The organism is Stenotrophomonas sp. YJH_SMC_133 (assembly GCF_059370655.1).
The window spans coordinates 395923-452837 of the sequence record NZ_JCAFTW010000001.1; the positions used below are offsets into that span (position 1 = coordinate 395923).

The following is a 56915-nucleotide window of genomic DNA, read 5'->3' on the forward strand; positions in this document are numbered from 1 at the left end:
ACGCCCAGGTCGAAACCATCCATCACGGCGAAACCGATCAGCAGGATGCCGAGCAGCAGCCACCAGATCACGCGCAGCGTGGTGTAGTCCAGAAGAATGAAATCCATCTTGGTTCTCCTGCCTCAGGCCTGGCCGGCGGCCGGCGCCGAGGCATTGTGGGAAGCATGCGGCTGGGGCGACTGCAGTGACGGCAGCACCTCGTCCGGACCCTTGCGGATCGCCTTGAGCATCAGCTTGATCTCGACCACGATCAGCGCGGTGTAGATGGCGGTGAAGCCGGCCAGGGTCAGCACGATTTCATGCAGGGCCAGCCCCGATGCTGCATAGAAGGTCGGCAGCACGCCATCGACCGCCCACGGCTGGCGACCATACTCGGCCACGAACCAGCCGCACTCGATCGCGATCCACGGCGCCGGCAGCGTCCACAGGGCCAGCTTGAGGAACCAGCGCTTGTCCTGGAAATTGTTGCGGCAGGAGTAGTAGAAGGCCAGGGCGAAGAAAGCGATGAGGTAGAAGCCGAGGCCGGCCATCACGCGGAAGGTCCAGAACAACGGCATCACGCGCGGCACCGTGTCCATCGCCGCCTGCGAGATTTCCTGCGGGGTGGCGTTGAGGATGTCATCGCGATAGCGCTTGAGCAGCAGGCCGTGGCCCAGGTCCTGCCAGTGACGGTCGAACATCTCGCGCGCTTCAACGTCGTTCTTGTTGGCGCGCAGGCGTTCCAATGCACCGTAGGCCAGCTGGCCGCCACGCACGCGGTGTTCGGCGCGCTCGACCAGTTCCAGGATGCCGGGAATCGGCTGGTTCAACGAGCGGGTGGCGATCAGGCCCATCAGGTACGGGATCTTCACCGCGTAGTCGTTCTGGTGGGTCTCCTGGTTCGGGATGCCGAAGGCGGTGAAGTCGGCCGGCGCACGCTCGGTCTCCCACATCGCTTCGATCGCGGCCAGCTTCATCTTCTGGTGTTCGCTGGCGGCGTAACCGCTCTCGTCACCCAGCACGACCACCGACAGCGATGACAGCAGGCCGAACGCCGCGGCCACCGCAAACGAACGACGGGCCAGGTCCCTGTGCTTGTTGCGCAGCAGGAACAGCGCGCTGATCGCCATCACGAACACTGCACCGGTCACGTAGCCGGCGCTGACGGTGTGCACGAACTTGGCCTGCGCCACCGGGTTGAACACCACCGCCATGAAGTCGACCACTTCCATGCGCATGGTTTCCGGGTTGAACACCGCACCGGTCGGGTTCTGCATCCAGCCATTGGCCACCAGGATCCAGATCGCCGACAGGTTGGTCCCCAGCGCCATCAGCCAGGTCACCATCAGGTGCTTGACCTTGCTCAGGCGGTTCCAGCCGAAGAAGAACAGGCCGACGAAGGTCGCTTCCAGGAAGAACGCCATCAGGCCTTCGATGGCCAGTGGCGCACCGAAGATGTCACCCACGTAGTGGCTGTAGTAGGACCAGTTCATGCCGAACTGGAATTCCATGACGATGCCGGTGGCAACGCCCATGGCGAAGTTGATGCCGAACAGGACGCCCCAGAACAGGGTCATCCTGCGCCAGATCTCCTTGCCGGTCATCACATACACGCTCTCCATGATGGCCACCATGAAGGACAGGCCGAGGGTGAGCGGTACGAATAGGAAGTGGTACATCGCGGTCAGCGCGAATTGCAGCCGCGACAGTTCTACGACTGTCTGATCAATCATGGCCTGGCTACCTCGTTGGATAGTGCCGTTGCAGGTGGCGGGAAGGGTGGTCTACGACGTGAATGATGTGACCGACTACTTCAAACAGCCTTGATCCAGATCAATGTATGAACAGGTGCCCCGGTTGATCGTATGCCAACCTGATGAAGACTGCGACCGCCGGCCGCAGGGGCGGGCTATTGCCTGCGCCTACAATGCCGTGTCTCCTCCGTTGCCCGTGAAGACCTCTTGAGCGCTGCCGAAACGACCCCTGACGGCCTGTCCCCGGAAGCTGAAACCGCCCGCCAGCGGCGTGTGCGCACGGCCTGGCTGGCCGACCTGGCACGCTCCGCCCGGGGCCGCCAGCGCCTGGCCGCGCTGTGCATCAGCCTGTCCGGCGCACTGTTGATCGGCCAGGCTGCCGCCATCGCCTGGCTGGTACAGCAGGTGCTGGTGGAGCGCGTGCCGCTGGCCTCTGGCCTGCCGGTGCTGGCGGGATTGGCGGTGATCCTGGTGCTGCGCACCCTGCTGGGCAGCGCCACCCAGGCCGCCGCCGGTGACGTGGCCGACGCCGCACGCCTGGCATTGCGCGAACGCGTGTTCGCACGCCTGCTGGGCCACGGCCCACTGTGGCTGCGGCAGCGCCGCACCGGCGAACTGGGCGAACTGATGCTGCATCACGGTGATGCGATCGAGAGCTATTACAGCGGCTTCCTACCGGTGCGCACTGAAGTGGTGGTGGTGCCGCTGCTGATCCTGGCCGCTGTCGCCTGGGTCGACTGGGTGGTGGCGCTGATCCTGCTGTTCACTGCGCCGCTGGTGCCATTTTTCATGATGCTGGTGGGCTGGGGCGCCGAAGCGGCCGGCCGTGCGCAGCTGGGTGAGCTGGCACGCATGAGCGGCCATTTCGCCGACCGCATCAAGGGCCTGGGCCTGCTACGCCTGTATGGCCGCGGTGACGCCGAGCTGGAGGGTATCGAGGCTGCCGCTGAAGGCGTGCGCGTGCGCACGCTGAAGGTGCTGCGGATTGCCTTCCTGTCGTCCACGGTGCTGGAATTCTTCGCCTCGGTGAGCGTGGCGATGGTGGCGCTGTACCTGGGCCTGAGCTATCTGGGCATGATGTCGCTGCATGCAGCGGTGCCGACGCTGGGTGCGGGGCTGTTCTGCCTGCTGCTGGCACCGGAATTCTATGCGCCGCTGCGACGGCTGGCCGCGCACTACCATGATCGCGCCAATGCACTGGCCGCCGCCGCCGAAGTGGAGCGCCTGCTGCAGTCGCTGCCCGATGAGCAGGGCCTGGTCGAGAACGAGGTTGCACCGCTGGCGGTGGAGCCGGCCGAGGCCGCGTTGCCGCCGCTGCAGGCACAAGGGCTGGTGCTGCGCCCGCTGGGCGCGCCGCAGGATGTGCTGCGGGATCTGGACCTGCGGCTGGAGCCGGGCCAGCGCCTGGCCCTGGTTGGTCCCAGCGGTTCTGGTAAAAGCACCCTGCTGGAAGCGCTGGCCGGCTGGCTGCCGCCGCGCGCCGGCAAGCTGCAGCTGCGTCCCGGTGTGCAGGTGGCCTATGCCAGCCAGCGCCCCTACCTGTTCCACGGCAGCATCGCCGACAACCTGCGGCTGGCCGATCCGGGTGCCAGCGATGCGCGTCTTCGTGCGGTGGCCGAGGCCGCGCAGGTGCTGCAATTCGCACAGCGCCTGCCACAGGGCCTGGACACGGTGATCGGCGAACGTGGCTTCGGCCTGTCCGGCGGCGAAGCCCGTCGTATCGGCCTGGCCCGGTTGTTGCTGCGCGACCCGCAGGTCCTGTTGCTGGACGAACCCACCGCGTTTCTCGACGCCGATACCGAGGCCGCACTGCTGCGCAGCCTGGCTGCCTATGCGCGGGGTCGCAGTGTGGTGGTCGCCACCCACAGCCCGGCGGTGATCGCCTGGGCCGACCGCTGCCTGCTGCTGCCGGAAGGGCGCCTGGTCGAACCGGCACAGGCGGTGCGCGCATGAGCCGTTCGCCTGATTCGCTGCGCGCGGTGTTCCTGCGCCATCGGCCGCGCCTGCTGCTGACCGTGCTGCTGCTGTGGACCACCATGCTGGCCGGCACCGCATTGCTTGGCCTGTCCGGTGGCTTCCTCACCGCCGCCGCGTTGGCTGGTGCGGCCGGCCTCGGCCAAGGCTTCAACTTCTTCTCACCGTCCGCGGGCATACGCGGGCTGACGATGGCGCGCATCGTGTCGCGCTATTTCGAGAAGCTGGTCGGCCACGACGCCACGCTGCGCATCGCCCGCGACCTGCGCGTGTGGTTCTTCCGCCGCGCGTTGCCGCTGGCACCCGCACGGTTGGGGGCTACGCGCACCGGCGACCTTCTGGCGCGCCTGCTCGGCGACATCGGTGAAGTGGACGGCCTGCTGGTGCGTGCGATCGGGCCGCTGCTGGCGTTGGGCGGATTGTCGCTGGTCGCGATCGTTTCGGCAGCACTGATCCTGCCGTCGGCTGCGGTGCTGCTGGCGGTGCTGGCGCTGCTGATCGCCTTCGGCGTGCCGTGGCTGGGCGTGCGTGGCCATGACGACGAAGAGGCCGACCGTGCCGCGCATCGTGCCGCATTGCGTACCGCTGCATTCGAAGGGCTGGAAGGTGCGGGTGACCTGGCCGCGCTGCATGCCGATGCAGCGTGGCAGCTGAAGGTGCGCGTGGCAGCCAAGCAGCTGGCCTCGCGTGACCGCCGCCGCCGCTGGCGCCTGATCGCGGCCTCGACCCTGCATGGCCTGGTGGCCGGGCTGGGCCTGGTGGCGATGCTGGCGTTGGCCCTGCACGCGGCCGAGCAGCAGCGCATCGCACCGGAAATGGCCGCAGGTTTGGTGTTCCTCACCGTGGCGTTGATCGAGCTGTGGGCCGGCATGGGCCTGGCCTGGCAGTCGCTGCAGTCCGGGCGCATTGCCGCCGATCGCCTGCAGGCGATCGTCGAGCAACCGCCGACAGTGGACGATCCGCAGGCGCCACAGGTGGTGCCGCCGGCTGCGCGCGTGCATTGGGATGACGTGCATTTCCAGTGGCCGGGCGGCGCGCGGCCGGTGTTGTCCGGCCTGCAGCTGACCCTGGCGCCAGGCGAACGCATCGCCATCCGTGGAGACAGCGGCAGCGGCAAGACCACGCTGTCGAGCCTGCTGCTGCGGTTGTGGGATCCGCAGCAGGGGCGGCTGACCTACGGTGGCCGCGATCTGCGTGATTTCGCCCAGGCCGACTGGCACCGGCAACTGGCGTGGCTGCCGCAGAACGCGCCGGTGTTTGCCGGCAGCGTGGCCGAGAACCTGCGGTTGGGTGATCCCGATGCCAGCGACGCCGCCTTGTGGGCGGTGCTGCGCCGCGTGCGCCTGGGCGAATGGGCCGAGCGCAACGGCGGCCTGCAGGCCTGGGTGGGCGAGAACGGCGCGACGATGTCGGCCGGGCAGGCGCGGCGGTTGGCACTGGCGCGTGCGCTGCTGCGCAATGCGCCGATCCTGCTGCTGGACGAACCGACCGAAGGCCTGGACGTGGATACCGCACGCGCGCTGTTGCAGGACCTTTCCGGGTTGCTGGACGGGCGCAGCCTGTTGATGATCACCCACGACGACCTGCCCGAAGGCGTGGTCGATGCGCAGTACCGGTTGCGCGACGGGGCTCTGGTCCGCGAAGCGTGAACCGGTAGTGCCGGCCGCTGGCCGGCAACCTCATGGCGCCTGATACGGACACGGAATTGCCGGCCAGCGGCCGGCATTACCCATTCGAACGGTTACCGCGAGAACTCGCGCAGCATCACCGCGATCGAGGCCACGTTGGCCAGCACGCACAACCAGAACACCCACTGGAATGCGGCCTTGCGGTGCTTGTGTCGGAACAGCGCCTGGCCCAGCAGCGCGCCCGGCCAGCCACCGGCAAAGGCCAGCATCTGCAGGGTGCGTTCGGGAATGCGCCATTGCTTTCGCTGCGCCGCGCGCTTGTCCTGGCCGTACAGCGCGAACGACACCGCGCTGGCCAGCATGCACCAGCCACCCAGCCACAGCGGCAGCACACCGCTGACCATCAGCGCGATCAACGCGCCGAACGCGGCGAGCGCCAGGTTGCGCCGCCAAGCCACTACAGCGCGTCGAGGAAGCCGCGCACGGCGGGGCCGAAACGATCGAAGTCGACCAGAAAGGCGTCGTGACCCTGCGGTGACTCCAATCCGATGAAATGGGCGTCAGCGCCTCCGGCACGCAGGCCATCGGCGACCTGTTGCTGCTGCTGCACCGGGAACAGGATGTCGGTGTTGGCGCCGATGGCCAGCGCCTTCTCCACCCGGATCTTCGCCAGCCCGGCCAGCACATCGCCATCGGCATACTCGGCCAGGTCGAACCAGTCCATCGAGCGGCTCAGGTACAGATAGCAGTTGGGGTCGAAGAAACGCACGAAGCGCCGTGCGTGGCCTTCCAGGTAGCTTTCCACCTGGAATTCCAGACCGAACGGATCGTCGTCGGTCTGGTCCGAATCCAGCCGCACGCGGCCGAAGCGGCCATCCCATTCCAGTGCCGAGCGGTAGGTGATCACGCCCAGCTTGCGCGCCATGCGCATGCCGGACTCGGGATACGCGTCGTCGTCGTAGTGGCCACCATTCCAGCGTGGATCAAGGCGGATCGCTTCGCGCTGCAGCGAGCGGATCGCGATGGAGAACGGCAGCGCCTGCGCACTGCCGGAAATGTTGACGTGGCTGCGCGCGATGCCCGGGTGAAGCATCAGCACGGCCAGCGCGGTCATGCCGCCCATCGAATTGCCGACCACGCAGGCCAGCTGTTCGATGCCCAGGGCGCGCACGACTTCGATCGCGGCGCGCGCGCCGTCTTCGATCGACAGCTCGGGGAAGTCGAGACGATACGGTTGGCCGGTGGCCGGGTTGAGCGAGGCCGGACCGGTCGAGCCCTTGCAGCTGCCCAGCGAGTTCACGCAGACCACGAACCAGCGGTCGGTATCGATCGCCTTGCCGGGTCCGACCATGCCTTCCCACCAGCCCGCTGCCGGGTTGGCGTCGTTGGCTGCCGCATGTGCATCCGGCGAGAGGCCGGTCACGATCAGGATCGCGTTGCTGGCGTCGGCCGCCAGTGTTCCCCAGGTCTCATAGGCGACGCGCGCGCCGTGCAGGGCGCCGCCGCGCTTGAACGGGAAGGGCGAGGGCAGGGCGTGGAAGCGGGTGCCGGGCGGGATGAATTCGGTCATGCAGGCATTCTAGCGGGGCCGCATGTGGAGCTGGCGACACGCTGGTTTCCATCGGCGATGCAGGTAGTGCCGGCCGCTGGCCGGCAACCTCGCAGGCGCATCACGATTCATGAGGTTGCCGGCCAGCGGCCGGCACTACCGCGGCGCGTTACGGGAAGCGCAGCTCCACAACACCGTCGTGGGGCAGGCTCACCTTCACCGGCACGCTCTGCAGGTCATCTTCGCTGCGGTTGGCGCTGCCGGTGCGCGAGATGCGTGCCAGCACTTCCACTTCGCGATGGGCCGACAGCGGTGCGGTTGGCATCGGGCTGTCAGCGTCACCCAGCCCGACCGTGGCCGGGAATCCGGCCAAGGGCAGCTTGCGTGCGGCCACCGGCATCGGCGGTCCACCCACGGCGCGGGCCAGCACGAATACCTGGGTGCTGGCCGGCCACTCGGTGCCCTTCAACGCAGGCAACTGCACGCGCACCTGCAACAGCGCCGGTGGCGCCGCAACGGCTGCATCGGACGGCTGACCGGCGGCTTCACGGGCGATGGCGATCTGCGCCTGCAGCGCCTGCGCGGCGCCGGGCTCAAGCCGTGGCAGCAGGCCGCTCCACACATCTGCGGCCTCGGCATTCTTTCCGCGCTGACGCAGGGCGATACCCAGCAGCCAGCTGGCACGCTCGGCATCGGGCGCCAGCGCACGCGCCTGCTGCAGCCAGGCCATCGCCGTGTCATCGAACTGCTTGCCGGCATCGGCCTGCGCACGTGCCTGCGCCGCCTCCACCAGCACGCCGGGGTCTTCCGGGGCGAGAGTGGCGGCCCGCGCGAACGCGTCCGCCGCGGCTGCGGCATTGCCCAGTTCGGCTTGCGACCGGCCCAGCAGCGCCCAGCCATCGGCCCGCTGTGGGTCACGCTTCAGTGCATCCTGCAGGGCCTGCACGCCATCGCGCAGGGTGGCTACCGAAGGCGTCGGTTGCACCTGTGCTGCACGCGGATCACCGACCAGCAGATACAGGCAGGCACCGGCCACGCCCAGTGCGAACACGCCGACCACGAAACCGCGGCGGCCAGAGTGGCGCAGCGGCCACAGCACCAGCGCTGCCATCAACGCAGCAACCAGACCGGCCAGCATCGGCAGCCACTGGCTCACCATCCGTCTCCTTCATCGGCCTTGCCGGCCGCTGCGGCGCCAACCGTACGGCCACGGCGGCGGACGATGCCCAGCACCACCAGAGCACCCGCACCGAGCATCAGCAGGGGACCTCCCCACAGCAGCCAGGTGCCCGGCTGCAACGGTGGCTGATAGAGCACGAACTCACCGTAGCGCGCGACCAGGAACTGCTTGATCTGCGCGTCGTCGTGGCCCTGCTGCATCAGCTGCAGCACCTCGCGGCGCAGGTCCTGCGCGATCTGCGCGTTGGAATCGGCCAGCGACTGGTTCTGGCACTGCACGCAGCGCAGCTGCGCGGCCAGGTCGTGGAAGCGGCGTTCTTCGGCGCCATCGCGGAACTGCAGCGGCTGCGGATCATGCAGCGGCTGCTGTGCCAGCGCGGCCAGCGGCAGCATCAGGAGCAGCAGCGCCAGCAGCCAGCGCATGGGCTCAGGGCGCCGTGTGCAACGTGCTGCCGGCATTGCCCTGGGCCTTCTCGATCTTCTCCAGCGCCGGGATCAGCTTCTCGTCGACCACGCGCTGGGTCATCGCACCGCTGTACTTCCAGCGCACGATGCCGCTGCCGTCGACAAGGAAGGTTTCCGGTGCAGCGGTCACGCCCCAGTCGATCGCGGTGCGGCCTTCCACGTCGCTGAGCACGACCATGAACGGGTTGCCCAGCTGTTCCAGCCAATGCAGGGCATCGGTCGGTTCATCCTTCCAGTTGTAGCCGATCACGCGCACGCGCTTGCTCTCGGCGAAACGGGTCAGCACCGGGTGTTCCTCGCGGCAGGCCGCGCACCAGCTGCCCCACACGTTCAACAGGTACGGCGCGCCACGCAGTTCGTCGCTGCGCACGATCATTTCCGGGTCGTGCAGCACCGGCAGCGCGAACGCTGGCGCCGGCTTGTCGATCAGCGCCGACGGCAGCACGTCGCGCTGCGGATCACCCGATTTCATAACCCCGTAGATCATCAGCCCGAGCAGGCCGAAGAAAAACAGCACGCCGATCACGATGGCTACCGGCGGCAGCGGGCGGGAGGGGCGCGGGGCGGGGGACTCGGACATGGAAACTCCTACGGACGACGGAAACGGCGGTCGACGGCGGCGATGAATCCGCCCAGGGCCATCAGCAGCGCGCCCAGCCAGATCCAGCGCACGAACGGCTTGATGTGCACCCGTACCGCCCATGCATTGTTGCCCAGCGGCTCGCCCAATGCCACGTAGACATCGCCGTCGAAGCGTGCATCGATGCCGGCCTCGGTCATCACCTGGCCGCCGCTGGCGTACTGGCGCTTCTCCGGGTGCAGCAGGGCCAGTTCGCGGCCGTCGCGGAATACCCGCAGGTGACCGCGGTCGGCGATGAAATTGGGGCCTTCGCGGTGGTCCACGCCCTCGAAGCGCACTTCGTAGCGACCGACCACCAGCTGCTGACCCGGGGCCAGCGCCACTTCGCGCTGCACGTTCAAGGCTTCCACCAGCAGCGCGCCGGCCAGGAACACGGCGATGCCGGCGTGGGCAACGATCATGCCGAGCATTTCGGCGGTGAAGCGGCCGTTGCCGCGCAGTCGCTGCCAGACGAAGCGTGCGGTACCGAGTGCGACCCAGGCCGCAGCGGCCACGCCGATGCCGGCCTTCCAGCCGTTCTGCGGCGCCTGCCACCAGGCCAGCGCGCCCAGCAGCAGCGCCAGGCCCAGCCACGGTGCCAGCAGCGCGAAGGCGCGCGAGGGCTGGTCACGCTGCCATTTCACCAGCGGGCCGAACGGCAGCAGCAGGATCATTGGCGCCATCAGCAGCAGGAACAGGCTGCCGAAGTAGGGCGGGCCGACCGAGATCTTGCCCAGCGACAGCGCATCGGCCAGCAACGGATACAGCGTGCCGAGCAGCACCATCGCGCAGGCCGTGGCCAGCAGCAGGTTGTTGGCCAGCAGCAGGGTCTCGCGCGAGGTGGCAGTGAAGCCACGGCGCGGGTCGTCGGCGTCCACGCTCAGCTGGCTGGCGCGCAGCGCATACAGCAGCAGGCTGCCACCGACCAGCACCGACAGGAACACCAGGATGAACAGGCCACGCGAGGGATCGGCGGCGAACGAATGCACGCTGGTCAGCACACCGGAGCGGACCAGGAAGGTGCCCAGCAGCGACAGCGCGAAGGCGGCGATCGCCAGCAGCAGGGTCCAGCTGCCGAACGTGCCGCGCTTTTCAGTGACGGCCTGCGAATGGATCAGTGCCGCACCGACCAGCCATGGCATGAAGCTGGCGTTCTCCACCGGGTCCCAGAACCACCAGCCACCCCAGCCCAGCTCGTAGTAGGCCCACCAGCTGCCCAGCGCGATGCCCAGGGTCAGGAAGCCCCAGGCGACGTTGGTCCAGGGCCGCGTCCAGCGCAGCCAGCGCGCATCCACGCGACCTTCCAGCAGCGCCGCCACCGCGAATGCGAACGGAACGGCGAAACCCACGTAACCGATGTACAGCATCGGTGGATGGATGATCAGCCCCGGGTCCTGCAGCAGTGGGTTGAGATCGCGCCCTTCCAGCGGCGCCGGGTTCAGGCGCAGGAACGGGTTGGAAGTGAATATCAGGAAGGCGAGGAAGCCGACGCTGACGATGCCCATCACCGCCAGTACGCGCGCCTGCACCGGTGCCGGCAGGTGCCGGGAGAACAGCGCCACCGCGCCGGTCCACAATGCCAGCACCAGCGCCCACATCAGCAGTGAGCCTTCATGCGCGCCCCAGACCGCCGAATAGCGGTAGATCATCGGCAGCAGCGAATTGGAGTTCTCGGCCACGTAGCGCACTGAGAAATCCTGCTGCACGAACGCGGCGGTCAGCACCGCGAACGCGCCGGCGAGCAGCAGCAGCTGCGCGAACGCGGCTGGCCGTGCCACCGCCATCCATGCCGTGTTGTTGCGATGTGCGCCGACCAGCGGCAGGCCGGCCTGCAGCAGCGAGGCCAGCAATGCGCACATCAGCAGGATCTGACCCAGTTCGGGCAGCACTCAGCGCACCTCGGGGGCCGTCACCGGCACATCGTGCTTGCGGTGGGCATCGCCCATCTTGTCGGCCACTTCCTTTGGCACGTACTTCTCATCGTGCTTGGCCAGCACTTCGTCGGCGACGAAGGTGCCGTCCTGCAGGCGGCCGCTGGCGACCACCGCCGTGCCTTCGGCGAACATGTCCGGCAGGATCCGCGAGGTGGTCACTGCCAGCTGCGCGTCGCCGTCGGTCACTTCGAAACGCGCTTCCAGCGAGCCGACCGGCCGATTGAAAGAGCCCTTCACCACCATGCCGCCCAAGCGGAAGCGCGACTGCGCATCGACATCACCGCGCAGCACTTCCGAAGGCGTGTACAGGTAGGCGATGTTGCGCTCCAGTGCCATCGCCACCAGCGCCGTGGCCAGGCCGGAGGCGAGCAGGGCCAGCAGCACCCATGCCAAGCGGCGACGCTGTACCGGGGTCATCGTTCCAGCTCCGTCGACAGCGGCACAGCTGCGTCCTGCCTGCCGGCGCGGGTCTGCTGCCGCTGCTGGCGGGCCAGTGCCAGCCGGCGTGCCACGCGCAGGCGCAGCCACGAACCGATGGCGTCGGCGCCGAGCACCAGCACGAACACGGCGTAGGCGCCGATCACATAGGGAAGGTGGGTCATGGCTGGGCCTCCCGGACCGGGCGTTCGGCACCGACGCGTCCACCGACCCAGGCCTTGCCGGCCTCGCGGTCGAGATTGTCGGCGCGGGCCTTGGCCAGCACCGAACCGGCGAACCAGAACTTGGTGCCGATCACCATCCACCACAGCGGCGCGATCATCGCGCTGCTGATCGCCGATTCACCGAACACGTTGATCGACTGGCGCTGATGCAGGCCGCCCCACCAGTCCACCGAATAGCGGATCACCGGCAGCAGGCTGACGCCGACGATGGCCAGCAGTCCCGCCGCACGTGCGGCGCTGCGGCGGTCCTCGATGGCGTGGTAGAGGCCGATCACGCCCAGGTACAGGAACAGCAGCACAAGCTCGCTGGTCATGCGCGGGTCCCAGTCCCACCAGGTGCCCCAGGTGCCCTTGCCCCAGATGCTGCCGGTCAGCAGGGTGATCAGGGTGAAACCGGCGCCCATCGGCGCGCAGGCCATGGCCAGGATCTCGCAGACCTTGATCCGCCAGATCAGCGCGATGGCGGCATACAGCGCCATCAGCGCGAATACGAACAGGCTCATCCAGGCACTGGGCACGTGGATGTAAAGGATGCGGAAGCTGTCCAGCTGCTTGGCTTCCGGCGGCACCACCAGCAGCGCCTGCCACATGCCGACCAGCAGCACCGGCACCGCCGCGAAGTAGAACACCCGCGACCAGCGGGCAGCGAAACGGTCGAACGTGGGAGGCGAACCGAGTTGGTGGAACCAGCGGACAATCGGATTCATGCGTGGCGGCTATCCAGCAGGGGTGGATTGGCTCTCAGCTCGGTCAACTCAGAGAAATACGTATTGCAGCGGCAGTGGCCAGCGGAGCCAGCACCAGCGCGAGCAGCAGGCCAGCGCCCAGCATCAGCAGCGCACCGACCGGATCCTGCCCGCGTCCGGCTGCCGCCAGGCTGCCGGCGCCGAACACAAGCACCGGCACGTACAGCGGCAGCGACAGCAGCGCCACGAGAATACCAGAGCGTCGGATGCCAACGGTCAGTGCGGCGACCACGCCACCGATCAGGCTCAGCAACGGCGTTCCCAGCAGCAACGATGCCAGCAACATCGGCAGCTGGTCATGCGGCAGATGCAGCATTTCGGCCAACAGCGGGCTGACCACGATCAGCGGCAGCGCAGTGGTCGCCCAGTGCAGGAGCACGCGCACCAGCACCAGCCAGGCCAGCGGCACCGGCGCCAGCAGCCACTGTTCCAGCGAGCCATCTTCGGCGTCGGAACGGAACAGTGAATCCAGCGACAGCTGTCCCGCCAGCAGCACGGCCAGCCACAGCACCGCGCCCGCGGTGGCGGCCAGCAGCTGTGGTTCGCGGCCTTGGGCCAGCGCGAACAGCACCACCACCAGCACCGCGAACAGCAGGGGTTGCAGCGCATCGCCGCGGCGGCGCCAGAGCAGGCGCAGGTCGCGCTTGAGCAGGGCGCCTGCGGTCTGCCACAGGCCTGGCTCGGTACCCGGCGCGATCATGCGGCACCGCCGAGGTCGAGCTGGCGGGTACGCACCGGCGGTGCGGCATAGGCGCCATGGGTGGTGACCAGCGCAGCGCCGCCGGCACGCAGGTGCGCCGAGATCATCCGGTTGACCAGGGTGATGCCCTCCAGGTCGAGGTTGGCATAGGGCTCGTCCAGCAGCCACAGCGGCGCCGGCGACAGCCAGATGCGTGCCAGTGCCAGCCGCCGCTTCTGCCCGGCGGACAGATGCCGAACGAGGGTGTCCTCATAACCGGCCAGGCCCACGATGGCCAGCGCGTTGCCGGGCATCTGCCGCGCACGCCGTCCATGCAGGCCGCACAGGAAGTGCAGGTTCTCCAGCGTGTCCAGGTCTGGCTTCAGGGCCGGCAGATGGCTGAGGTAGGCCACGTAGCGTGCACGTTCGGCATTGCTCGCCGGCTTGCCGTCGATCCGCACCTGGCCGGCGCCGGGCCGGGCCAGGCCGGCCAGCACGCGCAGCAGGGTGGTCTTGCCGGCGCCATTGCCGCCCTGCACCAGCAGGGCTTCGCCGGCGTCCACATGGAAGTCCAGCGGGCCGAACACCGGCTCGTCATTGCGGGAGAAGCTCAGGCCGCTGGCGGCCAGCAATGCAGGGGTGTTCAAGGGGCAGGGGTCTTCATGCCGGAGTGCGATGGCAATTGTAGCGGTGAATGCCGATGGTAGTGCCGGCCGCTGGCCGGCAGATGCGACCCGGCGCCGCAGATCGTCCCAGGAGTGCCGGCCAGCGGCCGGCACTACCGACGCGCGGATTGCGTAAACTCGCAGGCCTGTTCCCCCACAGCCCAGGCCGATGCAACCGAACACCAAGCTGCCCAAGGTCGGTACCACGATCTTCACCGTGATGTCCCAGCTCGCCGCCGAACACGGCGCAGTCAACCTGGGCCAGGGTTTCCCGGACTTTTCGGCGCCGCAGCGCCTGATCGACGAGACCGCCAGGGCGATGGCCGCCGGGCTGAACCAGTACCCGCCGATGACCGGCGTGGCGCCGCTGCGCCAGGCCATCGCGCAGAAGGCACTGGACTGCTACGGCGCGCAGGTCGATGCGGACAGCGAGATCACCGTCACCAGTGGCGGTACCGAGGCCATCTTCAACGCCATCCACGCCGTGGTGCGTGCCGGCGAGGAAGTGATCGTGCTCGACCCGGCGTATGACTGCTATGAACCGGCGATCGACCTGGCCGGTGCCAAGGCCGTGCATGTGTCGCTGGATCCGCAGACCTTCGCGGTCGACTGGGACCGCGTGCGTGCGGCGATCACCCCGCGCACCCGCATGCTGATCGTCAACACCCCGCACAACCCGTCCGGCGCGATGCTGTCGGCGCAGGACATGCAGGCACTGGCCGAGCTGCTGCGTGGCACGCAGATCTACCTGATCTCCGATGAGGTGTACGAACACATCATCTACGACGGCCGCCGCCATGAATCGGCGCTGCGCTACCCGGAACTGCGCGAGCGCGCGTTCGTCATCTCCAGCTTCGGCAAGACCTATCACTGCACCGGCTGGAAGATCGGCTATGCGATCGCACCGCCGGCACTGACCGCCGAGTTCCGCAAGGTGCACCAGTACAACACCTTCACCAGCTTCGGCCCGGCGCAGTACGGCTTCGCCGCGATGATCCGCGACGAACCCGAACACCACCTGGAGCTGGGCGCGTTCTACCAGGCCAAGCGCGACCGTTTCCGCGAGCAGCTGGCCGGCACCCGCCTGAAGGCGCTGCCGGTCCCCGGCGGCTACTTCCAGCTGGTCGACTACTCGGCCATCAGCGACCTGTCGGACCATGAGTTCGTGAAGTGGCTGACCATCGAGAAGGGCGTGACCGCGATCCCGCTGTCGCCGTTCTACGAAAACCCGCCGGCCGGCCAGCGCCTGGTGCGCCTGTGCTTTGCCAAGAATGAAGCAACGATGGACGCGGCGATCGAACGCCTGCGCCTGCTCTGAGCGAGGCTTGAACATGCAGGACCTGCGCATTTCCCTCGTCCAGGGCGACACCCGCTGGCACGATCCGGCCGGCAACCGCGCCTACTACGGCGCGCTGCTCGCACCGCTGGCCGGCACCACCGACCTGGTGATCCTGCCGGAGACCTTCACCAGTGGTTTCTCCAACGACGCCATTGCCCAGGCCGAAGGCATGGACGGCCCGACCGTGGCCTGGGTGCGCGAACAGGCCAGGACCTTGAACGCGGCGGTGATCGGCAGCGTGCAGCTGCGCGACGGCGAGGGCGTCTACAACCGCCTGCTGTTCGCCACGCCCGATGGCGACCTGCAGTACTACGACAAGCGCCACCTGTTCCGTTACGGCGGCGAGCACGAGCGCTATGCCGCCGGTCGCGACCGCCTGAGCGTGGAATGGAAGGGCTGGCGGATCAATCCGCAGGTCTGCTACGACCTGCGTTTCCCGGTGTTCTGCCGCAACCGCTACAACGTGGAGCGTCCGCAGCAGCTGGATTTCGACCTGCAGCTCTTCGTCGCCAACTGGCCGTCGGCGCGCGCCTATGCGTGGAAGACCCTGCTGCGTGCGCGGGCGATCGAGAACCTGTGCTTCGTGGCGGCGGTGAACCGCGTCGGTGTCGATGGCAACCAGCTGCACTACGCAGGCGACAGCGCGGTGCTGGATTTCCTCGGCCAGCCGCAGGTGGAGATCCGCGAACGCGAACAGGTGGTCACCACCACCATCTCGGCCGAGGCGCTGGCCGCACACCGCGCGCGTTTCCCGGCGATGCTCGATGCCGATGCCTTCCACCTGGACGAACAGGCCTGAGCGACGGCCTGAACACTGCTGCACCAGCGCGCGCGCCTGCATCCAACGTGCACGCGCGCGCTGCTAGATTCGCCGGCAGTCCGACCGAACTGGAAGTCCTGCCATGAACAAGCCCTTCGCCCTGCTGCTTGCCCTGTCTGCCGCATCGCTGGCCCCGGCCGCGCACGCCGCTGGCAACCTCGACTGCGAGCTGCGCTACAACCTCTCTGGCTGGTCGCTGATCTACAAGACTGCATCCGGCAATGGCACGGTCACCTGCAGCAATGGTGCCAGCATGCCGGTGCGCATCCAGATGAAGGGCGGCGGCCTGACCGTCGGCAAGTCGAAGATCACCAACGGACGTGGCAGCTTCACCGGCGCAGTCAGCGTCAACGAGCTGCTGGGTACTTACGCCTCGGTGGGCGCGCATGCCGGTGCGGTGAAGTCCAGCAACGCGCAGGTGATGACCAAGGGCGACATCTCGCTGGCCCTGTCCGGTACCGGCAAGGGCTGGGATCTGGGCGTGGACGGCACCGCGTTCACCCTCAGCCGGCGCTGAGGCGCGACGGCGCGGCAGTTCCCCAGCTGATGCGGATGTAGTGCTGTTCGGAATCGCTCAACAACCGTTCGACACCGAAACCATTCTTCAGCAGCTGTGCGACCACGTCTTCGACGAGCTGCTCGCTGGCCATCACCTGGCTGAAGCCGAACACGATGTAGCGGCGGCCATTTTCCGAGCCGATCTGGATGGCGTTGTCGAGATCGCGGTAGAACAGTTCGATCGGGCGCTTGGCGGCATCGACGTTGGCGCGGGCCTGTTCGGCGGTGATGGTGATCATGGGCATCTGCCTTGTGTGGGAGCGCGCGCACGATAGCCGGGGAATCAAAGCCGTTCCCGGAAGGCCAGCACAGTGCGCTGCTTTTGCAGCAATTCCTAGGCTGCAGCGGGACGCCGCCGTTGCAGCCACAAGGCCAGCAGGCCACACGCGATAACGGTCGGTGCCAGCATCTGCACTGCACCGACCAGCGCCATTGCCGCACCGATCAACAGGTAGTAGAGCAGGCCGAACAGCGCGCCTGCGCTGCCGAGACAGTGTGGATAGCCGCGCAGGGCCTGGCCGAGCACATTGGGAATGGCAAGGCCGAAGCCCGTCACCACCGGCACCATCGCCGCGATCAGGGCAGGGTGATCATGCAGCAGCGCGGCCAGCAGGCCTCCCGTCAGGACCAGTCCTGCGGCGATGCGGATGCGCGTGGTTGCGGCAACGCCTGCACGCAGCAGGCGGCCATTGCCCCACGCGCCCAGCGCCGAGCCCAGTGCCAGCACCGCGCCGCTGGCGCCGAACCAGGTGGCTGGCCAGTGCAGGCGCGCAAACACGAAGGGGCCGAGCACATACCAGCTGTACATCGCCACGTTGAAGGCCATCACCAGCAACGCGTGTGACCAGATCCAGCGATCGCGCAGCAGTTCCCGCAGCAGCGGCAGCATGGGCGCGTGCGGGATCTGTGCAGGGCGGCTTTCGCGCAGGCCCGCCAGGCATGCGACTGCCAGCAGGGCAGCGATCAGCAGCAGGCCGGACTGTACGCCGACATAGCCATGGGCGGCGACCAGCAGCGTGCCCAGTGCAAGGCCGATGGCCGGGCTCAGGGCCAGGGCCATGCCGATCCAGGAGAATGCCTGCGCCAACGCGGGTCCCTGCAGGTGGTCGCGCAGTACGGTCTGGGTTACCACCGAGGCCGCCGCCGCACCCAGTGCGGCCAGTGCCTGTGCCAGCAGGACCTGGCCGAAGGTGCTGGCCAGCAGGCCGCCGCAGGCGGCCAGTGCGAACACGGCCAGGCCGCATAGCAGGGCAGGGCGACGACCGATACGATCGGCCAGGCGCCCCCACAGCAGCACGCCTGCAGCGAAGCCGAACAGGTACAGGCTCATGGCCTGGCTGGCGGCACTCGGCGGCAGGGCGAAGCGTTCGGCCAGATCGGCCAGGGCCGGGCTGTACAGGGTCTGTGCCAACTGCGGGAACATCAGCAGTGCAATGGTGAGCAACAACAGGCGGCGCGACATGCGGGCGCTCCAGGAACAGGGCCGCGCATTGTGGTCGCGTCCGCAATGGCGCACTCTGTCCATCCTGTCATCGAATGTATGAAATCAGACATGGCCTGGTTGCAGCCGCACGCGCACTTCGACGCCGATGCCTGGAGCGCTCCGGTGCTGGGGATTGCAGCCTCACTGGCGGATCACGACTCGGGTTGGCACCAGCATGCACGCGCGCAGCTGCTGTATACCCGGCAGGGCTGCACGCGCCTGACCTACGGTGATCGCATCAGCCTGCTGCCGCCCGCGCGCGCCGCGTGGATTCCGGGCGGGCTGCGCCATCGCGCGCAGATGCGCCAGGCGGTCGACTACCGTTCGTTGTACTTCGACGCCACGCTGTCGGCCCAGCTGCCCCGGCAGCCGGCGATCATCGGCGTAGGGTCGCTGCTGCAGGCCTTGCTGGAGCCGATCGCGCAGGCGCCGTTCGACCATGACTGGCAGTCGCCGCGCGCGCACCACCAACTGGCGTTGTGCGTGCTGGAAATCGCTGCTGCACCGGTGGCGCCGATGGACCTGCCTCTGCCTCGTGATCCGCGGATCGCACGGTGCCTCCCGGTGGCCGAACAGCTGCCGCCCGAACTGGGGGAGCTGGCCGCGCGCACGGGCCTGAGCGCGCGTACCGTCGGCCGGTTGATGCAGCGTGATACCGGCATGAGCTACCAGGCCTGGCGCCAGCAATGGCGACTGATGCGGGCCATGGAGTTGCTGCTGCTTGGCCAACGCGTGGCGCACGTGGCGCAGGACACCGGCTTCTCCGCCGAGAGCCCGTTCATCGCCTTCTTCCGCGGCATGACCGGCACCACACCCGCCGCGTTCCAGCGCCACGCAAAAGGGGACGGAGGGGATTAAGTCGCTTTCGCCCCTTTGATACAGGCCGTGGCAAAAACGACTTAATCCCCTCCGTCCCCTTTTCAACGAAAAACCCCGGCCTGCGCCGGGGTTTTTCATTTCAGGCGTGCCGGTGATCAGCCGCCGCGCGGGCCGCTGCGGCGCGGGCCGCCCGGACCGCGGTTGCCGCCGGGGCCACCCGGGCCACGGTTGCCACCCGGACCGCCGGGGCCGCGATTGCCGCCCGGACCACGGTTGCCACCACCCGGCCCGCGACCGCCCGGACGGGCGCCCTGCGCCGGCTTCGGGCTGCCATACGGGTTGAAGCCCGGCGTGGCGTGGTCGGACGGGAAGCTCGGGGCATTGCCCGGATGACCATACGGGTGCTTGTTGCCCTGGCCCTGCGAGCGGTTGCCGGCACCGGCCGGACGACCCTGGCCGCCTGCGCCGCCACGGCCTTCACCGCCGAAACCGCCACGGCCCTGTCCGCCACCGGCGCCCGGACCCTTCGGCTTGCCGTACGGACGGCCCTGGCCGCCTGCGCCCGGACCACGGGCACCCGGGCCGCGCGCGCCCGGACCGGCATTGCGATGGCCGCTCGGGCCCGTGCTCACGCCATCCGGCACGTACCAGGTGCGGAACGCGGCCGGGTTGCCTTCCGGCAGCGAACGGTCGTTCTTCTGGGTGCGCTGCTTGAACGGCTTCTGCGACTGCTTGGCTGCTGCTTCACCGCTGACCGTCAGGCCACCCTTGAAACCGCCGCCCTTGCCGCCGCGGCCACGGCCGCGGTCTTCGCGGACGTTGTCGAAGCGACGCAGCTCGCGGCCTTCGTCTGCGGTGTTATGGCCGTTGACGTAGGCATTGCCACGGCCACCTTCGCGCACGCGCACGGTGGTCTTGGCGGCGCGGCGCTGGCCGATCACCGGCTGCAGGGTCAGAGCCGACGGCGCGCCTTCTTCCAGCTTCAGCTGCGCACGCAGGGCTTCAACCTGGGCGGTGCCCAGTTCCACCGAATGGCCACGGGCCAGTTCGCGCGGCAGGCTCACCTTGCCGTAGCGGGTGCGCTTCAGGCGGCTGACCTGGCAGCCCTGCGACTCCCACAGGCGGCGCACTTCGCGGTTGCGGCCTTCCTTCACCACGACGCGGAACCAGTCGTGCGAGTCGGTGCCGCCGATGCGTTCGATCTCGTCGAACTTGGCCGGGCCGTCTTCCAGTGCCACGCCGCGTGCGAGGCGGTCGACGATGGCGTCGGAGACCTTCTCCTCGCCTTCCGGGGCGCGCACGCGCACCACGTACTCGCGCTCGACCTCGAACGACGGGTGCATCATGGCGTTGGCCAGTTCACCGTCGGTGGTGGCCAGCAGCAGGCCGGTGGTGTTGATGTCCAGGCGGCCGATGGCGATCCAGCGCGCGCCCTTCAGCGGCGGCAGCGATTCGAACACGGTCGGGCGGCCTTCGGGGTCTTCGCGGGTGGTCACTTCGCCTTCCGGCTTGTTGTAGACCAGCACGCGCGACGGTTCGGCCAGGGCGGTGGCGACGAAGCCGCGGCCATCCAGCTCGATCTTGTCGCCGCTCTTGACCGACATGCCGGTCTGCGCGACTTCACCGTTGACCTTGACCAGGCCTTCGGCGATGCGCTGTTCCAGCGCGCGGCGCGAACCCAGGCCGGCCTGGGCCAGCACCTTGTGCAGGCGCTCTTCCAGCTTGAACTGTTCGGAGGTGGCTTCGCGCTTGAGCGAGAGCTTGTTACGGGGGGTGTCACTCATCAGTTTTGCTCCGGCCGACGGTTTCGGGGTCGGCCTCTGGTTCGGAATCGGCTTGGTCAACAGCCACGGTCGTCATCGCGACGGCGTTGTCTTCGCGTTCGTTCAGGGGCACCGCGCGCTCGCCCGGCGCGGAATCGGGGTGCCCATCATCAAGGGGCGAAGGTGCTTGCTCATCGGAAGCCGACGCAGACGCTGCGTCGGCGGAATCGGGGGTGTCGCTGCCGGCCAGGCCGGCGTCATCGTTGGCAGCAGCGCCATCGGCGCCAGCTGAAATGTCCGGACCCTCGGCACTGGCGGCGGCCGGTGCGTCGCGGTCCAGGGCCAGCTGGGGTTCCAGCTCGCCCAGGTCCTTCAGTTCCGACAGCGGCGGCAACTCGTCCAGGCGCTTCAGGCCGAAGTAGTCCAGGAAGCCCTTGGTGGTGCCGAACAGGGCAGGCTTGCCGGGCACGTCGCGGTGGCCGACCACGCGGATCCACTCGCGTTCCTCCAGCGCCTGGATGATGTTGCTGCTGACCGCCACGCCGCGCACCTGCTCGATCTCGCCACGGGTGATCGGCTGCCGGTAGGCGATCAGCGCCAGGGTTTCCAGGGTGGCACGGGTATAGCGGGTCTTGCGTTCGGTCCACAGCCGGCTGATCCAGCCATGCACTTCGCCGGTCACCTGGTAGCGGAAGCCGGAGGCGACCTCGACCAGTTCCACGCCACGGCCTTCGCAGGCTTCGCGCAGGCGCTCAAGCGCACGTTCGATGCTGCCCGGCGGTGCCGGCTCCTCTTCCGGGAACAGGTCTTTCAGCTGGGCCAGGGTGAGCGGCTGGCTGGAGGCCAGCAGGGCACCCTCGACAATGCGGTTGATCAGCGTTTGGTCCATCGGCAGTCAGCGCTCACTCGTTCTCGTTGGCGGCGTCGTTGTCGTCGAACTCGCTGCTGAACTGCAGCGGGGCATTGGTGTTGCCGGCGGCCAGGGACTTCACGTAGATCGGCGCCAGCGGCTCTTCCTGGACGATGTCCAGCAGCTGTTCCTTGGCCAGTTCCAGCACCGCCAGGAACGTGACCAGCACGCCCAGCTTGCCTTCTTCTGCAGTGAACAGCCCTTCAAAACGGTAGAACTTGCCATCTTCAAGCCGGCCCAGCACTTCGCCCATGCGTTGCCGCACGCTCAGCGCCTCGCGCTTGATGGCGTGGCCACTGAACAGCTCGGCGCGCTTGAGCACGTCGTGCAGGGCCAGCAGCATTTCCTTCAGGTCCACCGGCGGCGGCAGCTTCACCGCAGCACGTTCGGGCATGAAGGCGTGTGCCACCGTGGTGTCGCGGTCCTGGCGGGGCAGGGCGTCGATGTCCTCGGCGGCCTGCTTGAAGCGTTCGTACTCCTGCAGGCGGCGCACCAGTTCGGCGCGCGGGTCGGCCTCATCGCCTTCCTCGCTGACCGGGCGCGGCAGCAGCATGCGCGACTTCACCTCGGCCAGGATCGCGGCCATGACCAGGTACTCGGCGGCCAGCTCGAAGCGCAGCTCGCGCATCACGGTGATGTATTCCACGTACTGCCGGGTGATCTCGGCCACGGGAATGTCCAGTACGTCCAGGTTCTGGCGGCGGATCAGGTACAACAGCAGGTCCAGCGGGCCTTCGAAGGCATCCAGGATGACTTCCAGCGCGTCCGGCGGGATGTACAGGTCCTGCGGAATCTGCAGGACCGGTTGCCCATGCACCACGGCCAGCGGCATTTCCTGCTGCTGGGGGGCGGGCGGCCGGGTTGGCGGGTTCGCGTCGAGCGCGAGTTCGGAAGTCATCTAATGGACATCAGGATTGCATCGGACCAGTCGCGGCAGCGGGTTCACCGGGCCAACGCCACGGCGCCCCACGGCACCAGACACGCCGGGATCGGCGCGATTCCACACATATCAAACAGCAGGACGCGCCGCAGTAAACGGCAGCGACGGAACTACGGGGAGGTCGTCTACGTGGCCCGGCCAGGTGGTCCGGTTCGAAGCAGCGGGACGGTCGTCGGGGGCTGCGTTGGCCGCAGAAACCGACGGGCTGCTGCATCCAGCCACGTGCAATGGTGTCTAGGGTAAGCCTTTGTCGCGCCAGTGTCCAGCCGGGCTGGGGCCAGGGCGGCATTGGCTAGAATCTGCGTACCCGACAACGCAAGCGAGGAAATGCCGTGTGGTATGTGATTGAAGGCTATGACGGCCAGGACGTGCTGGCACAGCGACTGCAGGCACGTCCGGAACACCTGGCGCGCCTGCACGCGCTGCGCGACGAAGGCCGCCTGCTGCTGGCCGGACCGTGCCCGGCAGTAGACAGCGAGGACCCGGGCCCGGCCGGCTTCAGTGGTTCGGTGGTGATCGCGCAGTTCGAGTCGCTCGTGCAGGCCCAGGCCTGGGCTGATGCCGACCCTTACGTAGCCGCGGGCGTCTACACCCATGTACAGGTGCGTCCGTTCCGCAAGGTCCTGCCGTGAACGCGGAGCGGATCGAGCGGATGCGTGACGCACTGCAGCACGCGCTGGCCCCCAGCGTGCTGGAAATCGAAGACGACAGTCATCGTCATGCCGGCCATGCCGGTGCGCGCGATGGCCGCGGCCATTTCAACGTGCATGTGGTCAGTGAACGCTTCGCCGGACTGGGTCCACTGGCCCGGCATCGCGCGGTCTATGCCGCGCTGGGCGCGATGATGGAGACCGACATCCACGCGCTGTCCATTCGCGCATTGACCCCGTCAGAACAGGGCTGAGCCCTTGTCCCACACTGTCCTGGCGGGTCCGTCAGCGGGCCCGCCACAGACAGATTTCCATGTCCATTTCAGGACATTCGCCTAACGGACTGTTTACAAGCCCAGATGGAAACGCTTACATTCCGCGCCAATGCTGGTAGGTCCAAGCCGTGGAGGGCGGCTTCGTGAACAAGGCAGCTATCACAATCAAAGACGTCGCTCGCGAAGCCCGGGTCTCCGTGGCCACGGTTTCCCGCGCGCTCAACGGGCATGAAAATGTCGCCGAACCGGTCCGCCAGCTTGTGCTGGAGGTGGCCGCACGGCTGCGTTACACCCCGCACGCCGCCGCCCGCAGCCTCAGCAGCCGTCGCACCAATACGGTGGGCGTGGTACTGCCTGACCTGTACGGCGAATTCTTCTCCGAGCTGATGCGCGGCATCGACAACGTCGCCCGCAACCGCCGCCAGCACCTGCTGGTGTCCAGTTACCACGGTGACCAGGAGCAGCAGGGCGCGGCCCTGCGCGCCATGCGCGGCCGCGTCGACGGCCTGCTGGTGCTCTCGCCCTATGCCGAGAGCCCGGGCTTCCTGACCGACAACCTGCCGCAGTCGTTGCCAACGGTGCTGATCAACACCTATCTGCCCGGGCAGGACCACCCGGTGCTGAGCATCGATGACCATGCCGGTGCGATGGCGATGACCCGCCATCTGCTTGACGCGGGTCACCGCCGTATCGCTTTCATTTCTGGCCCGGACCTCAACTTCGACGCGCGCGAGCGCCTGCGTGGCTTCCGTGACGCGTTGGCGGCTTTCGGCAGTGACGCCGAAGGCATCGAGCTGCCCGGTGATTTCGACGAAGCTTCCGGCCATCGCGCCGGTCAGGAGTTGTTGGCAGCCGGAGCGCTGCCTGATGCCGTGTTCGCCGCCAACGACATGATGGCGCTGGGTTGCCTGTATGCGTTCACGCAGGCAGGTGTCCACGTTCCGTCCGACGTCGCTCTGGCCGGTTTCGATGACATTCCACTGGCGCGTTTCGTCCACCCGTCGCTGACCACCATGCAGGTCAGCATCGCCGAACTCGGCGATCGGGCCATGACGCGCCTGATGCAGTTGATGGACGGCACCTCCACGGATGGGACAGGGGACAAGCAGACCCTGGTTCCCCGCTTGATAGTTCGCGATTCCACCACTCCGCCATCCGGCCGTTGAAGCCGGAGGCGTTCCTTCTTTTTTGATTGATCGCAGGGACCGCGCAAGCGGTTACCGCCACCCGGAGATTGAGTTGATGATGCACACCACCTTCCGCACGCCGGCGCGCCGGCTGCTGAGCACCGCACTGGTCAGCTGCCTGATGCTGGCTGCTGCTCCGAACGTCATGGCGCAGTCGGCCAATGCCAGCCTGCGCGGCCAGGTTTCCGGCGCGCAGGCCGGCGCCGAGGTGACCGCCACCAACGTGGCCACCGGCACCGTCCGTCGCGGTACCGTCCGTGCCGATGGAAGCTACTCGCTGATGGGCCTGGACCCGGGCACCTATGACGTGGTCGCCAACGGCCAGTCGCAGAAGGTCACCGTCACCGTGGCCTCGACCGCTACCCTGAACTTTGCCGGCGCTGCCAGCAGCACCCCGGGTACGACCGCAGCCACCAACCTGGACACTGTCAACGTCGTCGCGCCGACCCTGCTGCAGGAAGTGCGCACGTCCGAAGTCGGCAAGACCGTCAGCCTGCAGCAGATCCAGACCACCCCGCAGGTCTCGCGCAACTTCCTGGAGTTCGCCGACGCGGTGCCGGGCATGATCTTCACCCGCGACGCCAAGGGCAACACCTCGCTGCGCGGCGGTGCCACCAACTCCGACGGTACCAACGTCTACATCGACGGTGTGGGCCAGAAGAGCTACGTCAAGGGCGGCGGCGTGGCCGGTCAGTCCGGCAGTGCCGGTAACCCGTTCCCGCAGCTGGCCATCGGCGAGTACAAGGTCATCACCGGCAACTACAAGGCCGAGTACGGCCAGGTGTCCAGTGCAGCGGTCACGGCCGCGACCAAGTCGGGTACCAACGAGTTCAAGGGTGAAACCTTCTACCGTTATACCAACGACAGCATGCGCGCGATGACCCCGGCCGAGCGTCAGCCGGGCAAGGGCAAGGAGGATTCGGCCGAGAAGGAATACGGCTTCGCCCTGGGCGGCCCGATCGTCAAGGACAAGGCCCACTTCTTCGTGACCTATGAAGCGAAGCGCTTCGATCTGCCGGTGACCATCGCACCGCATGGTTCGGTGACCAACAAGGCCAACCGCGTCCCGGCTGATGCCCAGGCCGGCCTGGGCCCGGCCAGCCAGCCGTTCCAGCAGGACCTGATCTTCGCCAAGGTCGACTTCGAGCCGACCGACAACGATCGCCTGGAACTGACCTTCCAGGACCGTGATGAAACCCAGCAGCAGTTCTCGGACCAGACCGCGCCGATGCACGGCAAGGAAACCAAGAACACTGACCGCCGTTACGCGCTGCGCTGGAACCACAGCGGTGAGCGTTACTACAACGAGCTGATGGTTACCCACGAGGATTCGTTCAACAATCCCAAGCCGCTGAGCATGGGCAACGGTTTCAACTACACCGCGCCGGACGGCAAGAGCGAGGAGCGCGCCATCGTCTCGATCGGTGGTTCCTCGGCAATGTCGTCGCAGGTGAAGGGCCAGAAGGGCTGGTCGATCGAAGACAACCTGACCCTGGATGGCATCCAGTGGGCGGGCGACCACACCATCAAGATGGGTGCCAAGTACAAGCAGATCGACCTGTACGCCTCCGATGCGGCGCAGATCAATCCGCAGTTCTACTACACCATCGACAACCCGACCTTCCCGGACAGCATCCCGTACAAGGCCCAGTTCGTGAAGCCGGTCACCGGCGTGTCCGGCGTGTCCGGCGAAGTGCGCTCGAAGGTGAAGCAGATCGGTCTGTTCATCCAGGATGACTGGCAGGTCAACGACCACCTGCAGCTGAACCTCGGCCTGCGCTGGGACTACGAGAAGAACCCGTCCTATCTGGACTTCGTGACCCCGCCGGAAGTGGTCAATGCGCTGTTCGCGCAGGATCCGCGTGCCGCCGCTGGCCAGAGCTACGCCGACACGCTGGCGCTGAGCGGCCTGAACATCAACGATTACATCAGCAACGGCCACAACCGCAAGGCATTCAAGAATGCCTGGCAGCCGCGTCTGGGTTTCTCGTATGACATCAATGCCGACGAGCAGCACGTGATCCACGGTGGTGCCGGTCGTTCCTACGACCGCGACCTGTTCGACTACCTGCAGCTGGAAACCACCAAGCTGGCCCTGCCGCAGCCGACGATCTACTTCCGCAATCCGGCAACCGGTCAGTGCTTCCAGGGCAACGCCGCGTGCTATGACTGGAACCCGAACCTGCTCAACGGTATCGGCAACCTCCAGAGCCTGGTCGGTTCGACCAGCAATGCCGGCCTGGAAGTCGACCTGCTGAACAACAATCTGAAGGTGCCCTACGCTGACCAGTTCAGCCTGGGCATGAGCAACCAGATCGGCGACTGGCTGACCGACGCCACCATCTCGCGCACGCTCACCTATGACGGCTTCGCCTTCACCCTGGGCAATCGCTACCCGACCGGCAACTTCTTCGACGATCCGCGTCTGTGCGGTGGCACCGAAGCCGGTCTGGGCCAGGCGTGGAGCTGCAACGTACCGGGCTTCGGCAGCCTGATCATCGGCCAGCAGGGCATCAAGACCCGTGCTACCCAGATCCTGTTGTCGGCGCAGAAGCCGTTCACCCAGGAAAGCGGTTGGGGCACCTCCATCGCCTATACCTGGACCACCGCCCGCCACAACCGTGACATCAACGAGCACTACGCGTTCGACCGTGGCGTGATCGGTGACTACCCGACCATCCGCTCCAACGGCGCGCCGCGTCACCGCCTGGTGGTGACCGGTTCGTATGCGGGCTTCTGGGGCATCACCTTCGGTGGCAAGATCACCCTGGCCACCCCGACCGCGATCAACGACTGGTACGGCGTGCCGCAGGCCAATGGCTTCGACCTGCCGACCCCGATGGCGGCGGTTCCGGGTGGCAACGGCAAGTTCCTGCTGGGTGGCAAGATCTTCGGTTATCGCTCGGTCGACCTGCAGGCGACGAAGACGTTCAAGATGCCGGGCGATACCGAGCTGTATGCGCGTATCGACATCATCAACGTGTTCAACTTCGACAATTTCTCGAACTACAACTACTACAAGAATGGCAAGTTGACCGCGAGCTACAACGAGACCGGCGACATCGTCGGTACGCCGCGCCAGGTCAAGGCCGAAGTGGGCTTCCGCTTCTAAGCCCGGATGGATGCATGACCCCGATGCCGCCGCTCCGCCGGCGGCATCGGGCGCGTGAAAACAGCAATGGCCGGCCCTGTGCCGGTCCATTGCCCATGCCGCTGCCGGTCAGGGGGCATCGGCATGGGCAATGATCGCGGTGTCAAACCACGTTTTTCGTGGTTTTTTAAGAACGCACCTTGTAAACGATTTCAGATCATTGGACGGTATGCTTTCCCATCGATCAGACCACCGGAGAAATCGCGCCATGCAGGCACGTCATCTGTTGTCCGCCGCAGCGTTGAGCCTGGCCGTGGCCGCCTGCCAGCCGGCCCAGCAGGAGCCTGCCAAGCCGCGCCCGCCGGTGATCCTGATCGAGGCCGATGCACCGCCGCGGCCGATGAAACCTGAGCTGCCGCCGCTGTTCGATGACATCGAGCGCCGCACCTTCCAGTTCTTCTGGGATACCACCAACGAGATCAATGGCCTGACCCCGGACCGCTATCCGTCGCGGCCGTTCGCCAGCATCGCCTCGGTCGGCTTCGCACTGACCGCGTATCCGATCGGCATCGAGAACGGCTGGGTCAGCCGCAACCAGGCGATCGACCGCACCCTGACTACCCTGAAATTCTTCCGCGATGTGCCGATGGGCCCGCAGCGTACCGGCAAGGCGGGTTACAAGGGCTTCTATTACCACTTCCTGGACATGCAGGAAGGCCGTCGCTACGACAGCTGGGTCGAACTGTCCTCGGTGGATACCGCGCTGCTGATGATGGGGGTGCTGTTCGCGCAGTCGTACTACGACGGTGACGATCCGCGTGAGAAGGAAATCCGCCAGATCGCCGACACGTTGTACAAGAAGGTCGACTGGCCCTGGCTGCAGCAGCGTGCGCCGCTGATCTCGATGGGCTGGTTCCCCGAGAGCGGTTTCATCGACCACGACTGGATGGGCTACAACGAGGCCATGATGGTCTACATCCTTGCCCTGGGTTCGCCGACGCACCCGGTCAGCCCGGATGCGTGGACGGTGTGGACGCGCACCTATGACAACGACTGGGGGGTCTACCAGGGCCAGGAATACCTGTCCTTCGGCCCGCTGTTCGGCCACCAGTACAGCCACGTCTGGATCGACTTCCGCGACATCCAGGACGCCTACATGCGCGAGCGCGGCAGTACCTACTTCCTCAACAGCCGCTCGGCTGCACTTGCCCAGCGTGAGTACGCCATCGCCAACCCGATGCAGTGGAAGGATTACGGCGAGAACGTCTGGGGCCTGACCGCCAGCGATGGCCCGCAGAACACCACGCAGGAATACCGTGGCGAGCAGCGCCAGTTCCGCCATTACTCTTCGCGCGGCGCTGGCCTGCGCGAGAACTTCGATGACGGCACCATCGCTCCGACCGCCGCGATCGCGTCGGTGGTGTTCGCGCCGGAACAGGTGATCCCGGCCACGCTGGAAATGCACAAGCGCTACGGCGATTACATCTATTCCAGCTACGGCTTCCTGGATTCGTTCAATCCCAGCTTCAACTACGACATCCCGATCAAGACCGGCCGCGTGGTGCCGGATCGTGGCTGGGTCGCCAGCGACTACATCGCCATCGACCAGGGGCCGATCCTGACCATGATCGCCAACTATCGCAATGATTTCGTCTGGGAAGTGATGAAGAAGAACCCGTACATCCGCAAGGGCCTGGAGCGGGCGGGGTTCAGTGGTGGCTGGCTGGCGCCGGAAGGTTCGTTCCAGCCGCTGGAACTGCAGAAAGACGAAAAGGCCGCGGCGGCACGCGCGGTGGGTATCGCCGAATCACGCGCGGCTGCCGCGCAGGAACAGAAGAACAATGCCAACCGCAACACAGGCCAGGGCAAGTAACCCGATGCCGAACTGGATCGACCGTCTGCGCCGCTGGACACTGCCAGCCCTGGCCGCACTGGCCGCACTGGCCGTGGCCGGCTGCGCCCGCACCGAACCGGACACGACCACTGTGCGCTTCTGGGCAATGGGCCGGGAAGCCGAGGTGGTCAGCGAACTGATCCATGAGTTCGAAGCCGAGAACCCGGGCATCAAGGTGGACGTGCAGAACATCCCGTGGACCGCTGCGCACGAAAAGCTGCTGACCGCGTTCGCCGCCGACGGCCTGCCGGACGTGTGCCAGCTCGGCAACACCTGGGTGCCGGAGTTCGCCGAGCTCGATGCGCTGACCCCGTTGCAGCCGTTCGTCGATCGCTCTGCCGTGGTCGATGAGAAGGATTATTTCCAGGGCATCTGGGACACCAACGTGATCCACGGCAAGCTGGTCGGCGTGCCGTGGTATGTCGATACGCGCCTGATCTACTACCGCAAGGACCTGCTGGCCAAGGCCGGCTACGACCACCCGCCGCGCACGTGGCAGGAGTGGGATGAGCAGATGGCAGCGATCAAGCGCATGCAGGGCCCGAACCGCTATGCGGTGCTGATGCCGATCAACGAGTTCGAGCAGCAGCTGTCGCTGGCACTGCAGCAGCCCGATCCGCTGCTGCGCGATGATGACACCCGCGGCAACTTCAGCAGCCCCGGCTTCCGCCGCACGCTGGCGTTCTACGCCAACATGTTCGAGCAGGGCTGGGCGCCGAAGATGTCCGAGACGCAGATCTCAAACGTCTGGGATGAGTTCTTCCGCGGCTTCAACGTCTTCTACATTTCCGGCCCATGGAACATCCGCGAGTTCAAGAAGCTGCAGCCGAAGGAACTGGAAGGGCAGTGGGGCACCGCAGCGCTGCCGGGGCCGGAAGGTCCGGGCGCGGGCATCGCCGGTGGCACCAGCCTGGTGATCTTCCGCAAGTCGCAGCAGAAGGAGGCGTCGTGGAAGCTGATCGAGTTCCTGTCGCGCCCGCAGATCCAGGCACGTTTCCATTCGATCATCGGCGACCTGCCGCCACGCCGCAGCACGTGGAGTGCGCCGTCGCTGGCCAACGATCCGCTGGCCGCAGCGTTCCGTGACCAGCTGGAGCGGGTCAAGCCGACGCCGAAGGTGCTCGAATGGGAGCGCATCGTGCAGGAAATGCGCATCGTCACCGAGAAGGTGGTGCGCGGTGGCCTGCCGCAGGACAAGGCCGTCGAAGAACTCGACCAGCGCGTGGACAAGGTGCTGGCAAAGCGCCGCTGGATGCATGAACAACAACGCCTGCAGCAGCGCGTTCCGTCGCCGCAATCGAGCAGTGCCGTGGCCGCCGGGAGCGCGCAATGAAACGTACTTCGCTTGCCGGCTGGATTTTCGCCGGTCCCTCGCTGATCGTGCTGGGCGTGTTCTTCGGCCTGCCGGTGGCTTCGGCGCTGGCGCTGAGCGTGACCGACTTCGACCTGTATGCCCTGGCTGACAGCAGCAACCTGCGCTTTGTCGGCCTCGGCAACTACATCGATCTGCTGCAGACACCGATGTTCTGGAAGTCGCTGTGGAATACCACTTACTTCGTGTTGATCGGCGTGCCCTTGTCGATCGGCGTATCGCTGGGCGCGGCAATGCTGCTGAATGCGCCGGCTGCGCGCTTCAAGGCGCTGTTCCGCACTGCGTTGTTCGCGCCGGTGGTGACCACGCTGGTGGCGGTGGCGGTGATCTGGCGCTACCTGTTCCATACCAGCTACGGCCTGGTGAACTACGGCCTGGGCCATCTGGGCATCAGCCCGATCGACTGGCTGGGCGATCCCAACTGGGCGATGCCGACCATCATGCTGTTCGCGGTGTGGAAGAACTTCGGCTACAACATGGTGATCTTCCTGGCCGGCCTGCAGGCGATCCCGCATGACCTGTACGAGGCCGCGCGCATCGACGGTGCCTCGCGCTGGAAGCAGTTCCTGCACATCACCCTGCCGATGCTCGGCCCGGTGCTGCTGGTGGTCGGCGTGATTACCGTGTCCGGCTACTTCCAGCTGTTCGCCGAACCCTACGTGATGACCCGCGGCGACCCACTGCAGAGCACCGTCAGCGTGCTGTATTTCATGTTCGAGGAAGGCTTCAAGTGGTGGAACCTGGGACGCGCCTCCGCCGTGGCGTTCCTGCTGTTCCTGATCATCCTGGCGGTGACCACCGTGATGCTGCGTTTCGGCCGCAAGAGGCAGTTGGTATGAGTCGTGAAATCGGCCAGTCGCGCTGGTACCCGTGGTTGATCAATGGTGCGTTGCTGGTGCTGGCCCTGGTCAGCCTGGCACCGCTGTTGTGGATGCTCTCGGTCTCGTTCATGCCGCAGGGCGAGGCCAGCCATTTCCCGCCGCCGCTGCTGCCTTCCAGCATCACCACGCACAACTACCATGAGCTGTTCGCGCGCACTGGCATGGGCGGCAACTTCGCCAACAGCCTGCTGGTGTCGCTTGGCATCACGGTCGGTTCGCTGCTGCTCAACACCATGGCCGGCTACGCCTTCGCCAAGCTCAACTTCGTCGGCCGCGAGCGCCTGTTCCAGGTACTGATGGCGGCGCTGGTGATTCCGGCGCAGGTGGCGATGCTGCCGCTGTTCCTGCTGATGAAGCAGCTGGGCCTGGTCAACAGCTTCGGTGGCGTGATCGTGCCAGCGCTGGCCAGTGTGTTCGGCATCTTCCTGGTACGCCAGTACGCGCGTTCCATCCCGGACGAACTGCTGGAAGCGGCGCGCATCGACGGGGCAGGGGAGCTGCGCATCTTCTTCCAGATTGTGCTGCCGATGCTCAAGCCGGTGCTGGTGACCCTGGCGATCTTCACCTTCATGGGCGCATGGAACGATTTCATGTGGCCATTGATCGTGCTGACCGACCAGGAGCACTACACTTTGCCGGTGGCACTGGCCACCCTCTCGCGCGAGCACATCATGGACGTGGAAATGATGATGGCTGGCGCGGTGGTCACCGTGGTCCCGGTGCTGGCGCTGTTCCTGGTGCTGCAGCGGTACTACATCCAAGGTCTGTTGCTGGGGAGCGTCAAGGGATGAAGCGAGCGATCGCCGTTGGACTGGGCCTGTTGTGGACTTCCCTGGCGATCGCCGCACCTCCGGCGCTGCCGGCACCGAAGGTGCTGGACGACTTCGACGACATCGCAGCCTGGACGCTGGTGCTGTCCGACCAGGTCAGCGGTTCGCTGCGCCCGGTCAGTGGTGCCGGTGGTGGCCGCGCGCTGTGCCTGGACTATGACTTCCACGATGTCTCCGGCTACGTCGGCATCCGCCGCGCGCTGAACATCGAATACCCGGTCAATTACCGCTTCGGATTCCAGCTGCGTGGCGAATCGCCGGGCAACGACCTGCAGTTCAAGTTGATCGATGCCAGCGGCGACAACGTCTGGTGGGTCAACCGGCCCGGCTACAGCTTCCCCAAGGCGTGGACGCCGGTCGAGTACCGCCGCCGCCAGATCGACAAGGCGTGGGGTCCCTCGCCCGAGAAGGAGATGGCACGAAGCGCCGCCGTCGAGTTCACGATCTACAGCAAGGTCGGTGGCCGCGGCACGGTGTGCTTCGACAAGCTGACCCTGCAGGGCCTGCCGCCGCAGGATGATTCGGCGTTGGTGCCATCGGTGATTGCCGATACGGCCACCGCGCTGCAGGACCGCATGATCGACGGCAAGAGCGACACGTTCTGGATCAGCGGTGGCGTCAAGCAGCAGACCATCAGCCTGGACCTGCACAAGAGTCGCGAGATCGGCGGTGTAGTGATCGATTGGCTGCCGAACCTGGAAGCCAATCGCTACACCGTGCGGACGTCCGAGGATGGCCGGGACTGGCGCACTGTGCGCGAGGTGACCGGCGGTGCGGGGGGACGCGATTGGCTGGCGCTGCCGGATACCGACGCGCGCTACGTGCGTTTCGATCTGCGCGATGGCCCGAACTGGCGCTACGGCATCCGTGACATCGCGCTCAAGCCGCTGGCGTTCGCCGCAACGCCCAATGCCTTCCTGTCCTCGGTGGCCGCCGATCTGCCGCGTGGCTCGTTGCCGCGTGCCTATGTGGGCGAACAGCCGTACTGGACCCTGCTCGGCCTTGATGGTGGCCAGGAGCAGGCGCTGATCAGCGAAGATGGCGCGCTGGAGCCGGCCAAGGGCAGCTTCAGCATCGAGCCGTTCATCCGCCTGGATGGCAAGCTGCTGGACTGGTCGAAGGTCGCCATCACCCAGTCGCTGCAGGATCACTACCTGCCGATCGCCACCGTCGACTGGGTGCATGAGAAGGCCGGGCTTTCGGTGACCAGTTTCGTGCAGGGCACGCCCGAGCGCGCGCAGCTGATCGGCCGCTACCGGCTGAGCAATCCGGACAAGGTCGCCCACGAGTACACCCTGGCGTTGGCAATCCGTCCGTGGCAGGTCAACCCGCCCACCCAGTTCCTCAACACCGTCGGTGGCTTCAGCCGCATCGATGCACTGGATGTGGGCGAACAGCTGGTTCGGGTCAACGGTGAGCCGCGCATCTATCCGCTGCAGGTGCCGGATGCGCGCTTTGCCAGTACGTTCGATGGCAAGCTCGATGCGATGCATCTGGAAAGCGGCAAGTACCCGGCCACGACCGCAGTGAAGGACAGCACCGGCATGGCGTCGGGTGCGCTGATGTACACGATCAAGCTCGAGCCCGGGCAGAGCCGCGAAGTGGCGGTGGTGCTGCCGCAGACCGGTGGCTGGGCGCCGCAGGCGCTGGACGTGGCCAAGGCGCAGGCGCAGGTGGCCGATCAATGGCGGCAGAAGCTGGGCGTGGTCTCGCTGCAGGTGCCGGCTGCGGGCCAGGCACTGGTCGATACCCTGCGCACGGCCGTCGCGCACATGCTGATCTCGCGGGTTGGCCCACGCCTGCAGCCGGGCACGCGCTCGTACGCGCGCAGCTGGATCCGCGATGGCGCGATGATTTCCGAGGGCCTGCTGCGCATGGGGCGCAGCGATGCCGTGCGTGACTACATCAACTGGTATGCGCCGTACCAGTTCGAGAACGGCAAGGTGCCGTGCTGCGTCGACGCGCGCGGCAGCGACCCGGTACCGGAGAACGACAGCCATGGCGAACTGATCTACAGCATTGCCGAGTATGGACGCTACACCGGCGACAGCACGTTCACCGAGCTGATGTGGCCGCACGTGCAGGGCGCCTACAACTACATGGAGCAGCTGCGCGCCAGCGAGCGCACCGAGGAGAACCGCGCACGCAATCCGGCCTTCTACGGGATGATGCCGGCCTCGATCAGCCACGAAGGCTATTCGGCCAAGCCGATGCATTCGTACTGGGATAATTTCTGGGCGTTGCGCGGCTACAAGGACGCGGCATCGCTGGCGGCCCAGCTGGGCAAGGTCGAGGCGATGCAGATCGCCGGATCGCGTGACCAGTTCCGTGATGACCTGCAGGCCTCGCTGCTGTCGGCGATGCAGCAGCACGACATCGACTACCTGCCGGGCTCGGCCGAGCTGGGCGATTTCGATGCGACCTCGACCACCATCGCGCTGGCGCCGGGCGGCGAGCAGGGCCGACTGCCGCAGCAGGCACTGGAGGCGACCTTCGAGCGCTATTGGAAGGAGTTCGTGGCCCGCCGCGACGGCAAGCGTGAGTGGAAGGACTACACCCCGTACGAGTGGCGCAACGTGGCGGCGTTCGTACGCCTGGGCTGGCGTGACCGCGCCTGGCAGGCCACCGAGTTCTTTTTCAAGGACCGTGCGCCGCAGGCCTGGAACCAGTGGGCCGAGGTGGTCTCGCGCACGCCGCGCAAGCCGTTCTTCGTCGGTGACCTGCCGCACGCCTGGGTAGCCTCGGACTTCGTGCGCTCGGCCTTGGACATGTTCGCGTACAGTCGTGACATGGACGATGCGCTGGTGCTGGCCGCCGGCATTCCGAGCGCCTGGCTGCAGGGCGAGGGCATCGCCGTGCAGGGCCTGCGCACGCCGCAGGGCCAGCTCAACTACCGCCTGCAGCGCAGCGACAAGCAGCTGGTGCTGGAGGTGCAGCCGGGCCTGGTGCCACCGGTCGGTGGCGTGGTGTTGCCATGGCCGTACGCCGGTGATCCGGGTGAGGCGACCATCAACGGCGAAGCGGCCGAATGGGTCAACAAGGAACTGCACGTGCACCAGCTGCCGGCGCGGGTCGAGATCGATGTACCGAGCGCGGTGCGCCGCGCCGAGCGCAAGGGGCAGTAACGATGAAGCAGCAGGGGGCAAGAGTGCGCACGATCGTGCGCGCCCTGGGGCTGGCCATTGCATTGGCACTGCCGGGCGCCGCGATGGCGGCCGATCCAGCCGCCGGGGCAGCGGCTGATGTCGCCACCGCGCCAGGCATGAGCATGGTCACCTTCAATCTGCATCATGACCGCGAGGACTGGCCACGCCGGCGCCGCACCATCCTGGCCGAACTCAAGCGCCTGCAGCCGGATGCGGTTGCCCTGCAGGAGGTGATCCAACGCCGCAACGTGCGAAACCAGGCGCAATGGCTGGCCAGCCAACTTGGTTACAAGTACGTGTTCGTGTCCACCGATGCGGTCGGCGCGCCCAAGCGCTACGGCAATGCGCTTCTGACCCGGCGGCCGATCCTTGCCCAGGGGGATCATCTGCTGCAGCCCTTGGACGACTACCGCACCGTGGCCCACCTGCGCATCGACGTCGATGGCACGCCGGTAAACGTCTACGCCACGCATCTGAACGAGCGCAGTGATGAGAGCGGACAACGCATCCGTCGCAGTCAGGTCGAGGACCTGCTGCGCTTCATCAGCGCGACGTCGGCGGGCGCGCCGGTGGTGATCGCAGGTGACTTCAATGCACTGGTGGATGCCGGCGATCTGAGCGAGCTGCGCAGCCACTACGGCGACAGTTACGGCAGCGTGCACGTCAACACCGATCTGTCCGGGGTCAGTACGCTCAACCGCCACTATTACCAGGCGCCGTCGCGGATCGACCACATCTTCTTCCAGCAGGACGAGATGGTCGCGCGCGAGGCGAAGATCCTGTTCGACCAGCCCGACGACAGCGGTCGCTGGGCCTCGGACCACTACGGCGTGTGGACCCGCCTGCAGTTCGCGCCGAAACCCTGACGGGACACGCTTAGGTAGGTGCCAACCTTGGTTGGCACGGGCGTGTCCGCGTGCACTCAATCAACGGCGCCAACCAAGGTTGGCCTCTACCAAAGCGGTGACCGTGCGCGGGTTGTGCCCTGGTGGGTGCCAACCTTGGTTGGCACGGTTCGGCCCGAAGCACAAACAAAAACGGCGGGGATCATTGATCCCCGCCGGTTCGTTTTCACGCTATCAAGGAGCGATCAGTTCGCCGGCGGCGTGCGCTTGGCGGCCTCTTCGTCTTCTTCATCAGCCTTGGCTTCTGCAGCCTGGGCTGCAGCGTCGGCATGGCCATCGGCGACCGGATCGATCGACGGCGTCACCACCGCATCAGCGCTCGGGGCGGCGGCTTCGATCGGTGCGGCTTCGACCGCCACCGGAGCGACCGGCTGTTCCACGATCGGCGCAGTCTCGACGACCGGCGTGGCTTCAACGGCCGGGGCGGCCTCCACCACCGGGGCACTCTCACTGGCCACCGGCTTGGTTTCAACCACCGGGGTTGCTTCAACCACCTGCGGCTTCGATTCCACGACCGGCGCGGCCTCGACTGCGACCGGCTTCGCTTCGATCACCGGAGCGGCTTCAACCACCGCGGCCGTTTCAGCCACAACCGGCTTTGCTTCGATGGCCGGCGCAGCAGCGTCCACCACCGGAGTGGCGTTGGCGACCGGTGCGGCAGCGGCGACCGGCTGGACCGGGGTCGCGGCGTCGATGGCATCGAGCATGCTGGTCTGCACCGGCGAGGACACCGCTTCGGTCTTCGCAGCTTCGACCGGTGCCTGCACTTCAGCCACGACCGGGGTGGCGGCTTCGACCACAGCGCTGCTCACCACGGCAACCGGCGCGGCGACAACAGCGGCTGCAGCACGGGCTGGCTTCTCGGCTTCGACAGCGACCGGCTCGGCTTCGTCATCGAAGTCGAACTCCGGCTGCGAACGCGTGGGCTGCACAGCCGCGACCGGCGCAGTGCCGGCAGTGCTGTCGATGTTCGGCTCGGCGCCGTCGGCGTCATCACCGTCATCACCCTCGTCCTGGTCATCACCCAGGGCGTCGCTGCCGGCGGCGTTTTCGGCGCCACCGCGGCGACGACGACGGCCACCACGACGGCCACGGCGACGGCGGGTTGCGCCTTCGCCAGCCTGCTCGCCATTGGCGTCGGTTGCAGCCTCTTCACCGGCAACTGCAACCACGTCGGTCGCACTGGCCGCATTGGCAGCGGTGTCGACCGGTGCGGCCGCTTCCACCGGGGCGACTGGGGCGACAGGCGCGGTGGCTTCCTGCGCGTTCACCCCATTGGCGGCGACGGCCGTAGCGGCTACGGCTGCAGCTGCGGTCACGGCTTCGGCAGGTGCTTCGGCGGCATTGCGCTGCGGCTTCTCGGCCGGCTTGTCACCGTCCTGCTGCTGCGGGCGCGGCTGCTTGGGCTGCTTCAGCTTCGGTTGCTGGTTCTGGTTCTGGCCCTGCTGCTCGTTGCGCGGCTTGTTCTGCTGCTGCGGCGGCTGCTGGCCATCCTTGTGCTGCGGCTCCTTCTGCTTGCCCTGCTGCGGCTGCTGCTGCTGCGCATTGCCGTTATTGCCGTTGCGGCCGTCCTTGCGCTGCTCGCCGCGGTCCTTGCGGTTGCCGCCATCCTTCTGCTGCTGCGCGTTGCCATTGCCACGATTGTCGTCGCGACGGTCCTTGCGGTCCTTGTTGCGATCCTTGTTGCGGTCCTTGCGACCGCCGTCCTGCTGCTGGCGTGCAGCCGGGGCGGCCGGTGCCGGCGCGGGCGCCGGTTCGCCACCGAACACGCGCTTGAGCCAACCGATCACGCCGCCCGCCGGGGCCGGCGCAACAGGGGCTGCAGCGACCGGGGCCGGAGCGGCCGCGGCCGGCTCCACTTCCTCGCGCACCGGGGCCGGGGAGGTGTGCTTGACCTGGGTCACCGCCGGCGGCGGGATGTTCAGCTGGCCCTTGGTCAGCGCGTGCACCGGCAGCTTGCGCGGGGTGCCGCGCTGGTAGCTGGGCTTGCTGCTTTCTTCACCCAGCTCGTTCTCGCGCAGGCGGGTCACGGTGTAGTGCGGGGTGTGCAGCTGCTCGTCGGCGACGATCACGATCGGCGCCTCGTGGCGCTGTTCGATCTCGCGCAGGGCGCTGCGCTTCTCGTTCAGCAGGTAATTGGCGATCTCCACCGGGGCCTGCACCAGCACCTGCCCGGTGTTCTCCTTCATCGCATGCTCTTCAGCCACGCGGATGATCGACAGCGACAGCGACTCGACGCTGCGCATGCGGCCGTGGCCGTCACAACGCGGGCAGACGATCTGGCTGGACTCGCCCAGGCTCGGGCGCAGGCGCTGGCGGCTCATTTCCAGCAGGCCGAAGCGCGAGATGCGGCCGACCTGCACGCGCGCGCGGTCGTACTTCAGCGCGTTGGCGAGGCGGTTCTCGACTTCGCGCTGGTGCTTGTTGGACGCCATGTCGATGAAGTCGATCACCACCAGGCCGCCCAGGTCACGCAGGCGCAGCTGGCGGGCCACTTCCTCGGCCGCTTCCAGGTTGGTCTGGAACGCGGTGTCCTCGATGTCGCTGCCCTTGGTGGCGCGCGAGGAGTTGACGTCGACGGCGGTCAGCGCTTCAGTCTGGTCGACCACGATCGAGCCGCCCGACGGCAGGCGCACGTTGCGCTCGTAGGCGCCTTCGATCTGCGATTCGATCTGGAAGCGGTTGAACAGCGGGATGTCGTCCTTGTAGTGCTTGAGCTTGCGCAGGGTCTGCGGCATCACCTGCTGCATGAATTCGCGGGCGTGCTCGTACATTTCCTCGGTGTCCACCAGGATCTCGCCGATGTCGGCGCGCAGGTAGTCACGCAGGGCGCGCACGATCAGGCGCGATTCCTGGTAGATCAGGAACGGGGCGGGCTTGCTCAGTGCCGCTTCGGCAATGGCGCGCCAGACATTGAGCAGGTAGTCCAGATCCCACTGCAGTTCTTCCGCATCGCGGCCGACGCCGGCGGTACGGATGATCACGCCCATGTCGTCGGGGATGTTCAGCTTGTCCAGGGCGTCCTTCAGTGCGGCCCGGTCTTCGCCCTCGATGCGGCGCGACACGCCGCCGGCGCTGGGTGAGTTCGGCATCAGCACCATGTAGCGGCCGGCCAGCGAAATGAACGTGGTCAGGGCGGCGCCCTTGTTGCCACGCTCTTCCTTGTCGACCTGGACGACTATCTCCTGGCCTTCTTTCAGCAGCTCGCGGATGCCGGCCTTGTTGTGGTCGACACCGGCCTGGAAGTAGTCGCGGGAGATTTCCTTCAGCGGCAGGAAGCCATGGCGGCCACCGCCGTACTCGACGAAGGCCGCTTCCAGCGAGGGCTCGATGCGGAAGATCCGGCCCTTGTAGATGTTGGACTTCTTCTGTTCCTTCGACGGCTGTTCGATGTCGATGTCATACAACGACTGGCCATCCACGATGGCAACACGCAGCTCTTCAGCCTGCGTGGCGTTGATCAGCATTCGCTTCATTGTTGCGTTCCTCGCAAGCGGCTACCGCGCGGAACGCCATGGGGTTTCGCCTCTGGACACGGCTCGCCGCCCATTCGCGCAAGCGCGGGGAGGGCGGCTTGGGTTTCCAGCGCTACGACACCACGGCAGGCCGCGGGAGCGCTTCACTCTTATGGTTTTTGGGTGTTGCAGGGCCGCAGGCAGCTGTCAGCCAGGCTGGAGCGCCACGCGGGACATGTTCAGCACGGTTGCGTGTCAGGCATCCGGCGATGGCCGGGAAGGCCGGTGAGCCGCTAACATGGCCGCCCCGCGGGCGGTGGTCGCGCACTGTGCCGGATTCGTCGGAAGCTGGGCTTCTGGCCCTGAGTAACTTCCAACGAAATCAATCCCTTATCTCGCCCCCCGAGTGTAACAGAATAAACAGCCTGATGACCGCCCAAGACCCCACCAAGCCCGCTGGCGACAAGCCTTCCGTGCGCATGATCACCGTTCCCGCCGACCGCGCCGGCCAGCGCCTGGACAACTTCCTGCTCGGCCAGCTGAAGGGCGCCCCGCGCAGCCTGGTCTACAAGCTGGTGCGCAGTGGCCAGGTACGGGTGAACGGCGGCCGCGCCAAGGCCGAGCGCAAGCTGGAGGCGGGCGACGAAGTGCGCGTGCCGCCGGTTCGTCTCACCGAAGAGGGAGACAAGGTGGGTCCCCCGGAGGCATTCATGCGCCGGCTGGAGCAGGCCATCGTCTTCGAGGACGCGCGCCTGCTGGCCCTGAACAAGCCCACCGGCGTGGCCAGCCACGGCGGCAGCGGCATCAGCTTCGGCGCCATCGAGACCCTGCGCGCGCTGCGCCCGGGGCAGACCCTGGAGCTGGTCCACCGGCTGGATCGCGACACCTCGGGCCTGCTGATCGTGGCCAAGAAGCGCTCGGCGCTGAGCGAACTGCAGGCGCTGCTGCGTGAAGACCACGGCGCCGGCATCCGCAAGCGCTACCTGACCCTGCTGTCCGGGCGCATGCCCGACGGGGTGATGACGGTCGATGCGCCGCTGCATGTCGGCCTGCGCCAGGGCGGCGAGCGCCATGTGCAGGTCAACGCGATCGGCAAGGAATCGATCAGCCACTTCCGGGTGCTGGAGCGCCGCGGCGGCCATTCCTATTGCGAGGTGCGCATCGAGACCGGCCGTACCCACCAGATCCGCGTGCATGCCCAGCACCTGGGGCATCCGGTGGCCGGCGACGACAAATACGGCGATCCGGCGGTCAACAAGCGGCTTCGTGAGCAGATCGGGCTGAAGCGTCTGTTCCTGCACGCGGCCTCGCTGGAGTTCGCGCTGGACGACGGCAAGAGCCCGTATGTGCTGAACGCGCCGCTGGCCGATGAGCTGGTCGAGGCGTTGGACCGCCTGCGCTGACGGCAGTTCGGCGGCGCCGGGCGCTTGGTCGGCGCCATTCGCAGCGCTCAGACACCCGCGCCTCTTCGCCCTCGCCGGACCTGCGGTGCTCGGCTCGCTACAAGGCGGACCCGGACATCCGCAGCGTAGGCCCATACCCGCACGCAGCCTTTGTAGACTCGAGTCGTACTCGACTCACGCGCGCAGCGCGCGCTTCGCTCTTCAATCTTTTCATCGCGCGGCTGGCGTGCACGGAAGAATGACGGGGCACGGGCGGGGCCGGCTTGCAGGGGTGTCTGCGGCATGGATGCCGCGGACAAGCCCCCATGGACGGGTTCACGGCGTCCCCTGCAAGCCGACCCCGCCCGTGACCTCTCGATACTGCGGAACGTGCCAGCCGCGAGGGGGCTCAGCCCGTTGGCCGGGAACCCCTCACCACTTGAACAGCACCAGGCTGATCGCCAGGGTGCCCATGCCGGCCACCAGGCCATATACCGTCTCGTGGCCCTTGGCATAGCGCTTGGCTGCCGGCAGCAGCTCGTCCAGCGCCAGGAATACCATCACGCCAGCGATCAGTCCGAACACCCAGCCGAAGGTGGCGTGCGACAGTGATCCGGACAGCAGCCAGTAGCCAAGTGCCGCGCCGACCGGTTCGGCCAGTCCCGACAGCAGGCTGGCGCTGAACGCATAGAACTTGTTCTGGGTGGCGAAGTACACCGGCACCGCGATCGCGATGCCCTCGGGAATGTTGTGGATGGCGATGGCGAAGGCCAGCGGCATGCCCACCGACGGGCTTTCCAGCGTAGCGAAGAAGGTCGCCAGGCCTTCCGGGAAATTGTGCGCGGTGATCGCCACCGAGGTCAGCAGCGCGACCCGCTTCAGGTACTCGCGACTGTTTTCGCGGAACGCAGGGTCCTGTTTGTCCAGGCTGTCATGCGGGTTGGGAATGAAGTGGTCGATCAGCACGATCACGATCACGCCGGCCAGGAAGGCCAAGGTGCCGTAGGTGAAGCCGGTGCGCTCGCCATAGGCCAGGGCGAACGATGCGATGGACTTGTTGAGGATCTCCGATAGCGACACGTAGACCATCGCGCCGCCGGCGAAGGCCAGGCCGAACGCCAGCAGGCGCGGATTGGGGCGGCGCGAGAACAGCACCAGCAGGCTGCCGATGGCAGTGGCCAGACCGGCCGCGAGGGTGACCGCCAGTGCGATCCAGACATTTTCGGGGGGAATCTGCAGCATGTACCGACGCGGTCCTGGTCAACAGACAGCCGCCCCGGATGAGCCCGGGGCGGGGAGGGCGAGGCGGGCGTCGGCTGGCCTCGTCGGGGCGCGCGCGATCAGCCGCCGCGGCGCAGGCGTTCTTCGATGGCGAAGCACTGATCGGGCTTCGGCTGCGGCGGGTTGAAGCTGACCGGCACCTGGATGGTGGCCGGCACGGCAGCGCCATTGCGGGTGGCGGCCTTGAACTGCCAGCCCTGAACGGCCGTTTTGGCCAGTTCGTCCAGCTGCGGGTTGCCGGCGCCGGTCAGCAGGGCGACCTCGCTTGGCTTGCCGTCGGTGCCGATGGTCACCTTGAAGGTGCTGGTGCCGCCTACGCCCATGCAGGCCAGTTCAAGCGGGTACTGCGGTGGCGGCGTCTTCACCGCGGCCACTTCGGTCGGCGGCGGCGGCGGTGGTGCCGGCGGTTCCGACGGGCCACAACCGGCCAGGCCGGTCGCAGCAATCAGGGACAGGCTCAGCAAGCGTACGTTCATGGCAGTTGCTCCGTCAGGGCCGAAGTCTTCGCAGCGCAGATGAAGTCGTTCTCGCTCAGGCCGCCCACGTCGTGGGTGGAAAAGCGCACCACGGCGCGGTCGTAGTGCACGCCCAGGTCCGGATGGTGGTCCTCGCGGTGGGCAATCCAGGCCAGCGCGTTCACGAAGGCCATGGTGGCGTAGTAATCCTTGAAGCGGAAGGTGCGCGTCAGGGCCTGTCCGCCCTCGCTCAGCTCCCAGCCGGGAATCTGCGGCAGCAGTTCGGCCAGGCGGGCTTCGCCGAGCTTGTGGTCGCTGCCTTTGCGCGGCACGCAACGGGCCTGGGCCAGTGGAATCAGGTCGGCCATGGGAATCTCCACCTCGTGTTGACTGAACAATGCGCCGGACGGTGTATAAATCGAATGAGCGGCTGACGCTTACTTGGCTAGAATAGCCTGATGATCCAGATCTCCGACACTGCCCAGACCCATTTCCGCAAGCTGATCGAACGCGAGGGCGTGCCCGGCATGGGTGTGCGCTTGAGCGCGGTCGATCCCGGCACCCCGCGCGCCGACGCCCGGCTGGAGTTCGCCGAACCGACCGACCTGCTCGGCGACGAGTGGGCGGTGGACTGCGATGGTTTCACGCTTTACGTTGATGCCGGCAGCGTCGGTTGGCTCGATGGCGCCGAGATCGACATCGTCGCCGGCAGTGCCGGTACCCAGCAGCTGACCATCAAGGCGCCGCGCATCAAGGGCGAAGCGCCCGGCGATGCCGCTTCGCTGGTCGAGCGCGTGCACTGGGTGGTGGAAAACGAAATCAATCCGCAGCTGGCCTCGCATGGCGGCAAGGTGGCCGTGCAGGAAGTTTCGGCCGAAGGCGTGGTGCTGCTGCGCTTCGGTGGCGGTTGCCAGGGCTGCGGCATGGCCGACGTGACCCTCAAGCAGGGCATTGAAAAGACCCTGATGGGCCGCGTGCCGGGCGTGACCGCCGTGCGCGACGCGACCGACCACGACAGTGGCCACGCGCCGTATATCCCTCGCGGCAACGCCGCCTGATCGCTGACGCGTGCCTCTGACCCGGGCCGAGCAGTTCATCGACCTGCTGCTGGCCCGCCAGCAGCCCAGGGCCGTCCTCGAGAAAACCACGCGCCTGCCGTATGGCTGGGCGCTGTGGCTGCGCTCGCTCGGTCCGTTGCCGCGGCCGCTGCACGCCAGCGAGTTGATCTCGGTGCTGCTGCCGCGTCCGCTGCCAGGGCCACCCGGGCAGTTGCCCCGGTTGTCACCCTGGCAAGCGATGCGCCGTCTGTTCTGGCAGGACTGGGATGCTGCGCCGCGCGACCAGCGCTGGATGCGTTGGGTCTCGGCCTTGGCCAGTGCGCTGCTGCATCTGCTGTTCTTCATGCTGCTGCTATGGGTGGCAGTGATCCGCACCTCGGCACCGGAAGAACAAGGCGCCGAGGGCGAGCGCGTGCAGGTGGAGTTCGTCGGTCGCGCTACCCGGGAGGGCGGCGGCGATCAGCCAGGTGCGGAAGCGGCGGCCGCTGCACCGCCGGGCCAGGTTGCAGCTGGCCAGAACGCAGGGGCCGCAACGGCACCTGAGCCGCGTCCGGCGTCCGCGTCGGCAGCTGCGTCCGCACCCGCTCCGGCTGCAGTGGCCAGCGTGCCGCCGCCGCCCGCCGAATCCGAGCCGGCGCCGGTCGCGGCACCGCCGCCGTCTCCGGTGCAGGCCACCGAAGTAGCCGAGGCCAGTACGGATTTCGTGGTGCCACCTGTCAGCGTGCCGCGCACGGAGATCAGCATCGTGCCGCGCGACACGGTACCGACGGTGCGCGAGCGCAGCGTGCAGCCGGTGCAGGCGCCGCCGGCCCCGGCCGCACTGCGTGCGCCGGAGATCGCGGTGCGGACGCCGCAGCTGCGTGACATCCCGGTGCAGGAGCGTGAAATCAGTACGGTCGATGCACCGGCGATATCGCAGCCGCTGCGCACAGCCGATGTACAGGTCCGTGTGCCGCAGCGCGATGTGCAGGTGCGCGAGCGCGAAGTGCAGGCCGTGGTCGATCCGCAGGTACGGATGGCTGCTGTGGCCGGGCGCGAGCCGACCGTGCGTGCGCCGGCAGGCCGTGACCTGCAGGTGCGCGAGCGCGAAGTTGCGTCGGCACCCGCGGCGGCGCCTTCAACGTCCAGTGGCAGCGCGCCAGCGGCAACGCCCGCGCCTGCGGCCAGGAGCACTGCAACCCAGGCCAACAGCAGCACGCCACGGCCATCCGCCTCCAGCACGACACCGGCCCAGGCCGGCGCGCGTCCGGCTCCCAACCCGGGCAACTGGGCTACGCCTGCCAAGGGCGACGACTGGGGCGCGTCGAGCCGCAACCACGACGGCGCCAGCAGGGGCGCAAGCCAGGCCAGTGCCGCCGGCAAGGGCAATGGCCTGTTCAATGCCGACGGCAGCGTGCGCGTGCCGGGGCAGGAAGGCGGCGGTCACGCCGAACGTGGTGCCCCAGGTGGCGCCAACGATGGCTGGAGCAAGGAGCGCATCGCGCAGTCTGGCACCTGGTTGAAGCGACCGCCGTACGATTACACGCCGACTTCGTTCGACAAGTATTGGGTGCCGCAGGAATCACTGCTGGCCGAATGGGTGCGCAAGGGCATCAAGTCGATGGAGATTCCGTTGCCGGGCACCGGTACGAAGATCTCCTGCGTGATCTCGATCCTGCAGGCGGGTGGCGGCTGCGGCCTCACCAATCCGAACATGCAGGACCAGCCGGCGGTGGCACGGCCGCCGCCGGACATTCCGTTCAAGAAAGAGCTGCAGGAAGATAACGGGAGCCGCTAGGCAAGGCGCGCGCGCCACACGCTGGCCGGCTCGCGCTTGGGTAGGTGCCAACCTTGGTTGGCACAGGAACGCCGACCAAGGTCGGCCTCTACCAGGGCATTGCCCTACGCGCTCTGCGACAGGAACACCCAGAACGGCACGTCGCGGCCGACCCAGTCGCGGCTGGCTTCGTCCATCACGTCCAGCAACGTGTCGAAATCCTTCTGTGTGGAGGCGCGCAACGTATCCACGTCGGCCAGGAACAGCGCGTAACCGTCGGCCGGCAGCCATTGCAGATCACGAAGGTTGTCCGACAGTGCATCCCAGTTGCCGCCGAAGCCAGCCGGGAAATCCAGCTGCGCCGCCAGCCGGGCGAGCAGGGTGCGTTTGTCGGCGACGCCTTCCAGGTCGATGCGGATCACCTTCAGGCCGGCATCGCGCATCGCTGCGGCCAGTGCGCCGATGTCGTCGCTGTCGATGGCGTAGACGCCGGCATTGTTGATGTCATGCAGGCCGAGGCCGAAATCATCGTGGCTCATCACTGCGCTCCCTGGGCCGGTACGGTGAAGCTGCGGAACGATTCGTAGTGGTCGTCGGTGTAGTACCACGCCTCCGGCGGATCGCCGCCGGTGACGATGCGGCGCGTGCCACGGGTGCGCGCGCCGGGGGTGTCCACGGTGTATTCGCGGTAGTAACCGCGCGGACGCTGCGGCAGCTGCTGTTCGCGGTTACCGAAGGTGCTGCCATCCTGGCGGTGCGGGAACGGCCCGCCGCGCTGGATCAGCGCGATCGTCTGCAGGGCTTCGGCGGGCAGGAAGGCGGGCAGACCGTTGCCCTTGCCGGGCGTGGCCGTGGCCGGTGCGCGCGCGGCAGTCGCACCCTGCAGGTCCGGCGCGAACTGCGGCGCCGGCGGGCGCTGCATGAAATGGTTGACGACCAGGCCGAGCAGCAGCAGGGCGATGGCGGTGATCAGCAGCCGGGGGTTGCGCATGGGCAAGGAAGCGGGCGAGGGTGGTGCTCGCACTGTAGCGCCTGCGCGCTGCACGGTGCATGAGGACGGCGCCGCGTCACCGCTGCGTAACAATTGCCGTCGTGCTCACCGGCAGGACGCAATTTCCTTTACATCCCCCTTGGTAATCTGGCGGTCTGTCCCCATCATTCACCGCGCAACGCCCGACACCGTCGGGTGCCCTCGCAATCAGGAGATGCATCATGGCCTATACCCTGCCCAAGCTGTCCTACGCCTACGACGCGCTGGAACCGCATATCGATGCGGCGACGATGGAAATCCATCACACCAAGCATCACCAGACCTACATCAACAACGTCAACGCGGCGCTGGAAGGCACCGAGTACGCTGACCTGCCGGTCGAAGAACTGGTGAAGAAGCTCAAGTCGCTGCCGGAGAACCTGCAGGGTCCGGTGCGCAACAACGGTGGCGGCCATGCCAACCACTCGCTGTTCTGGACCGTGATGGCACCGAACGCGGGCGGTAACCCGGTGGGCGACGTGGCCAAGGCCATCGACAAGGACCTGGGCGGCTTCGACAAGTTCAAGGACGCCTTCACCAAGGCAGCGCTGACCCGTTTCGGCAGCGGCTGGGCCTGGCTGAGCGTGACTCCGGACAAGAAGGTGGTGGTCGAGAGCACCGGCAACCAGGACAGCCCGCTGATGGAAGGCAACACCCCCATCCTCGGCCTGGACGTGTGGGAACACGCGTACTACCTGAAGTACCAGAACCGCCGCCCGGAATACATCGGCGCGTTCTTCAACGTCATCGACTGGAACGAAGTCGAGCGCCGTTACCAGGAAGCGATTGCCTGATCGTGGTAACAGGATGAACAGAAAAGGCCGGGGGAAACCCCGGCCTTTTTGTTTTCCGCATTGGTAGTGCCGGCCGCTGGCCGGCAGCCCTGGAATGCCGGCCAGCGGCCGGCACTACCTATTCGGCCGTGGCCGCATCGCCCTGCAGGCGCAGGGTGGCCATTACGCCCAGACGCAGGCCCGGCAGGTCGCCGTCGGCCGGCAGCAGGATCGGCTGCTGGCGGATGCCGCCGAAGTGCTTGACCTGGAACAGCACGTCCAGGCCATGACCACTGGCGCCACCGCCGCTGGCCGCCGGCGGCTCGGGGCGGCCACCCGGATTGCGCCGGGCCGGCTGGAACCCCGGGGTACTGCGCACGAGCTCGACGGTGGTTGCCGAGAAATCACCGGCGATCAGGCTGGGCATGCCCTCGGCGGTGGCGCCGATCCAGGTCATCAGGTCGCTGGTCTGGTGCTGGCGGGCAGTGGCCTCGTCCGGGTCCGGGCGCAGCCGTGCCACATAGATGTTTACCAGCGCCTGGCCCAGCTTCAGCCGCATCATGCCGGCGGCGCTGAAGGTGCCGGGTGGGTGCAGCAGGGTCACGCCATCCTCGCTGACCGGCAGCCGGGTCAGCATCGCGTTGCCGTGCCGCAACGGCTGGCTGGGCGGATCGGCGGTAACGAAGTCGCAGCTGTAGCGCAGCCGGCTGGCCAGCCAGCAGGCCGGATTGCGGCCCTGCTGCTGCAGCACCTGCTGTACGGAGATCACGTCCGGCTGCAGCTCGGTGAGCAGGTGCGCCACCTGTTCGCGGCGCTGCTTCCACTGCGCATCATCGCGGCTGGGCAATTCCAGCGCGGCCACGGTCAGCTGCCGGGGCTCGGCCTCACCGCTGGCGGCGGCCGGTGCCTGCGGCCGCGCCTGTGCCTGCAACGCCAGCAGCAGCACGAGACAGCTGAGCAGGAGACGGGCGTGGGCGAGGGGGCGCATAACGATAAGTTTACGCTTTTGTCGTGCAGGTGCCGTGACTTCCGGCATGTAGTGACGTTGCCTGCCACGGATTGGCACCGTTGTCATGCAGCCCTGCAGCGTGCTTCGCAAGCCCCGCTTCCGGTAACCTTGCGCCTTTCGCTTTGCAGGATTGCCTTACAGGATGAGCCACGACGCAGTTGCCCCCATCGCCGGCCAGGGAAAGATGCCGCGCCAGATCCCGTACATCATCGGCAATGAGGCCTGCGAGCGGTTCAGTTTCTACGGGATGCGCAACATCCTGGTGCAGTTCCTGATCACCTCGCTGCTGCTGCAGGAAATCACTGCGGAAGGCCGTGCCGGTGAAGCCAAGGACATCATGCACAGCTTCATGATCGGCGTGTATTTCTTCCCGCTGCTCGGAGGCTGGCTGGCCGACAGGTTCTTCGGCAAGTACCACACCATTCTCTGGTTCAGCCTGGTCTACTGTGCCGGCCATCTGTGCCTGGCGCTATTCGAGAACAGCCGCGAGGGCTTCTTCCTCGGCCTGGGCCTGATCGCGCTGGGTGCCGGTGGCATCAAGCCGCTGGTGGCCTCGTTCATGGGCGACCAGTTCGACCAGAGCAACAAGCACCTGGCCAAGATCGTTTTCGACGCCTTCTACTGGATCATCAACTTCGGCTCGCTGTTCGCCTCGCTGCTGATCCCGCTGGTGCTGAAGAACTGGGGCCCGCAGTGGGCGTTCGGCATCCCGGGCATCCTGATGTTCATCGCGACCTTCGTGTTCTGGCTGGGCCGCAAGCGCTACGTGCTGGTGCCGCTGCCGCCGAAGGACCCGCATTCGTTCGCCAACGTGGTGCGTACCGCGCTGACCACGCGCGTGGCCGGCCAGGGCCGTCCGGGCCTGGTGATCGCCGTACTCGGCCTGGTGCTGGCAGTGGCCTCGTTCGGCCTGGTTGGGTCGCTGGGCATCGTCATCTGCCTGTGCCTGGCGCTGGTGTCGATCCTGGCCGGTATTGGCGGTGGCACTTGGCTGCAGCTCGATCGCGCCCGTGGCCTGCACCCGACCGAAGCCGTGGAAGGTGTGCGCTCCGTGCTGCGCGTGCTGGTGATCTTCGCGCTGACCACGCCGTTCTTCTCGCTGTTCGACCAGAAGGCCTCGACCTGGGTCCTGCAGGGCCAGCAGATGCAGATGCCGAGCTGGTTCACCGCCTCGCAGATGCAGGCGCTGAACCCGCTGCTGGTGATGATCCTGATTCCGTTCAACAACCTGGTGCTGTACCCGGCCCTGCGCCGCTTCGGCTTCGAGCCGACCGCGCTGCGCCGCATGACCGCCGGCATCGCCTTCAGCGGCCTGGCCTGGATCGTGGTCGGCGGCATCCAGGTGGTGATGGACGGTGGCAATGCCATGTCGATCTTCTGGCAGATGCTGCCGTATGCGCTGCTGACCTTCGGTGAGGTGCTGGTCTCGGCCACCGGCCTGGAGTTCGCCTACAGCCAGGCGCCGCAGGCGATGAAGGGCGTGGTGATGAGCTTCTGGAACCTGACCACCACCATCGGCAACCTGTGGGTGCTGCTGTCCAACGCTGCTGTGCGCAACGATGCGGTGACCCACAAGATCGCCAGTACGGGCCTGAGCGAGGCGGCATTCCTGATGTTCTTCTTCGCCGGTTTCGCCTTCGTCGCGGCGTTGGCCTTCGGTTGGTACGCGAAACGCTATCGTATGGTCGACAACTACCGTAGCGCCTGAGCCTGACATGACCCCCGTCAATCTGCTGTTGATCGCCATCACCGCCCTCCTGTCGTGGATGGCGTTCAACAACCGCAAGCTGGCCGACCGCCTGATCCTGTGGCCGCCGGCCATCGACCGTCACCGCCAGTACGACCGGCTGGTGACCTATGGCTTCATCCACGCCGACTGGTCGCACCTGATCTTCAACATGATCACCCTGTTCTTCTTCGGGGGATTCATCGAGAGCGTGATGGTGCAGCTGACCGGCAGCTACCTGACCTACCCGGCGTTCTACATCGGTGCGCTGCTGGTCTCGATCCTGCCCAGCTACCTGAAGAACCAGAAGAACCCGAACTACCTCAGCCTGGGCGCGTCCGGAGCGGTGTCGGCGGTGTTGTTCGCCTTCATCCTGATCAAGCCGTGGTCGATCATCCTGGTGTTCTTCATCCCGGCACCGGCCATTGTCTATGCCGCGTTCTACGTGGGCTACAGCATCTGGATGGACAAGCGCGGTGGTGATCGCATCAACCACAGCGCCCACCTGGCGGGCGCGGCGTTCGGTGTGATCTTCATGCTGGCCATGCAGCCGAGCATCTTCACCCACTTCCTGCGCGAGCTTTCCAACCCGACCTTCCGTCTCGGCGGCGGTTGAGGGGCTGGGGTCGGATCCACTGGATCCGACCCCGGGGGCAGGGACCCGCTCCTGGTCAGGCGCGGGTCTGCTGGCCGTAGGTGTCCAGCAGGCGGGCGAATACCTCTTCGCCGATGCGCTGGAAATCCTGATCTTCGGTCTGCCCTTCCACCGCCAGCTGCAGCAGGCCCTCCAGCAGGGCGCGGTCGGTGTCGGAATGGGAATCGCTGGGGTGCATCGGAGCCTCCGCGGTGGTGCGCATGATCAACGGTCGCAAGGGCCGTGCCAGCATGGCCGTACCCCTCCACAGGCGATAGCGGCCGTCCTCGCTCCAGCTTGAGGGTCGAAAACTGACGTGAATGGATTGGACTTGCCCCTGTTCAGGCTTCACGCGATCATGGCGCCCGGCTGCGCACCATCCACGCAGTCGCCGCAGGAGACAGTTCCATGGCTTCGGTCACGCCCCCCGGTCTGGCCTACGAGGTCGAACACGACCTGGCCAACCATCGCTTCACCGCCCGTGTGCGCGGACAGCTGGCGGTGCTCGATTACCAGATCAAACGCAGGCGCATGGTCATCACCCACACCGAGGTACCCGAGCCGATTGCCGGCCGTGGCATCGCAGGTGAGCTGACACGCGTGGCACTGCGCTTTGCCCGCGAGCAGAAGTACAAGGTGGTGCCGGCATGTTCCTACGCCGAAGCCTTCCTGCAGCGGCACGAGGAGTACCACGACCTGCTCGCTGGCTGAATGCCAGCGGGCCACGCTTCAGCCATGGCAGGCGATGATGTACAAACATGAACAGGGGATCCCGATGAAGATTGGAAACAACCGGCCATTGCACGGCAGCGTGCTGGCCGGCGTGGTGGGCGTGCTGTTGCTGGCCGGTTGCCAGCGTGAAAGCGAGCCGGCACCGGCGACCGACGCGGCCCCCGCCGCCGAGGCCACTGCCGCAGGTGAAACGCCGGCCACGGAAGCGCCGCTGGACCTGCGCGACGTGATCGAGAACAACGAGCGCGAAGTGGTGGGCATCAGCTACCCGGCCGGCATCGATCGCTACCCGGGCCTGGCGCGCGCGCTGCAGAACTACGCAACCAGCGCACGCAGCGACCTGCAGCAGGCACTGGACGGGCTCGGCAATGACAAGCCGACCATGCCCTACGAACTGTCGCTGAGCTTCGAGAAGCTGCTGGAAACGCCGCAGCTGGTGGTGGTCAGTGCCGATGGCAGCCGCTATACCGGTGGCGCCCACGGCGAGCCGCTGGTGGCGCGTTTCGTGTGGCTGCCGGCGCAGCAGCAGATGCTCAGTGCCGACAAGCTGGTGGCCGATGCCAAGGGCTGGAAGGCGATCAGTGATTTCGTCGCCGACCAGCTGCGCGAACGCGTGGCCACCCGCCTCAGTGGCGAGGACATGGACCCGGCCCAGCTGCAGGAATCGCTGCGTAACGCATCGCGCATGATCGCCGACGGTACCGGCCCCCAGGCCGACAATTTCAGCCAGTTCCAGCCGCTGACCAACGACAAGGGGCAGATCACCGCGCTGCGCTTTGTTTTCCCGCCGTACCAGGTGGGTCCATACTCGGACGGCACCCAGACCGCCGACGTACCGGCGGCGGTGCTGTTGCCGCACGTGGCCAAGGACTACGTGGAGCTGTTCGCACGCGGTTGACCGCAGTCGAGGAGGTGGCGTGGATACAGGGTTGCAGGAGCGGGTCGCCGGCCTGCTGCAGGAAGCCGGGGTCCGCATCGGCGGCACCCAGCCACAGGACATCCAGGTGCATGACCCGCGCTTTTTCGCGCGGGTCATGGCGCACGGCTCGCTTGGCCTCGGCGAGAGCTACATGGACGGTTGGTGGGATGCCAACGTCCTCGATGAATTCCTCGTCCACCTGATGCAGGCACACCTGGATGAACGGGTGCACGGTTGGCGCGAAGTGGCCGATGCGCTGAAGGCGCGCCTGTTCAACCTGCAGGTCGGGCAGGGCAGCTACGAAGTGGGCCGCCGCCACTACGATCTTGGCAACGACCTCTACCAGGCCATGCTCGGCCAACGCCTGGTGTACAGCTGCGGCTACTGGCGCAATGCCGGTGATCTCGATGCCGCGCAGGAGGCCAAGCTGGACCTGGTCTGCCGCAAGCTGGGGCTGCGCCCCGGGCAGCGTGTGCTGGACATCGGCTGTGGCTGGGGTGAAGCCCTGAAGTTCGCAGCAGAGCGCTACGGCGTCACCGGCGTCGGCGTGACCATTTCGCAGGAACAGGCCGGGTTCGCACGCGAACTGTGCGCCGGCCTGCCGATCGAGATCCGCCTGCAGGACTATCGCGAACTGGATGAGCCGTTCGATGCGATCTTCTCGATCGGCATGTTCGAGCATGTCGGCGACAAGAACTACGCCAGTTTCTTCGAGGTGGCCAGGCGCTGCCTGTCTTCGCGCGGGTTGCTGCTGCTGCACACCATCGGCACCAACATCTCGCGGCATCGCACCGATCCGTGGATCGCGCGCTACATCTTCCCCAATTCAATGCTGCCGTCGGCGGTGCAGATCAGCAAGGCGTTCGAAGGGCGCTTCGTGCTGGAGGACTGGCACAACTTCGGCACCGACTACGACCTCACCCTGCAGGCTTGGCGACGCAACGTGGAAGCGGCGTGGCCGCAGCTGGACGCGCGCTACGACGAGCATTTCCGCCGCATGTGGCGGTTCTACCTGGCCGGATCGATGGCCACCTTCCGCTGCCGGCACGCGCAGCTGTGGCAGCTGGTGCTGTCGCCGGAAGGCGTACCGGGTGGGTACGTGGCGCCACGCTGAGGGTGCGCAGGGGTAGATCAGGCCGGATGCGATACTTACTGACGCCAAATCCGTGTGTTGCACGGTCAGCTCCGCGCGTGGGCGTCGTCGACGCTACGCTGTTGGGTCGGCGGGGTTACCGCATTCCTGAAGGCGTTGCAGCATGGGTTGGGACATCACCTACCATCCAGTCGCGGATTCGGAGATCCGTGACATCTATTTCCGTGCTCTGGAGGACGTGACGCTGGTCGAGGCGCTGCAACAGCGGTTCCGGATCGAGCCGTTCTACATGGAGCAGTTGCAGGAACGCATCGACGAGGCTCGCTCGATCAGCGCCGACGTGCCTTTCGAGAAGGGGCACGCTTTGTACCTGGCGATCGTGGCCGGCCACCTTCGGCGGTATCACTATCTCCGCGGGAGCGCCCTTTCGTTTTTCATCGACGATCCGGTGGTCGCCCGGTATTTCGCGGACTGGCGGCAACTGGTGCCGTTGCAGTGGGCGGATGCTGCCGCCGGCAACCATCTACGTGAAAACTATGGTGGTGGCGTGTTCATCACGCATGCCCGGCTGAAGCAATTACGCGCTGATTATGCAGTGGACAGCGCACTTGCTGCGCGCCTGGAGGAGCTGTTCTCCGATGGACGCCTGGTCGTTTTCTGGCGTGTTGTCGATGAAGCGATCGCCAGCGGATGCGGATTGCTGGAGGCCAGCGAGGTGGTCGAGCCGAACCCGATGGATCTCAATGCATCGACCAGCTTGAGCAATCTGCTGAACTGCGCGCCGGATGGCGCGATCCTTTATGCGGAAGCCGCGGCGGCCCAGCTGGCGGAGTTCGTGGCAGCGCACCCGGATATCGCATCGACTGCCGCTGCCGCGCCCGGTGCGCCGAAACGACGGTGGTGGGAGCGACTGTTTCGGCGCTGATCTGGAAGCGCATCCACGCATGGCGCGGATCTACTGGAGTGCGTCATGTGTGGATCGATGATGCCGGGGTTCGTGGCGCGAATGGATCGTGCCGACCAACGGTCGGCACCCACCAGTAGATCCACGCCATGCGTGGATGTCCCAACAAAAAAACCGCCCGGTTTCCCGGGCGGTTTTTCGTTTCAGGCTACTGCGCGGGCGATCAGTTGCCGGCGCCGGTCAGGCCACGCTTTTCCAGCAGCGGTTCGATCTGCGGCTCGTGGCCGGCGAAATCGCGGAACAGCTGCATCGCGTCGACGCTGCCGCCCTTGGACAGCAGGGTGGCGCGGAAGTGGTCGCCGTTCTTGCGGCTCAGGCCGCCGTTGTCCTTGAACCACTTCTGGGTGTTGGCGTCGAGCACTTCCGACCAGATGTAGGCGTAGTAACCGGCCGAATAGCCGCCCATGATGTGGCTGAAGTACGGGGTCTTGTAGCGCGGCGGCACCGGCGCGTAGTAGATGCCGTCCTTCTCCAGCGCGGCGCGCTCGAAGGCCATCACGTCCTTGGCGGCCGGCACCTGGTCGGCGCCGATCTGGTGCCAGCGCTGGTCCAGCATGGCCGCACCCAGGTACTCGGTGGTAGCGAAGCCCTGGTTGAACTTGGCTGCCGCCAGCACCTTGTCCAGCAGTGCCTGCGGCATCGCCGAACCATTCTGGTAGTGCTTGGCGTAGTTCTTCAGGATGACCGGGTTGTCGGCCCACATCTCGTTGACCTGCGAGGGGAACTCGACGAAGTCACGCGGCACCGAGGTGCCCGAGAAGTACGGGTACTTCACGTTGGAGAACATGCCGTGCAGGGCGTGGCCGAACTCGTGGAACGTGGTGTTCACCTCGTCCCAGGTCAGCAGGGTCGGCTGGCCGGCCGGCGGCTTCGGAATGTTCAGGTGATTGGCGACCACCGGCTTGAAGCCGGTCAGCTTGGACTGCGAGACGTAGGAGTTCATCCACGCGCCACCGCGCTTGGAGGCGCGTGCATACGGGTCGAAGATGAAGATCGCCAGCTGGCTGCCGTCGGCGTCGAACACGTCGTAGACGGTGACGTCATCGTGGTAGACCGGCAGGTCGGTGCGCTGCTTGAAGGTCAGGCCGAATTCCTGGCCCGCGGCGTAGAACACGCCGTTCTCCAGCACGTTCTTCATTTCGAAGTACGGCTTCAGCTGCGACTCGTCGAAGTTGTACTTGGCCTGGCGCACCTTCTCGCTGTAGAAGGCCCAGTCCCACGGTTCCAGCTTGAACGTCGGCTTGCCAGCGGCCTTCTGTTCCTGGTCGATCATCGCCTGCAGGTCGGCGGCTTCACGCTTGGCGTTGGCCACCGCGGCCGGGGCCAGCTTGCCCAGCATCGCGTTGACCGCTTCGGGGGTCTTGGCGGTCTGGTTGGTCAGGTTGTAGGCGGCGAAGTTCGGGAAGCCCATCAGCTTGGCCTTGTCGGCGCGCAGCTGCATGATGCGCGAGACCAGAGCGGTGTTGTCGAACTCACCGCCGCGGCTGCCGCGGCTCACCGATGCTTCGTAGATCTTCTGGCGCAGGGCGCGGTTGGCCAGGTTGGTCAGCGGCGGCTGGCCGGTGGTGTTGAGCAGGGTGATCACGTACTTGCCGTCCTGGCCGCGGGCCTTGGCGGCTTCGGCGGCGGCGGCGATCTGCTCCTTGGACAGGCCGTCCAGTTCCTTGACGTCGTCGACGGTGATCGCCGAAGCGTTCACCTCCGACTGCACGTTCTGGCTGAACTTGGTACCCAGGTTGGCCAGCTCGGCGTTCATCTCCTTCAGCTTGGCCTTGTCGGCGTCGGACAGCTTGGCGCCTGCGCGCACGTAGTTGTCGTAGTACTTCTCGACCAGGCGCACGCCTTCGGCGTCCAGGCCCAGCTGGCTGCGGGTGTCATACAGCGCCTGGATGCGGGCGAACAGCTTGCCGTTCAGCGCGATCGCATCGCTGTGCGCGGCGAACTTCGCCGAG

At 66.7% G+C, this 56915-nt stretch carries 53 protein-coding genes (2 of these 53 only partly in view); 26 read left to right on the top strand and 27 right to left on the bottom strand.

From position 1 onward, the window contains the following. Together cydB and AC5P78_RS01800 are read right to left on the bottom strand one after the other, a co-directional pair. Positions 1–107: the start of a cytochrome d ubiquinol oxidase subunit II gene (gene cydB / locus AC5P78_RS01795; RefSeq protein WP_138969924.1), read on the bottom strand. Its footprint begins 1045 nt before the window's first position; 107 of the gene's 1152 nt are visible here — the first part of the coding sequence; the start codon lies at positions 105–107; its stop codon lies off the left edge, out of view. Between the two features lie 15 nt (positions 108–122). Then, positions 123–1712, bottom strand: a complete 1590-nt coding sequence (locus AC5P78_RS01800; protein WP_012480821.1) for a cytochrome ubiquinol oxidase subunit I — start codon at positions 1710–1712, stop codon at positions 123–125. Positions 1713–1940: 228 nt separating this feature from the next. Here AC5P78_RS01800 and cydD point away from each other — a divergent pair, with 228 nt between their 5' ends. Both cydD and cydC read left to right on the top strand, forming a co-directional pair. Then, complete coding sequence (cydD, locus tag AC5P78_RS01805; protein ID WP_043035342.1) at positions 1941–3686, top strand: thiol reductant ABC exporter subunit CydD; 1746 nt, start codon at positions 1941–1943, stop codon at positions 3684–3686. Next, positions 3683–5356 (top strand): thiol reductant ABC exporter subunit CydC, encoded by a 1674-nt coding sequence (cydC, locus tag AC5P78_RS01810; protein ID WP_005413995.1) that lies wholly within the window; start codon positions 3683–3685, stop codon positions 5354–5356. Before cydD ends, cydC begins: the two co-directional genes overlap by 4 nt. Before the next feature lie 92 nt (positions 5357–5448). On the opposite strand, the gene AC5P78_RS01815 is transcribed toward cydC, so the two are convergent. From AC5P78_RS01815 to ccmA, 11 genes are all read right to left on the bottom strand, one after another. After that, on the bottom strand, positions 5449–5793 hold the full coding sequence (locus AC5P78_RS01815; RefSeq protein ID WP_012480818.1) for a DUF1294 domain-containing protein: 345 nt from the start codon (positions 5791–5793) through the stop codon (positions 5449–5451). Beyond that, positions 5793–6905: a homoserine O-acetyltransferase MetX gene (gene metX, locus AC5P78_RS01820; RefSeq protein ID WP_005413993.1), complete on the bottom strand. Its 1113-nt coding sequence runs from the start codon at positions 6903–6905 to the stop codon at positions 5793–5795. The genes AC5P78_RS01815 and metX overlap by 1 nt, the downstream gene beginning before the upstream one ends. 148 nt (positions 6906–7053) lie before the next feature. Next, complete coding sequence (locus AC5P78_RS01825; protein WP_138969922.1) at positions 7054–8043, bottom strand: tetratricopeptide repeat protein; 990 nt, start codon at positions 8041–8043, stop codon at positions 7054–7056. Beyond that, on the bottom strand, positions 8037–8486 hold the full coding sequence (locus tag AC5P78_RS01830; protein ID WP_005413991.1) for a cytochrome c-type biogenesis protein: 450 nt from the start codon (positions 8484–8486) through the stop codon (positions 8037–8039). Before AC5P78_RS01830 ends, AC5P78_RS01825 begins: the two co-directional genes overlap by 7 nt. Positions 8487–8490: 4 nt before the next feature. Continuing rightward, positions 8491–9108, bottom strand: a complete 618-nt coding sequence (locus tag AC5P78_RS01835) for a DsbE family thiol:disulfide interchange protein (protein ID WP_012480816.1) — start codon at positions 9106–9108, stop codon at positions 8491–8493. 8 nt (positions 9109–9116) lie between these two features. Next, positions 9117–11036, bottom strand: a complete 1920-nt coding sequence (locus AC5P78_RS01840; RefSeq protein WP_138969921.1) for a heme lyase CcmF/NrfE family subunit — start codon at positions 11034–11036, stop codon at positions 9117–9119. After that, positions 11037–11498, bottom strand: a complete 462-nt coding sequence (ccmE, locus tag AC5P78_RS01845; RefSeq protein ID WP_005410343.1) for a cytochrome c maturation protein CcmE — start codon at positions 11496–11498, stop codon at positions 11037–11039. Further along, positions 11495–11683, bottom strand: coding sequence for a heme exporter protein CcmD (gene ccmD, locus AC5P78_RS01850; RefSeq protein ID WP_005413988.1), 189 nt, complete (start codon positions 11681–11683; stop codon positions 11495–11497). Before ccmD ends, ccmE begins: the two co-directional genes overlap by 4 nt. After that, a complete protein-coding gene (gene ccmC / locus AC5P78_RS01855) occupies positions 11680–12450 on the bottom strand; it encodes a heme ABC transporter permease CcmC (protein ID WP_329754552.1) in 771 nt (256 codons plus the stop codon). The genes ccmD and ccmC overlap by 4 nt, the downstream gene beginning before the upstream one ends. A 43-nt stretch (positions 12451–12493) precedes the next feature. Continuing rightward, complete coding sequence (gene ccmB, locus AC5P78_RS01860; RefSeq protein WP_005410340.1) at positions 12494–13189, bottom strand: heme exporter protein CcmB; 696 nt, start codon at positions 13187–13189, stop codon at positions 12494–12496. After that, complete coding sequence (ccmA, locus tag AC5P78_RS01865) at positions 13186–14049, bottom strand: heme ABC exporter ATP-binding protein CcmA (RefSeq protein ID WP_414486392.1); 864 nt, start codon at positions 14047–14049, stop codon at positions 13186–13188. Before ccmA ends, ccmB begins: the two co-directional genes overlap by 4 nt. Between ccmA and AC5P78_RS01870 the strand changes: the two genes are divergently transcribed. The 3 genes from AC5P78_RS01870 (at position 14003) to AC5P78_RS01880 (ending at position 16509) form a co-directional block, all read left to right on the top strand. Further along, the gene (locus AC5P78_RS01870) at positions 14003–15151 is read left to right on the top strand and encodes a pyridoxal phosphate-dependent aminotransferase (RefSeq protein ID WP_495217145.1); all 1149 of its coding nucleotides are present in this window, start codon (positions 14003–14005) and stop codon (positions 15149–15151) included. The two genes, ccmA and AC5P78_RS01870, sit on opposite strands and share 47 nt — an antisense overlap. A 13-nt stretch (positions 15152–15164) precedes the next feature. Then, on the top strand, positions 15165–15971 hold the full coding sequence (locus tag AC5P78_RS01875; protein ID WP_414498608.1) for an amidohydrolase: 807 nt from the start codon (positions 15165–15167) through the stop codon (positions 15969–15971). 103 nt (positions 15972–16074) lie between these two features. Beyond that, the gene (locus AC5P78_RS01880; protein WP_005410336.1) at positions 16075–16509 is read left to right on the top strand and encodes a hypothetical protein; all 435 of its coding nucleotides are present in this window, start codon (positions 16075–16077) and stop codon (positions 16507–16509) included. Here the strand turns inward: AC5P78_RS01880 and AC5P78_RS01885 are convergent. Together AC5P78_RS01885 and AC5P78_RS01890 are read right to left on the bottom strand one after the other, a co-directional pair. Next, positions 16496–16789, bottom strand: coding sequence for a hypothetical protein (locus tag AC5P78_RS01885; protein WP_005413984.1), 294 nt, complete (start codon positions 16787–16789; stop codon positions 16496–16498). The two genes, AC5P78_RS01880 and AC5P78_RS01885, sit on opposite strands and share 14 nt — an antisense overlap. A gap of 95 nt (positions 16790–16884) precedes the next feature. Beyond that, on the bottom strand, positions 16885–18012 hold the full coding sequence (locus tag AC5P78_RS01890) for an MFS transporter (protein ID WP_049397933.1): 1128 nt from the start codon (positions 18010–18012) through the stop codon (positions 16885–16887). Between the two features lie 90 nt (positions 18013–18102). On the opposite strand from AC5P78_RS01890, the gene AC5P78_RS01895 reads away from it, so the two are divergent. Next, positions 18103–18891, top strand: a complete 789-nt coding sequence (locus tag AC5P78_RS01895) for an AraC family transcriptional regulator (protein WP_005410333.1) — start codon at positions 18103–18105, stop codon at positions 18889–18891. Positions 18892–19007: 116 nt separating this feature from the next. Here AC5P78_RS01895 and AC5P78_RS01900 read toward each other — a convergent pair whose 3' ends face one another. Genes AC5P78_RS01900 through AC5P78_RS01910 form a run of 3 tightly spaced genes read right to left on the bottom strand, consistent with a single transcriptional unit; the run spans position 19008 to position 22423 of the window. Next, entirely contained in the window at positions 19008–20636 is a 1629-nt protein-coding gene (locus AC5P78_RS01900) for a pseudouridine synthase (RefSeq protein WP_005413982.1), read from the bottom strand. Then, positions 20629–21504 carry an SMC-Scp complex subunit ScpB gene (gene scpB / locus AC5P78_RS01905; protein WP_005410331.1) on the bottom strand — a complete coding sequence of 292 codons (876 nt, stop codon included), beginning with the start codon at positions 21502–21504 and terminating at the stop codon, positions 20629–20631. The genes AC5P78_RS01900 and scpB overlap by 8 nt, the downstream gene beginning before the upstream one ends. A 13-nt stretch (positions 21505–21517) precedes the next feature. Next, positions 21518–22423 carry a segregation and condensation protein A gene (locus AC5P78_RS01910; RefSeq protein ID WP_005410330.1) on the bottom strand — a complete coding sequence of 302 codons (906 nt, stop codon included), beginning with the start codon at positions 22421–22423 and terminating at the stop codon, positions 21518–21520. Positions 22424–22797: 374 nt separating this feature from the next. Here AC5P78_RS01910 and AC5P78_RS01915 point away from each other — a divergent pair, with 374 nt between their 5' ends. From AC5P78_RS01915 to AC5P78_RS01960, 10 genes are all read left to right on the top strand, one after another. Further along, on the top strand, positions 22798–23097 hold the full coding sequence (locus AC5P78_RS01915; RefSeq protein WP_005410329.1) for a YciI family protein: 300 nt from the start codon (positions 22798–22800) through the stop codon (positions 23095–23097). 20 nt (positions 23098–23117) lie between these two features. Further along, positions 23118–23369 carry a BolA family protein gene (locus AC5P78_RS01920; protein WP_111202829.1) on the top strand — a complete coding sequence of 84 codons (252 nt, stop codon included), beginning with the start codon at positions 23118–23120 and terminating at the stop codon, positions 23367–23369. A 149-nt stretch (positions 23370–23518) separates the two neighbouring features. Beyond that, a complete protein-coding gene (locus tag AC5P78_RS01925; protein WP_012480808.1) occupies positions 23519–24556 on the top strand; it encodes a LacI family DNA-binding transcriptional regulator in 1038 nt (345 codons plus the stop codon). A 76-nt stretch (positions 24557–24632) separates the two neighbouring features. After that, positions 24633–27689 (top strand): TonB-dependent receptor, encoded by a 3057-nt coding sequence (locus tag AC5P78_RS01930; RefSeq protein WP_033832936.1) that lies wholly within the window; start codon positions 24633–24635, stop codon positions 27687–27689. Positions 27690–27936: 247 nt separating this feature from the next. Continuing rightward, entirely contained in the window at positions 27937–29541 is a 1605-nt protein-coding gene (locus AC5P78_RS01935) for a glucoamylase family protein (protein ID WP_024956629.1), read from the top strand. A gap of 4 nt (positions 29542–29545) precedes the next feature. Then, positions 29546–30895 (top strand): sugar ABC transporter substrate-binding protein, encoded by a 1350-nt coding sequence (locus tag AC5P78_RS01940; protein WP_133050899.1) that lies wholly within the window; start codon positions 29546–29548, stop codon positions 30893–30895. Continuing rightward, positions 30892–31773 carry a carbohydrate ABC transporter permease gene (locus tag AC5P78_RS01945; protein ID WP_005410323.1) on the top strand — a complete coding sequence of 294 codons (882 nt, stop codon included), beginning with the start codon at positions 30892–30894 and terminating at the stop codon, positions 31771–31773. Before AC5P78_RS01940 ends, AC5P78_RS01945 begins: the two co-directional genes overlap by 4 nt. Next, on the top strand, positions 31770–32606 hold the full coding sequence (locus AC5P78_RS01950) for a carbohydrate ABC transporter permease (protein ID WP_005410322.1): 837 nt from the start codon (positions 31770–31772) through the stop codon (positions 32604–32606). The genes AC5P78_RS01945 and AC5P78_RS01950 overlap by 4 nt, the downstream gene beginning before the upstream one ends. After that, complete coding sequence (locus AC5P78_RS01955) at positions 32603–35770, top strand: discoidin domain-containing protein (RefSeq protein ID WP_114618912.1); 3168 nt, start codon at positions 32603–32605, stop codon at positions 35768–35770. Before AC5P78_RS01950 ends, AC5P78_RS01955 begins: the two co-directional genes overlap by 4 nt. 2 nt (positions 35771–35772) lie before the next feature. After that, positions 35773–36657, top strand: coding sequence for an endonuclease/exonuclease/phosphatase family protein (locus AC5P78_RS01960; protein ID WP_111188825.1), 885 nt, complete (start codon positions 35773–35775; stop codon positions 36655–36657). Between the two features lie 224 nt (positions 36658–36881). Here the strand turns inward: AC5P78_RS01960 and AC5P78_RS01965 are convergent, their stop codons facing one another. Beyond that, positions 36882–40172 (bottom strand): Rne/Rng family ribonuclease, encoded by a 3291-nt coding sequence (locus AC5P78_RS01965; RefSeq protein WP_201863944.1) that lies wholly within the window; start codon positions 40170–40172, stop codon positions 36882–36884. 407 nt (positions 40173–40579) lie between these two features. Here AC5P78_RS01965 and AC5P78_RS01970 point away from each other — a divergent pair, with 407 nt between their 5' ends. Further along, on the top strand, positions 40580–41554 hold the full coding sequence (locus AC5P78_RS01970; RefSeq protein WP_111118353.1) for an RluA family pseudouridine synthase: 975 nt from the start codon (positions 40580–40582) through the stop codon (positions 41552–41554). Positions 41555–41965: 411 nt separating this feature from the next. Here AC5P78_RS01970 and zupT read toward each other — a convergent pair whose 3' ends face one another. The 3 genes from zupT to AC5P78_RS01985 form a co-directional block, all read right to left on the bottom strand. Next, positions 41966–42775 (bottom strand): zinc transporter ZupT, encoded by an 810-nt coding sequence (gene zupT / locus AC5P78_RS01975; protein ID WP_012480802.1) that lies wholly within the window; start codon positions 42773–42775, stop codon positions 41966–41968. A 98-nt stretch (positions 42776–42873) separates the two neighbouring features. After that, positions 42874–43290 carry an energy transducer TonB gene (locus AC5P78_RS01980; protein ID WP_005410316.1) on the bottom strand — a complete coding sequence of 139 codons (417 nt, stop codon included), beginning with the start codon at positions 43288–43290 and terminating at the stop codon, positions 42874–42876. Continuing rightward, on the bottom strand, positions 43287–43637 hold the full coding sequence (locus tag AC5P78_RS01985) for a 4a-hydroxytetrahydrobiopterin dehydratase (RefSeq protein ID WP_005410315.1): 351 nt from the start codon (positions 43635–43637) through the stop codon (positions 43287–43289). The genes AC5P78_RS01980 and AC5P78_RS01985 overlap by 4 nt, the downstream gene beginning before the upstream one ends. Positions 43638–43727: 90 nt before the next feature. Between AC5P78_RS01985 and AC5P78_RS01990 the strand changes: the two genes are divergently transcribed. Together AC5P78_RS01990 and AC5P78_RS01995 are read left to right on the top strand one after the other, a co-directional pair. Then, positions 43728–44327 (top strand): NfuA family Fe-S biogenesis protein, encoded by a 600-nt coding sequence (locus tag AC5P78_RS01990; RefSeq protein WP_005410314.1) that lies wholly within the window; start codon positions 43728–43730, stop codon positions 44325–44327. Positions 44328–44337: 10 nt separating this feature from the next. Next, complete coding sequence (locus tag AC5P78_RS01995; RefSeq protein ID WP_076739319.1) at positions 44338–46104, top strand: hypothetical protein; 1767 nt, start codon at positions 44338–44340, stop codon at positions 46102–46104. 104 nt (positions 46105–46208) lie between these two features. Here AC5P78_RS01995 and AC5P78_RS02000 read toward each other — a convergent pair whose 3' ends face one another. Both AC5P78_RS02000 and AC5P78_RS02005 read right to left on the bottom strand, forming a co-directional pair. Further along, a complete protein-coding gene (locus AC5P78_RS02000; RefSeq protein WP_005410312.1) occupies positions 46209–46622 on the bottom strand; it encodes a barstar family protein in 414 nt (137 codons plus the stop codon). Then, positions 46622–47074: a guanyl-specific ribonuclease gene (locus tag AC5P78_RS02005; RefSeq protein WP_005410311.1), complete on the bottom strand. Its 453-nt coding sequence runs from the start codon at positions 47072–47074 to the stop codon at positions 46622–46624. The genes AC5P78_RS02000 and AC5P78_RS02005 overlap by 1 nt, the downstream gene beginning before the upstream one ends. A gap of 221 nt (positions 47075–47295) precedes the next feature. On the opposite strand from AC5P78_RS02005, the gene AC5P78_RS02010 reads away from it, so the two are divergent. Beyond that, positions 47296–47907: a superoxide dismutase gene (locus tag AC5P78_RS02010; RefSeq protein ID WP_005410310.1), complete on the top strand. Its 612-nt coding sequence runs from the start codon at positions 47296–47298 to the stop codon at positions 47905–47907. Between the two features lie 118 nt (positions 47908–48025). Here the strand turns inward: AC5P78_RS02010 and AC5P78_RS02015 are convergent, their stop codons facing one another. After that, positions 48026–48874, bottom strand: coding sequence for an endonuclease/exonuclease/phosphatase family protein (locus AC5P78_RS02015; RefSeq protein WP_043034725.1), 849 nt, complete (start codon positions 48872–48874; stop codon positions 48026–48028). A gap of 163 nt (positions 48875–49037) precedes the next feature. Here AC5P78_RS02015 and AC5P78_RS02020 point away from each other — a divergent pair, with 163 nt between their 5' ends. Further along, on the top strand, positions 49038–50603 hold the full coding sequence (locus AC5P78_RS02020; RefSeq protein ID WP_024956638.1) for a POT-type proton-dependent oligopeptide transporter: 1566 nt from the start codon (positions 49038–49040) through the stop codon (positions 50601–50603). 7 nt (positions 50604–50610) lie between these two features. Then, positions 50611–51237 (top strand): rhomboid family intramembrane serine protease, encoded by a 627-nt coding sequence (locus AC5P78_RS02025; protein WP_005410307.1) that lies wholly within the window; start codon positions 50611–50613, stop codon positions 51235–51237. Positions 51238–51292: 55 nt separating this feature from the next. Here the strand turns inward: AC5P78_RS02025 and AC5P78_RS02030 are convergent, their stop codons facing one another. Next, complete coding sequence (locus tag AC5P78_RS02030) at positions 51293–51454, bottom strand: hypothetical protein (protein WP_005413966.1); 162 nt, start codon at positions 51452–51454, stop codon at positions 51293–51295. Positions 51455–51663: 209 nt separating this feature from the next. Here AC5P78_RS02030 and AC5P78_RS02035 point away from each other — a divergent pair, with 209 nt between their 5' ends. From AC5P78_RS02035 to AC5P78_RS02050, 4 genes are all read left to right on the top strand, one after another. Then, positions 51664–51966 carry a GNAT family N-acetyltransferase gene (locus AC5P78_RS02035; protein WP_005410305.1) on the top strand — a complete coding sequence of 101 codons (303 nt, stop codon included), beginning with the start codon at positions 51664–51666 and terminating at the stop codon, positions 51964–51966. A gap of 37 nt (positions 51967–52003) precedes the next feature. Further along, positions 52004–52885 carry a DUF3298 and DUF4163 domain-containing protein gene (locus AC5P78_RS02040; RefSeq protein ID WP_005410304.1) on the top strand — a complete coding sequence of 294 codons (882 nt, stop codon included), beginning with the start codon at positions 52004–52006 and terminating at the stop codon, positions 52883–52885. 19 nt (positions 52886–52904) lie between these two features. Beyond that, positions 52905–54020, top strand: coding sequence for a cyclopropane fatty acyl phospholipid synthase (gene cfa / locus AC5P78_RS02045; RefSeq protein ID WP_012480799.1), 1116 nt, complete (start codon positions 52905–52907; stop codon positions 54018–54020). A gap of 142 nt (positions 54021–54162) precedes the next feature. Then, positions 54163–54924 (top strand): hypothetical protein, encoded by a 762-nt coding sequence (locus tag AC5P78_RS02050; RefSeq protein WP_012480798.1) that lies wholly within the window; start codon positions 54163–54165, stop codon positions 54922–54924. Positions 54925–55126: 202 nt separating this feature from the next. Here AC5P78_RS02050 and AC5P78_RS02055 read toward each other — a convergent pair whose 3' ends face one another. Further along, a protein-coding gene (locus AC5P78_RS02055; protein WP_005413963.1) for a M3 family metallopeptidase crosses the window boundary here: on the bottom strand, positions 55127–56915 show its 3' portion. Its footprint extends 380 nt past the window's final position; 1789 of the gene's 2169 nt are visible here — the last part of the coding sequence; its start codon lies off the right edge, out of view; it ends in the stop codon at positions 55127–55129.

Coding starts and splice junctions, on each gene's coding strand:
- AC5P78_RS01800 (WP_012480821.1), bottom strand. CDS start 1,712: ATGATTGATCAGACAGTCGTAGAACTGTCGCGGCTGCAATTCGCGCTG.
- cydC (WP_005413995.1), top strand. CDS start 3,683: ATGAGCCGTTCGCCTGATTCGCTGCGCGCGGTGTTCCTGCGCCATCGG.
- metX (WP_005413993.1), bottom strand. CDS start 6,905: ATGACCGAATTCATCCCGCCCGGCACCCGCTTCCACGCCCTGCCCTCG.
- AC5P78_RS01825 (WP_138969922.1), bottom strand. CDS start 8,043: ATGGTGAGCCAGTGGCTGCCGATGCTGGCCGGTCTGGTTGCTGCGTTG.
- AC5P78_RS01830 (WP_005413991.1), bottom strand. CDS start 8,486: ATGCGCTGGCTGCTGGCGCTGCTGCTCCTGATGCTGCCGCTGGCCGCG.
- AC5P78_RS01835 (WP_012480816.1), bottom strand. CDS start 9,108: ATGTCCGAGTCCCCCGCCCCGCGCCCCTCCCGCCCGCTGCCGCCGGTA.
- ccmE (WP_005410343.1), bottom strand. CDS start 11,498: ATGACCCCGGTACAGCGTCGCCGCTTGGCATGGGTGCTGCTGGCCCTG.
- ccmD (WP_005413988.1), bottom strand. CDS start 11,683: ATGACCCACCTTCCCTATGTGATCGGCGCCTACGCCGTGTTCGTGCTG.
- ccmC (WP_329754552.1), bottom strand. CDS start 12,450: ATGAATCCGATTGTCCGCTGGTTCCACCAACTCGGTTCGCCTCCCACG.
- ccmB (WP_005410340.1), bottom strand. CDS start 13,189: ATGATCGCGCCGGGTACCGAGCCAGGCCTGTGGCAGACCGCAGGCGCC.
- AC5P78_RS01870 (WP_495217145.1), top strand. CDS start 14,003: ATGCAACCGAACACCAAGCTGCCCAAGGTCGGTACCACGATCTTCACC.
- AC5P78_RS01875 (WP_414498608.1), top strand. CDS start 15,165: ATGCAGGACCTGCGCATTTCCCTCGTCCAGGGCGACACCCGCTGGCAC.
- AC5P78_RS01880 (WP_005410336.1), top strand. CDS start 16,075: ATGAACAAGCCCTTCGCCCTGCTGCTTGCCCTGTCTGCCGCATCGCTG.
- AC5P78_RS01885 (WP_005413984.1), bottom strand. CDS start 16,789: ATGATCACCATCACCGCCGAACAGGCCCGCGCCAACGTCGATGCCGCC.
- AC5P78_RS01890 (WP_049397933.1), bottom strand. CDS start 18,012: ATGTCGCGCCGCCTGTTGTTGCTCACCATTGCACTGCTGATGTTCCCG.
- AC5P78_RS01895 (WP_005410333.1), top strand. CDS start 18,103: ATGGCCTGGTTGCAGCCGCACGCGCACTTCGACGCCGATGCCTGGAGC.
- AC5P78_RS01900 (WP_005413982.1), bottom strand. CDS start 20,636: ATGAGTGACACCCCCCGTAACAAGCTCTCGCTCAAGCGCGAAGCCACC.
- scpB (WP_005410331.1), bottom strand. CDS start 21,504: ATGGACCAAACGCTGATCAACCGCATTGTCGAGGGTGCCCTGCTGGCC.
- AC5P78_RS01910 (WP_005410330.1), bottom strand. CDS start 22,423: ATGACTTCCGAACTCGCGCTCGACGCGAACCCGCCAACCCGGCCGCCC.
- AC5P78_RS01920 (WP_111202829.1), top strand. CDS start 23,118: ATGCGTGACGCACTGCAGCACGCGCTGGCCCCCAGCGTGCTGGAAATC.
- AC5P78_RS01930 (WP_033832936.1), top strand. CDS start 24,633: ATGATGCACACCACCTTCCGCACGCCGGCGCGCCGGCTGCTGAGCACC.
- AC5P78_RS01935 (WP_024956629.1), top strand. CDS start 27,937: ATGCAGGCACGTCATCTGTTGTCCGCCGCAGCGTTGAGCCTGGCCGTG.
- AC5P78_RS01940 (WP_133050899.1), top strand. CDS start 29,546: ATGCCGAACTGGATCGACCGTCTGCGCCGCTGGACACTGCCAGCCCTG.
- AC5P78_RS01945 (WP_005410323.1), top strand. CDS start 30,892: ATGAAACGTACTTCGCTTGCCGGCTGGATTTTCGCCGGTCCCTCGCTG.
- AC5P78_RS01950 (WP_005410322.1), top strand. CDS start 31,770: ATGAGTCGTGAAATCGGCCAGTCGCGCTGGTACCCGTGGTTGATCAAT.
- AC5P78_RS01955 (WP_114618912.1), top strand. CDS start 32,603: ATGAAGCGAGCGATCGCCGTTGGACTGGGCCTGTTGTGGACTTCCCTG.
- AC5P78_RS01960 (WP_111188825.1), top strand. CDS start 35,773: ATGAAGCAGCAGGGGGCAAGAGTGCGCACGATCGTGCGCGCCCTGGGG.
- AC5P78_RS01965 (WP_201863944.1), bottom strand. CDS start 40,172: ATGAAGCGAATGCTGATCAACGCCACGCAGGCTGAAGAGCTGCGTGTT.
- AC5P78_RS01970 (WP_111118353.1), top strand. CDS start 40,580: ATGACCGCCCAAGACCCCACCAAGCCCGCTGGCGACAAGCCTTCCGTG.
- zupT (WP_012480802.1), bottom strand. CDS start 42,775: ATGCTGCAGATTCCCCCCGAAAATGTCTGGATCGCACTGGCGGTCACC.
- AC5P78_RS01980 (WP_005410316.1), bottom strand. CDS start 43,290: ATGAACGTACGCTTGCTGAGCCTGTCCCTGATTGCTGCGACCGGCCTG.
- AC5P78_RS01985 (WP_005410315.1), bottom strand. CDS start 43,637: ATGGCCGACCTGATTCCACTGGCCCAGGCCCGTTGCGTGCCGCGCAAA.
- AC5P78_RS01990 (WP_005410314.1), top strand. CDS start 43,728: ATGATCCAGATCTCCGACACTGCCCAGACCCATTTCCGCAAGCTGATC.
- AC5P78_RS02000 (WP_005410312.1), bottom strand. CDS start 46,622: ATGAGCCACGATGATTTCGGCCTCGGCCTGCATGACATCAACAATGCC.
- AC5P78_RS02005 (WP_005410311.1), bottom strand. CDS start 47,074: ATGCGCAACCCCCGGCTGCTGATCACCGCCATCGCCCTGCTGCTGCTC.
- AC5P78_RS02010 (WP_005410310.1), top strand. CDS start 47,296: ATGGCCTATACCCTGCCCAAGCTGTCCTACGCCTACGACGCGCTGGAA.
- AC5P78_RS02015 (WP_043034725.1), bottom strand. CDS start 48,874: ATGCGCCCCCTCGCCCACGCCCGTCTCCTGCTCAGCTGTCTCGTGCTG.
- AC5P78_RS02020 (WP_024956638.1), top strand. CDS start 49,038: ATGAGCCACGACGCAGTTGCCCCCATCGCCGGCCAGGGAAAGATGCCG.
- AC5P78_RS02025 (WP_005410307.1), top strand. CDS start 50,611: ATGACCCCCGTCAATCTGCTGTTGATCGCCATCACCGCCCTCCTGTCG.
- AC5P78_RS02030 (WP_005413966.1), bottom strand. CDS start 51,454: ATGCACCCCAGCGATTCCCATTCCGACACCGACCGCGCCCTGCTGGAG.
- AC5P78_RS02035 (WP_005410305.1), top strand. CDS start 51,664: ATGGCTTCGGTCACGCCCCCCGGTCTGGCCTACGAGGTCGAACACGAC.
- AC5P78_RS02040 (WP_005410304.1), top strand. CDS start 52,004: ATGTACAAACATGAACAGGGGATCCCGATGAAGATTGGAAACAACCGG.
- AC5P78_RS02050 (WP_012480798.1), top strand. CDS start 54,163: ATGGGTTGGGACATCACCTACCATCCAGTCGCGGATTCGGAGATCCGT.